At 35.1% G+C, this 48290-nt stretch carries 39 protein-coding genes, 3 pseudogenes and 1 riboswitch; of the genes and pseudogenes, 36 read left to right on the top strand and 6 right to left on the bottom strand.

Translation table 11 applies throughout. The features are described 5' to 3' along the window. Positions 1 to 806: P-type ATPase actuator domain-containing protein (locus HMPREF9257_RS08640; RefSeq protein ID WP_006419105.1), on the bottom strand; the 806-nt coding region annotated here is incomplete at its 3' end. Positions 807 to 825: 19 nt separating this feature from the next. Beyond that, complete coding sequence (locus HMPREF9257_RS08635; protein WP_006419107.1) at positions 826 to 1275, bottom strand: CopY/TcrY family copper transport repressor; 450 nt, start codon at positions 1273 to 1275, stop codon at positions 826 to 828. Positions 1276 to 2387: 1112 nt separating this feature from the next. Here HMPREF9257_RS08635 and HMPREF9257_RS08630 point away from each other — a divergent pair. Beyond that, entirely contained in the window at positions 2388 to 2993 is a 606-nt protein-coding gene (locus HMPREF9257_RS08630) for a cadmium resistance transporter (RefSeq protein ID WP_040466863.1), read from the top strand. A gap of 148 nt (positions 2994 to 3141) precedes the next feature. Here HMPREF9257_RS08630 and HMPREF9257_RS09675 read toward each other — a convergent pair whose 3' ends face one another. Genes HMPREF9257_RS09675 through HMPREF9257_RS08620 form a run of 3 tightly spaced genes read right to left on the bottom strand, consistent with a single transcriptional unit; the run spans position 3142 to position 4683 of the window. Further along, the gene (locus HMPREF9257_RS09675; protein WP_081453765.1) at positions 3142 to 3330 is read right to left on the bottom strand and encodes an IS3 family transposase; all 189 of its coding nucleotides are present in this window, start codon (positions 3328 to 3330) and stop codon (positions 3142 to 3144) included. A 33-nt stretch (positions 3331 to 3363) separates the two neighbouring features. Further along, a complete protein-coding gene (locus tag HMPREF9257_RS08625) occupies positions 3364 to 3921 on the bottom strand; it encodes an IS3 family transposase (RefSeq protein ID WP_006419115.1) in 558 nt (185 codons plus the stop codon). Between the two features lie 9 nt (positions 3922 to 3930). Beyond that, positions 3931 to 4683 carry a helix-turn-helix domain-containing protein gene (locus HMPREF9257_RS08620; protein ID WP_006419079.1) on the bottom strand — a complete coding sequence of 251 codons (753 nt, stop codon included), beginning with the start codon at positions 4681 to 4683 and terminating at the stop codon, positions 3931 to 3933. 33 nt (positions 4684 to 4716) lie between these two features. On the opposite strand from HMPREF9257_RS08620, the gene HMPREF9257_RS09670 reads away from it, so the two are divergent. The 4 genes from HMPREF9257_RS09670 (at position 4717) to HMPREF9257_RS08605 (ending at position 7577) form a co-directional block, all read left to right on the top strand. Next, positions 4717 to 4848, top strand: coding sequence for a DUF1413 domain-containing protein (locus HMPREF9257_RS09670; protein ID WP_142977869.1), 132 nt, complete (start codon positions 4717 to 4719; stop codon positions 4846 to 4848). A 133-nt stretch (positions 4849 to 4981) separates the two neighbouring features. Further along, a complete protein-coding gene (locus tag HMPREF9257_RS08615) occupies positions 4982 to 5350 on the top strand; it encodes an ArsR/SmtB family transcription factor (protein ID WP_006419083.1) in 369 nt (122 codons plus the stop codon). Positions 5351 to 5495: 145 nt separating this feature from the next. Beyond that, a complete protein-coding gene (locus HMPREF9257_RS09485; RefSeq protein ID WP_006419103.1) occupies positions 5496 to 5717 on the top strand; it encodes a cation transporter in 222 nt (73 codons plus the stop codon). Positions 5718 to 5732: 15 nt separating this feature from the next. Next, a complete protein-coding gene (locus HMPREF9257_RS08605; RefSeq protein ID WP_006419096.1) occupies positions 5733 to 7577 on the top strand; it encodes a heavy metal translocating P-type ATPase in 1845 nt (614 codons plus the stop codon). A 237-nt stretch (positions 7578 to 7814) separates the two neighbouring features. On the opposite strand, the gene HMPREF9257_RS09480 is transcribed toward HMPREF9257_RS08605, so the two are convergent. Continuing rightward, on the bottom strand, positions 7815 to 8294 hold the full coding sequence (locus HMPREF9257_RS09480) for a DDE-type integrase/transposase/recombinase (RefSeq protein WP_245526836.1): 480 nt from the start codon (positions 8292 to 8294) through the stop codon (positions 7815 to 7817). A 1040-nt stretch (positions 8295 to 9334) separates the two neighbouring features. Between HMPREF9257_RS09480 and HMPREF9257_RS09555 the strand changes: the two genes are divergently transcribed. The 31 genes and pseudogenes from HMPREF9257_RS09555 to HMPREF9257_RS08450 all read left to right on the top strand — a co-directional run. After that, positions 9335 to 9460: a hypothetical protein gene (locus HMPREF9257_RS09555; protein ID WP_280960073.1), complete on the top strand. Its 126-nt coding sequence runs from the start codon at positions 9335 to 9337 to the stop codon at positions 9458 to 9460. Positions 9461 to 9483: 23 nt separating this feature from the next. Then, entirely contained in the window at positions 9484 to 10074 is a 591-nt protein-coding gene (locus tag HMPREF9257_RS09475; protein ID WP_006419098.1) for a recombinase family protein, read from the top strand. Positions 10075 to 10181: 107 nt separating this feature from the next. Then, positions 10182 to 10472: a hypothetical protein gene (locus HMPREF9257_RS08590; protein WP_100069394.1), complete on the top strand. Its 291-nt coding sequence runs from the start codon at positions 10182 to 10184 to the stop codon at positions 10470 to 10472. Then, complete coding sequence (locus HMPREF9257_RS08585; protein WP_006419085.1) at positions 10465 to 11562, top strand: LPO_1073/Vpar_1526 family protein; 1098 nt, start codon at positions 10465 to 10467, stop codon at positions 11560 to 11562. Before HMPREF9257_RS08590 ends, HMPREF9257_RS08585 begins: the two co-directional genes overlap by 8 nt. Positions 11563 to 11870: 308 nt before the next feature. Then, entirely contained in the window at positions 11871 to 12353 is a 483-nt protein-coding gene (locus HMPREF9257_RS09350; protein ID WP_006419084.1) for a site-specific DNA-methyltransferase, read from the top strand. A 61-nt stretch (positions 12354 to 12414) separates the two neighbouring features. Further along, on the top strand, positions 12415 to 13629 hold the full coding sequence (locus tag HMPREF9257_RS08575) for a site-specific DNA-methyltransferase (protein ID WP_006419101.1): 1215 nt from the start codon (positions 12415 to 12417) through the stop codon (positions 13627 to 13629). Beyond that, a pseudogene (locus tag HMPREF9257_RS08570) lies at positions 13610 to 16328 on the top strand (DEAD/DEAH box helicase family protein). The gene HMPREF9257_RS08575 and the pseudogene HMPREF9257_RS08570 overlap by 20 nt, the downstream one beginning before the upstream one ends. 479 nt (positions 16329 to 16807) lie before the next feature. After that, on the top strand, positions 16808 to 17572 hold the full coding sequence (locus HMPREF9257_RS08565; protein WP_006419102.1) for a MurR/RpiR family transcriptional regulator: 765 nt from the start codon (positions 16808 to 16810) through the stop codon (positions 17570 to 17572). Positions 17573 to 17691: 119 nt separating this feature from the next. Next, the gene (gene malX, locus HMPREF9257_RS08560; protein ID WP_006419089.1) at positions 17692 to 19254 is read left to right on the top strand and encodes a maltose/glucose-specific PTS transporter subunit IIBC; all 1563 of its coding nucleotides are present in this window, start codon (positions 17692 to 17694) and stop codon (positions 19252 to 19254) included. A gap of 12 nt (positions 19255 to 19266) precedes the next feature. Next, positions 19267 to 20436 (top strand): MalY/PatB family protein, encoded by a 1170-nt coding sequence (locus tag HMPREF9257_RS08555; RefSeq protein ID WP_006419099.1) that lies wholly within the window; start codon positions 19267 to 19269, stop codon positions 20434 to 20436. Between the two features lie 166 nt (positions 20437 to 20602). Continuing rightward, positions 20603 to 21072, top strand: a pseudogene (locus HMPREF9257_RS08550) (transposase); the annotation flags it as partial. Between the two features lie 624 nt (positions 21073 to 21696). Beyond that, positions 21697 to 22041, top strand: coding sequence for a hypothetical protein (locus HMPREF9257_RS08545; protein ID WP_006419093.1), 345 nt, complete (start codon positions 21697 to 21699; stop codon positions 22039 to 22041). Between the two features lie 78 nt (positions 22042 to 22119). Continuing rightward, the gene (locus HMPREF9257_RS08540; RefSeq protein ID WP_006419086.1) at positions 22120 to 23433 is read left to right on the top strand and encodes a hypothetical protein; all 1314 of its coding nucleotides are present in this window, start codon (positions 22120 to 22122) and stop codon (positions 23431 to 23433) included. Between the two features lie 883 nt (positions 23434 to 24316). Then, positions 24317 to 25321 (top strand): alpha/beta hydrolase family protein, encoded by a 1005-nt coding sequence (locus HMPREF9257_RS08535; protein WP_218015552.1) that lies wholly within the window; start codon positions 24317 to 24319, stop codon positions 25319 to 25321. 36 nt (positions 25322 to 25357) lie between these two features. After that, positions 25358 to 25696, top strand: a pseudogene (locus tag HMPREF9257_RS08530) (DapH/DapD/GlmU-related protein); the annotation flags it as partial. 234 nt (positions 25697 to 25930) lie between these two features. Next, on the top strand, positions 25931 to 27100 hold the full coding sequence (locus tag HMPREF9257_RS08525) for a M20 metallopeptidase family protein (protein WP_006419114.1): 1170 nt from the start codon (positions 25931 to 25933) through the stop codon (positions 27098 to 27100). A gap of 509 nt (positions 27101 to 27609) precedes the next feature. After that, positions 27610 to 28362, top strand: coding sequence for a class I SAM-dependent methyltransferase (locus HMPREF9257_RS08520; RefSeq protein WP_006419111.1), 753 nt, complete (start codon positions 27610 to 27612; stop codon positions 28360 to 28362). 285 nt (positions 28363 to 28647) lie between these two features. Next, complete coding sequence (locus HMPREF9257_RS08515) at positions 28648 to 29793, top strand: alpha/beta fold hydrolase (protein ID WP_006419087.1); 1146 nt, start codon at positions 28648 to 28650, stop codon at positions 29791 to 29793. Between the two features lie 10 nt (positions 29794 to 29803). Beyond that, positions 29804 to 30571, top strand: a complete 768-nt coding sequence (locus tag HMPREF9257_RS08510; RefSeq protein ID WP_006419088.1) for a glutaminyl-peptide cyclotransferase — start codon at positions 29804 to 29806, stop codon at positions 30569 to 30571. Positions 30572 to 30601: 30 nt separating this feature from the next. Beyond that, complete coding sequence (locus tag HMPREF9257_RS08505) at positions 30602 to 31885, top strand: ABC transporter permease (RefSeq protein WP_006419112.1); 1284 nt, start codon at positions 30602 to 30604, stop codon at positions 31883 to 31885. 9 nt (positions 31886 to 31894) lie between these two features. Continuing rightward, the gene (locus HMPREF9257_RS08500; RefSeq protein ID WP_006419110.1) at positions 31895 to 32545 is read left to right on the top strand and encodes an ABC transporter ATP-binding protein; all 651 of its coding nucleotides are present in this window, start codon (positions 31895 to 31897) and stop codon (positions 32543 to 32545) included. Next, a complete protein-coding gene (locus tag HMPREF9257_RS08495; protein ID WP_006419108.1) occupies positions 32545 to 33909 on the top strand; it encodes an ABC transporter permease in 1365 nt (454 codons plus the stop codon). The genes HMPREF9257_RS08500 and HMPREF9257_RS08495 overlap by 1 nt, the downstream gene beginning before the upstream one ends. 920 nt (positions 33910 to 34829) lie before the next feature. Beyond that, entirely contained in the window at positions 34830 to 35480 is a 651-nt protein-coding gene (locus HMPREF9257_RS08490; protein ID WP_006419100.1) for a response regulator transcription factor, read from the top strand. Beyond that, entirely contained in the window at positions 35480 to 36790 is a 1311-nt protein-coding gene (locus tag HMPREF9257_RS08485) for a sensor histidine kinase (protein ID WP_006419081.1), read from the top strand. Before HMPREF9257_RS08490 ends, HMPREF9257_RS08485 begins: the two co-directional genes overlap by 1 nt. A gap of 197 nt (positions 36791 to 36987) precedes the next feature. Then, positions 36988 to 37144, top strand: a riboswitch (M-box (ykoK) riboswitch). Between the two features lie 173 nt (positions 37145 to 37317). Beyond that, positions 37318 to 38643 carry a magnesium transporter gene (gene mgtE, locus HMPREF9257_RS08480; RefSeq protein ID WP_006419082.1) on the top strand — a complete coding sequence of 442 codons (1326 nt, stop codon included), beginning with the start codon at positions 37318 to 37320 and terminating at the stop codon, positions 38641 to 38643. A 612-nt stretch (positions 38644 to 39255) separates the two neighbouring features. Further along, complete coding sequence (locus tag HMPREF9257_RS08475; protein WP_006419097.1) at positions 39256 to 39972, top strand: cytochrome c biogenesis CcdA family protein; 717 nt, start codon at positions 39256 to 39258, stop codon at positions 39970 to 39972. 20 nt (positions 39973 to 39992) lie between these two features. Further along, entirely contained in the window at positions 39993 to 40955 is a 963-nt protein-coding gene (locus HMPREF9257_RS08860) for a redoxin family protein (RefSeq protein WP_245526834.1), read from the top strand. Positions 40956 to 40967: 12 nt separating this feature from the next. Continuing rightward, positions 40968 to 42149, top strand: coding sequence for a bifunctional peptide-methionine (S)-S-oxide reductase MsrA/peptide-methionine (R)-S-oxide reductase MsrB (gene msrAB, locus HMPREF9257_RS08465; protein ID WP_006419095.1), 1182 nt, complete (start codon positions 40968 to 40970; stop codon positions 42147 to 42149). Positions 42150 to 42155: 6 nt separating this feature from the next. After that, a complete protein-coding gene (locus HMPREF9257_RS08460) occupies positions 42156 to 42929 on the top strand; it encodes a response regulator transcription factor (RefSeq protein ID WP_006419104.1) in 774 nt (257 codons plus the stop codon). After that, a complete protein-coding gene (locus HMPREF9257_RS08455; RefSeq protein WP_006419078.1) occupies positions 42904 to 44577 on the top strand; it encodes a sensor histidine kinase in 1674 nt (557 codons plus the stop codon). Before HMPREF9257_RS08460 ends, HMPREF9257_RS08455 begins: the two co-directional genes overlap by 26 nt. Positions 44578 to 44828: 251 nt before the next feature. Beyond that, positions 44829 to 48290: putative Ig domain-containing protein (locus HMPREF9257_RS08450; RefSeq protein ID WP_006419113.1), on the top strand; the 3462-nt coding region annotated here is incomplete at its 3' end.

Genomic DNA, 48290 nt, shown 5'->3' with positions numbered 1-48290 from the left:
AAGCCCCCGATCACTTCATCGCCAGGACCTTTTTTAATTGATTTAGATTCTCCAGTCAAAAGAGCTTCATTTAAACGTGATTCTCCACGCTCGATAGTTCCATCTGCTGGCACATTTTCTCCGGCTTGAACACGAATTAAATCACCTACCTTTAAGTCAGCAACTGGTCGTGTTTCTATTGAATCGTCATCTAATACTACATGAGCATCTTTCGGCACTAATTTAGCCAATTCTGCTTGTGCGTCTCCTGCTTCTCCAATAGCTTTCATCTCAATCCAGTGACCTAATAACATGATTAATAGTAATGAAGCAAATTCAAAGAAAAAGTCCATAATTTGTTCACCTGTTACATAGCTTGCTATTACAGTATAAATACTATATAAATATGAAACACTTAAACCTAAAGAAACGAGAGCCATCATTCCAGGTTCTTTTTGTTTTAATTCGTCAACTGCCCCTTGATAGAATGGACGTCCACCATAAATAATTAATATAGTAGATAAAATAGCTACTACAATATCAGAATATGGAAAAGTAAACTGGAATGGTAGGTCAAACCCAGCCATAGGGGATAAGAGCATAATAATGATTCCTAGTGGTAATGACTTTAAGAATAGTTCCTTAAAGTTACCGTGATGATGATGCTCATGCCCTCCGTGTCCACTGTGGTCATGGTGGGCATGATGGTCGTAATGTTGACCCTTATGGTCTCCATGTTCTTCCGTGCTTACGTGCTCATGTTTTGAATGATCCATGTCGCCATGATTATGGTGACTGTGGGATGAATGTTTGTTGTTATTGTTCATTTTAAATTCTTCCTTATTCTTAATGATGATGTAAATGACATTCGCATTGTCCTTCTGGACAATTGCAATCCACTTCTTCTACTGCGAAAGATTTTTTCATCTCTAATATTTTTTCTAGTCGATCTATATCATCGAAGCTTAAAACATGATCTTCAATGATGCTTCCTATTACATTTCCGACTTTCTTATTGCAAATACGGTTAAAAATATCCTCTGCATAATCCCTTACAGCTTCTTTTTCTTCAATATTTGCAGTGTAAATAAACTTTCTACCTTCTTGATCTGTATTTAGTACGCCTTTTTCAACTAATCGACCTAAGATCGTTTTGATAGTGGATTGTGTCCAGTCCATTTTTTCTTTCAATACGGAGATGACTTTTTTACTAGTTACTCGATCATTTGCCCAAACTACACGCATGACTTCCCATTCAGCATCTGTGATATGAGTATTATTTACTATTGCATCCATTTTCTTCCCCTCCTTTCCGTTTACAATTGTAGACTTGATCGTTATAATAAGTTTACTCTTGTAAACTTATCTTGTCAAGTCTTTTTAATAAATGTAAGCAACGATTATTGCGTTTGTTTTCCAATTTCTTCCCAGTACGATTTATAAGGTTATCATTGATTTACATTTATCGCTTTTTTAATTCCTTATTTTTAATAATATGATAAATATGATGATACCTTTTTTGAATTTATTGTTTGGCTAAATATATAGTCATAAATTTCACAAATTCTACCTTTCATTTTTCGTGGTAGTTTGTTTAATTCACTTCAGGAACTTTACTCAAAATTTGTAGATTTATTTAAATGAAAGTTGTGCAATTGATTCATCTTATTAAGAAAAATCTGGAGAATTTTTTCACAAGAATATAGGGCCTATTGTTTAAAAATTAGTGACCATGTAAGGTTTACAACCGATTTTTATTCTGTACTTTTATCCAATGGATTTAATGGGCTAAAACTTTGAGATGGTGTTAAAAATCAAGGACTAAAATTAAAAAGTGATTTTATGTAAATTGGTTATTGTGCAAGTTTCGAAGATTATATAGTAATAAATTTAAAATTTGTCTTTATATAAAGGTTATAGGAGAAATCTTCACACAATAACTATAAAGCTTGAAATATCAATGTAAGAAAAGGTGATAGATGATAAGATAAAAGTGAAAAGAAGACTGATTGAGAATTCTACGGCCAATGGAATAGATGTATAAGGGTTCGAAATAGCTTGAAATTAATAAGTTTATGAAGTTTGAACTAGATAATTATCTGACTAATTTTTTATTAAAAGACTACGTAGCTTTGAAAATAGTGAATAAGAAGATTCAATATTAAATGAATAATGTTTGTTCTATCTAATCGTATATATTTTCAATCTTCATAGTTTGCGTGGATATCTATGAGCATACTTGACATATTCTGGTAATTTTAGTAAATTTTAAGCAATTTTTAAAGGAAAGGTGGGAAAATTGTGAAATTATTTCTTCAAATATATCCATTGGCAACGGCCAAGGCAGAATGTGTGTGCAGTCAATTTTTGATTGGCTATAAAAATTAAATATTTTGAAAGGAGAAATAATGGAAACAATAGTATCCGCTTTATTAGTTTTTGTGTCTACATCAATTGATTACTTAGTTGTTTTGACTATTTTATTCGCTAGTCAAGGCAAGGAAGGCTTGAAATCAATTTATACAGGACAGTATTTAGGTACAGGATTGCTTGTGCTGGTTAGTCTTATTGTCGCTTACTTTTTAAATTTTATTCCACAAGATTGGATTATCGGGCTCCTTGGTCTAATCCCACTAGGTCTTGGTATAAGAGCAATTTTTGTGGATGAAGATATTGATGAAGAAGACATCGAGGGGAAAATTACCGGAAAGGGATCAAAAATCTTAGCATTTACAAGTTTAACAGTGGCAATGGGTGGAGATAATTTAGGAATTTATATCCCCTTTTTTATAGGAAAGAGTTTGATCGAGGTTTGTATAAGTTTAGTAATATTTGCGTTCGGGATTTTGATTCTATGCAAATTATCTCAAAGTCTCGCTTCAATTTCTACTATCGGAGAAATCGTAGAAAAGTACGAAAAAATAATTGTACCAGTCGTGTTTATTGGACTCGGATTTTATATATTGATTGAAAATGGAACGATTAATTATTTCATATCCCTAATCACAAGTTAATAGTCTATTTTTGTATTTCAGACCTATTAAAGGAAATTGTACCGCCTCCACAATAGTTAGATTTTTGGTCTAACTTTTGGGGGTCGGTACATTTATTATAGAACCCAAAATATTGTACCATGCGTCATTGGTTTGATGCATGGTTTTATTATGCAGGGATTCGTAACCCCATATCGAGTGTGCCCCGCTCTATATTATAAAACTTGATATAGCGTCTGATATCTTTTTCTAATTGCTCAAACGTTTCATAATTCCTTAAAGAGTACATCTCAACTTTGATGATGCTCCAAAAATTCTCCATCGGACCATTATCAATGCATTTACCTACATGTGACATACTGTGAATCAACTGTTTGTCATTGATAAATCTTTAAAAGAAGTGAGAAGTGTATTGAAACCCTCTATCGCTATGAATTAAAGTTTCCCCTGGAATCAGGTCCTTTTCAACCTGAACGACTATATCCTTAACTAATTGAGTATCGTTCCGCTTCGATAACTTATAGGCAACGATCTGTCTCGTGCCATAATCGAGAATTACACTGAGATAAGCTTTACGGTTATCTCCGTACTTAAATTCAGTGATATCTGTTAACAGAACCTGCATCGCTTGATAATCCTTATTAAATTCACGATTTAACACATTCTCTGCGATATGTTGAGGAGAATGATTTTTATAGCGGTAACGTTGACGTCGAATGACTGCCTTGAGTCCCATTTGTTTCATCAAACGGTAGACACACTTAAGATTAACCTGTGCTTGTCGAAAGTAGTTAAGGTAAATCGTGATGCGACGATACCCATAGATGCCTTCATATTTGTCATAAGCTTCTTGAACGAGTTCCATCAGCTTTTCTAAGCGTTGTTCTGTCTGACTGGATTGTTGCTTGAGCCACTTATAACAAGCTGATCGGCTGACCAAGCACCTCACATAATACCTCTATTTTGTGGCCTTCTTGATTAAGTTTCTCAATCGTCTTGTATTCTGCTTGGTATCTGATTTTGTGAACATCAACTCTCTTCCCACTTCTTTCAATTTTTTTAAGGCAGCATTCTCTGTCTCTAAATACTCATTACGGGCCTTGAGGGCGGCGTTTTCTGTGCGTAACTTTTCCTCTTCGGTTTGTATGGTATCAGGTTTTCTTCGTCCCCGACCATCCGTTAAACCATCCGGTCCAAATTGTTGATATTTTTGAACCCAGAAATAGATATTATTGTAAGAAACTTGATGTTTAGCCGCTGTCTCCTTATAAGACATTCCAGTTTCTAGAATGTCTTTGACTATGGCAATCTTTTCTTGATGTGTTTTCTTTTGTCCTTTCATGATATACACCTCGGGTTTAGGACGATAGTTCTTTATTTGTTCACCTTCAGTATACTTGATAATCCAATCTTTAACAGTGGAATGACTCGGTATATGATACTTTCTGGCAAGCTCTTTAATGGAACTATCTGTTTGAAGGCATTCTTTCACCACGCTTTCTTTAAATGCTTGAGTATAGGTGTTGTTTCTTCTAGAGAATTCCAGTCCCGCCATATCATGTTCTAAAAACTTAAGATAGTATTGGTTAAAACTCGAACCACCTAACAAAAGTCCATAATTTTCGCAAAGTTTCTTATAAGAATGACCAGCATCATAGAGATGAATATAGTTAGCTAACTCTGTTAAAGTGTGTTTTCTATTTGAACGCAAAAAACCTCCCCCTAAAGTAGTTTACTTTTTTTAGTGTCTACTTTAGGGGGAGCATATCAAGAAGAAGTCTTTATTTTTAAGGATTTGTTTAAAGGATATGTATGGAACAGGATACCGAGAAAGCTTGGTACTAATGTCTTAGTAGATGTTTTTGAGATATTTTAAATAATATAAAAAACACTTGAATAAATGCTCATATAACTATTGACACAAGAGAAAAACAATAATAAAATAAATATACAACGTATAAATATTTGTTCAATCGTTCAGATGAAATAATTTAAAAAGAGGTGATAATATGACTAAAAAATCTAATTCAATTGAAAGATGTGACTGCAATGTAATTCATGAGGATATTGTAAATCAAGTTAGAGATAAAATGCCTCAAGAAGAAAGCCTTTATGATCTAGCAGAATTATTTAAAGTATTTGGAGATCCAACACGAATCAGGATATTATGGACTTTAAATGAAGCTGAAATGTGTGTTTGTGATATCGCTGTATTACTTAACATGACACAATCAGCAATTTCCCATCAGCTGAGAGTCTTAAAACAAGCTAATTTAGTGAAAAACAGAAAAGAAGGCAAAGCAGTATATTATTCATTAGTTGATGATCATGTAAGAGAAATATTTGACCAAGGTCTAATTCATATCAACGAGAAGTAGTAATGCGGTAGAATAGAATATTTTTTGAAGATATTTGGGCATATATTTAAGTCTTCATTTCAAATGAGCAATGCTTCAAGAAAATTTGAAAAAGACTTGTAGTATTCAAAATAAAATTACAAATAATATTTAGGAGGATTTAATAATGAAAAAGAAATTTATACTTGAAGGTTTAGATTGTGCAAATTGCGCGGCAAAAATGGAAAAGGCTATTAATGAGCTTGATGGAGTGAAAGAAGCTACTGTTAACTTTATGACCACAAAACTCGCTATTGATGGTGAGGATGAAAAAATGCCAACAATAATAGCAGAGGCCGAAAAAATAGTTAAAAAAATCGAACCCGATACAACTATGAAAAAGGCTTAAAGGAGGCGATTTAGTATGAAAAAACGACTATGGCGAATAATTATTGGTGCAGCCGTGTTAGCTACAGCAGTATTGCTTAATTTAAATAACGAATGGTTACAGATTGCTCTCTTTATAATAAGTTACATTATTGTAGGTGGAGATGTTGTAAAAAGAGCTGTAAAAAATATTTTTAAAGGCCAAGTTTTCGATGAAAACTTTTTAATGAGTATTGCAACAATTGGTGCATTTTTTATTGGTGAGTATCCTGAAGGTGTTGCAGTTATGCTGTTTTATCAAGTTGGAGAACTGTTTCAAAGCTATGCAGTTGGCAAGTCGAGAAAGTCAATTGCAAGCCTTATGGATATTCGACCAGATTATGCAAATGTTAAAAAAGGTGATGAACTTGTCAAGGTTGACCCAGATGAAGTACAAATTGGAGATGTTATTGTAATTAAAGCAGGAGAAAAAATTCCTCTTGATGGCAAGGTAATTGAGGGAAGTTCAATGATTGATACATCGGCACTAACAGGCGAATCTGTTCCTCGTGAAGTAGAAGTTGGAAGTGATATCCTAAGTGGGTGCATCAACATTAATGGGGTTATTAAAGCAGAGGTTACCAAGGAATTTGGAGAATCTACTGTAAGTAAAATTCTTGATTTAGTTGAAAATGCAAGTAGTAAAAAATCCAATTCAGAACAATTTATTACGAAGTTTGCGAGATATTATACACCGGTTGTGGTTATAATTGCAGTTTTTCTAGCTATTATACCGCCTCTTGTTATAGACAGGGCGACTTTTAGTGATTGGATATATAGAGCACTAGCATTCCTTGTGGTATCCTGTCCGTGTGCTTTAGTTATTTCAATTCCTTTGAGTTTCTTCGGTGGAATAGGTGGAGCCTCAAAAAAAGGTGTTTTAGTCAAGGGTAGTAATTATTTAGAGGCATTAGCAGAAACTGAAATTGTTGTTTTTGATAAAACTGGAACACTAACGAAAGGTGTATTTAATGTACAGGAAATTCATCCAGAAGGAGTTTCCAAAGAAGAGCTACTAGAATTAACTGCACATGCGGAAAGCTATTCCAATCATCCGATTTCACTTTCACTGAAACGTGCATATAGCAAAGAAATAGACAATGGACGTATTTCAGATGTAGAAGAGATATCAGGTCATGGTGTTATTGCAACAGTAGATGGCAAAAAGGTTATGGCAGGAAATATCAAACTTATGAAAAAGATGGATATCCCTTATTTCAAGGGAGAGCTGATCGGTACTGTTGTACATGTTGCTGTTAATAACAAGTATACAGGTTACATTGTAATTTCCGATGAGGTAAAGGAAGATTCAGCACAAGCAATCAAGGAACTTAAGGCAGCTAATATTAAACAAACAGTTATGTTGACAGGTGATAATAAAAGTATTGGTTCAAAAGTTGCTAAAGAGCTTGGTCTTGATAAGGTTTATGCAGAACTGTTGCCAGCAGACAAAGTTGAAAAACTAGAAGAATTATTTTCGCAAAAATCTAAAAAAGGTAAACTTGCCTTTGTTGGAGACGGAATCAATGATGCACCTGTATTAGCTCGTGCAGACATTGGAATAGCAATGGGTGGTTTAGGTTCTGATGCGGCCATTGAAGCTGCTGATGTTGTGATTATGACTGATGAGCCATCGAAAATTGCTACTGCGATGAAGATTTCTAAAAAGACACTAAAAATTGCACATCAAAACATAGTATTTGCAATTGGAATAAAAATAATTGTTCTTATTTTGAGTGCTTTTGGAATAGCTACTATGTGGACAGCTATATTTGCAGATGTAGGTGTAACTATCATTGCAGTATTAAATGCTTTTAGAGCTTTGAATGTAAAGAATTTATAAACTATTTTTCCTATTCACCCCTTGAATGATATCGATAATTGACGATACAATCAAGGGGTATTTTTTAATTCAAAAACTATAAATCTAGAGTTGTCAAACATATGTGACACAAGCAGGTTAATTTCTGGTGTTTCCTTAGTCGTAAATATTCTGAATCTCATCGTTAATCACTGTGTCAAGGAGCAAAGCGTCAGCGTACCTTGACTCAGTGATAAGATGAGATAGACTTTGCGACGACTAAGCAACACTGTTAGAAAAATATGCCTCTATCATTTCGTTGGGACTCATAAACTTTAACTGTTTCCAATGTATATTATTTCCACGGCTCACATACCTTTGATGGCTCTTTATCAAGTGTTTCTCCGATGCAAATACTTGTTTCTCATACCATTTACTATTCTCACGATGATTTCGTTCTACCTTGCCATTCTGCCACGGAGAATAAGGGCGTGTACGTTGATACTTTATCCCTTTGTAATCTAATATCTGTTCAAAGATACTTTTATTATTCGTATTAAGCATCTCATTCGTAAATTCTGATCCATTATCCGTTTGAACTGTGGTTATGTTAAAACCCATTTCCTCTTCTAGTGTTAATAAAAATGTCGCTGTATTTGTGACGCTTTTTTCATCCACAATCTTACATACGCGTCTTCGACTATATTCATCTAGAGCGGTTATCTGATAGTAGCGCTTGCCTTTACTATCAAAACCAATACAACTTTGTGGGACGTATTTTATATCGATTTGAACATTTTGACCGGGATAAGTGACAATATCTGGTTTTCACCGTGATTTAGGGGAGCGTCGTTGTTGAATTTCAGTGACTTTATTCCACCCTTGTTGGCGAATTTTTTACACATGGATTCATACGTCCGTTGGTAACCTTTCCGCTAACATTGAACATACACTTCAGCGAGCCCCTCATGTCCATAGCTTTGATTAGTACGCTTGATGAGATGTAATTCATCATCCGTGTGTTGTCTTGAATGAGAATGTGGCCGACAACTTAAAGGACGTAAGCTGTCCCAGCTACTATCATAACGATTTCACCAACGTTTTACGTTTTGACGACTTGTTCCGTAACGTCGGGCTGTTGGGGCATTATTGTATTTTTTTATCTTTTTTGTCACATATGTATTATCCTCTAACACGAGCTGAAATTAGATGATTTTCAAACTATACTATTTACCCAACATACTAAATTCAATCCATTCCTTATACTCGATACATGTGGAGACATGCGCTGTCTTAACGAAGTCGAGCGCAAGCGAAGACTAAGTTTAGACGCGCAGTCGGTCTGCGACGGAAGGAGCAGAGCTTCCTACTACTGCTAGAAGAATACAGTCTCAAAGATATTGATCGTAATATCGGATAGCGAAGAGTAAAATGTTGTTATATCAGCTTTTTGAATGTGTGAGTCATATTCAGGAAGCTGATTTTTTAGTATAATGAAGATGAAAAGTTGGTAGGAATAGGTTTTATTGCTTGATAATAATGTTTAGTATGGGGAAACTGGTCAACGTTATATTGTAGAAAAATTGGAATTATTTTATACAATATAGCCTACTTATTATCAAGATGTTTCTTATAGTTTATTAGTCTAATTATGCTTTTTGATGTAATCATAGAAAGTGAGGTAACCAATGAATTTTAAGGACAATGTTTACTACATACCTCCAAAGCGTCAAACAAGACAGAAACGAGTAGCAATTTATGCATGAGTTAGTTCAAATACCATAGAACAATTACGCAGTTTGGCTGAACAAGTTTCTGCTTTAACTCAAAAGGTTTCCTCTGTAGAAGATTGGCTATTAGTGGATATTTATATTGATGTAGCTTCAGCTAAGAAAATGCTAAGCGATAAGAATACAGTCGTATAATTGATGACTATAAGAATAAAAAGGTGAATCTAGTTATTACTAAGAGTGTGAGTCGCTTTTGTCGAGATACGGTTGAAGCAATAGAGGCTATTAGACTATTTAAGGAGCATAAGGTTCAGCTTATTTTTGATCAAGAAAACATAGATACTTTTAAAGATGATGGAGAGCTGATTATTTCTATTTATGAATCCGTGGCTCAAGCCGATAATGCATCTCGTAGTAAAAATATTAAGATGGGGCATCGGCACCGAGCTATGGATAGTACGTCAAAACTCTATCATCGTAAGTGTTATGGCTATGATCATGATGAAGAAGGCTATTTAGTTATCAATGAAGAACAAGCTGCAGTAGTTCGACAGATTTTTGATTGGTATCTTGAAGGCTATAGCATAGTTGGCCTGATCAAATTACTCGAAGAACGTCAAATTCCGTCACCACGAGGAAAAGCAACGTGGTCAAAACGAGCATTGGAAACCGTGTTGAGTAATGAGAAGTATATCGGCAAGGTTCATTTGTTTAAGGATAATGATGAAGAAGGAAGTTACGTTTCAAATGACAACCACTCAGCTATTATTACTGAATACATATTTGACGAAGTTCAAGAGGAGAAGTAGAGACGGAGTAATGTGGTTAGAGATGGTGATAAGATAGTTCGAAAAAGACGTAAGTTTAGTAGTTTAACTGATAAATAATAAGAAAAATAAACACAGAGGTGATGAGAGTGAATGAATGGATAAGTTGGTTCTTTGATGGCTTAGGTACTGAGTTAATCAGTTTATTCATAGGAGCAATAGGTGGTGGAGTTATTGGATATCGTGTTGGAAAACAAAGGAATAAGAATGTTCAAAAGCAATATGCAGGAGAGAGATCTGATCAATATCAAGAAGGCGAGCAAATATTAAAAGATTTTCATCACAGTAGTGAAGTCGATAATAAGTCTGTGTTGCATCAAACTCAAAAAGCAGGAGATGAATCGATACAGAAACAAGTAGGGAGACAAAAAAATGTTTGAGAAGCAAAGACAAGAAGCAGGGGATAACTCACAACAAATTCAGGCAGAAACAGTCAACTATTACAGCTGTATTGATGAAAAAAGGGCAAGAGAAATAATTGATGAGAAAGTACCAGAAATTATTCAAAATTATTCGAGAGAAGCTCAAGAACTTGCAAGCGAGAGAATTGAACATTTTACAAACGATTTAATTCCAAAATTAGTAAGGGAAAATTTGTTGGAGGGTATAAAAAATCCAAGTATTCAAATGTTATTAGTAGAAGCCCAAAAAACTGCGACTTCAACTGAACGTGTTGCAGATTATGAGCTTCTATCTGAATTGATTCTTCATAGAATTAATTCAGATGACGATCGTAATACAAGGACAGGAATTAATAGAGCACTCCAAATAGTGGATGAAATTTCAGATGAAGCCCTATTAGGTTTAACCGTTGCTCATTGCGCCTTTAATTTTATTCCTGTTTCAGGAAAAATAACCGAAGGTTTAACTGTTTTATCAGATTTATTTGAAAGAGTTATTTATGATAAGTTACCTACGGGTAATTTATGGTTAGAACAATTGGATATTTTAGATGCATTACGAACAAGTCAAATTGGCAGTTTGAAAAATAGTAGAGAACTATATTCTACTAGGTTTTCCGGGTATATAGAAGTTGGAATATTAAAAGATTCTGAAAATTATCAAAACGCAATTAAAATAATTAATGAGCTTAATATACCGAGAGATATTTTGACTGAACATGAATTAAGACAAGACTATGTTAGATTAAAAATATTTAATATTGATAATCTGGATGATATGTTAATTAATCATTTTGACAATAATGGACAATTTTTATTTCGAACTAAATATACTGATGAACAAAAACAAGCATTAAGAGATATATATAATTTTTATGAAGATGATAGTAATCTTAAAGAAGAAAATATTGATCGATTTCTTGAATTATGGGATTCATATGAGAGTCTTAAGGCATTAAGAAACTGGTGGGATTCTATACCATCTGCTTTTAATATTACTTCTGTTGGAAGAGTCTTAGCTCATGCTAATGCACAAAGATGTGATTCAACACTTCCAGCACTCAATTAAATAGCCTAATTATTCTTAAACTTTAATAAACAATTGAAGCGACAGTTAAACAACATTGATAAAATAGCGTTTATATGAGTTGGTTTGAGATGACCAATTACCTAAAGATTACATGTTAAGTGTGTAGTATTGATGAAAAAGATATTTGATTAAAAGCTTGATACTATAAGATTATTAATGGAAATAGCATCCTGGTATGCTAATATTATGAGGAATAAACTTGATTTTTAGATTAAGTGACTCCTTTTTATTATGCTAAAAGGAGTACGTCTGAGGAAACAGATCAAAGAGAGTAAGGAGTTGTTAAATTGAATACGAAGATCATGAACGAGTTAAAATATGTATTATCATCTTTTGGAGATAAATATTATATTGGCAATGAATTAAATAAAGCAAAAGTCATTCAAGATATTGACAGCTATAATGAAGAACTTATTATGGCTTTATTAAGCAATGACTTAGTGAAGAAGCATTATGCGAGAGAAATCGGAGAGTATACTCTTATAGAAACGAATAAGCTCATTGAAACATTCGAGATGGATAATTATTGGATGAACTCTTATACAAAGTATTCTAAAAAAATAGGTTTAACCAGTAATGGACGTTTCTTAGACGAGTCAACAGAAGTGGTCTTGGATTTTCCATATAAAGATACAGTGTTGAAGGCTGGGATGTCTAAAGAAGATGTTGAAAAAGAAGAGCTTTCGCCTAATGAACCCTTCTTTAATGAAGTGATTGCGGCGGAAGAAATAGATACATTGTTGGATAAGAAAGCTTTTAGTAAATGCTAAGCGATATACAACTGAAGGTGTTGAGAATGCTACTAAGTTTTCTGAAGAAGATAATCTGATTTTGAAAGGGAATAACTTGTTAGCATTGCATAGTTTGAAGGAGAAATATGCTGGAAAGGTGAAGTTGATTTATATTGATCCTCCTTTTAATACGGAGGGTGATTCTTTTGAATACAATGACTATTTTAATCATTCTACATGGTTAACTTTTATGAAAAACAGACTAGAAATAGCACACACACTTCTGGATTCAGATGGTTTGATTTACATTCATTTAGATTTTAATGAGGTACACTATTTAAAAATCTTGGCGGATGAGATCTTTGGTAGGAAAAACTTTTTAAATGAAATAATTTGGTGCTATCAAGAGCGTGAAACCTCCAAGAGGTTTTTTAATAGAAAACATGATTCGATCCTTTTTTATGCTAAAGATAAAGAGACTGATTATACGTTCAATAATGAATTAATACGTGAAAAATACTCTGAAGTAACACTAAAAAAATTTAAATACCTTGATTCAGAAGGTAGGAAGTATAGACTTAGAACTAAAGACGGAAAAAGCGATCCAGCCCAGGAAGATGATAATACCTATAGACAATACTTAGATGCACAATCAGGACCGCTACCCAGAGATTGGTTTATGATACCATTTTTAAATCAAGCGTCTTCTGAAAGAGTGGGATTTAATACTCAAAAACCAGAAGAATTAATAAAAAAATTTATCCTCGCAGGTAGTAATGAAGGGGATATTATTCTAGATTTTTTTGCTGGAAGTGGTACTACCTTAAGCGTAGCTCATAAGCTAAATAGGAAATATATTGGAATAGAACAAATGGATTATATTAAAGATATTACAGTTCCTAGGCTTTTTGATGTGGTAAATGGAATTCAAACAGGTATATCTGAGGACGTCAACTGGCAAGGCGGCGGTTCCTTTGTTTATGCTGAACTGATGGAAAAATCTAAAGGCTATTTAGATTCTGTATTAGAAGCTGAGAATACAGACAGTTTGACACAAATTTACCATTTAATGCTAGATAATGTTGATTTAGATTTCCGAGCAGACTTAGAGGCTATTCAGGAAATGCTGAATGACGGAATTTCATTGGAAGACAAGAAGCGCTTGTTAGTAAAGGTGATCGATAAAAACCAACTCTATTATAACTATTCAGAGATTGATGATGCGAACGTTCGTGACTTAATTAGTGACAGTGATTATGCCTTTAATCAGTCATTCTACAAGGAGGAAGAAATCGATGGCCAAGAAGACCAGTAACAAGACGTTGCCACTTCCTCTATATGATGAATTACTTAAACTTGACCAGGATGTCTTTGTCAGTGCGACGGCTTATGATCATCCTGCTTATTTGACAGAGAATATGGTTCATACCTTTCGTTATTATCAAGAGGATGCCTTAAGATTTTTCCATCATTCTCAGACTTTACCACAATTTCATTACCGTCATCCCAACCATGTGTTATTCAATATGGCAACAGGATCAGGGAAAACGGATTTAATGGCAGGTTTGATGCTTTACTTATATCAAGAACATGATTATCAGAATTTTTTGTTTGTGGTGAACACCAACTCAGTCCTAAATAAAACGATTGACAACTTAACTAATCCTCAGTCTGATAAGTATCTCTTTCAACAGTCAATTGAAATTGAAGGAGAACGGATCCGAATAGAAAAGGTCAGTCAATATCCAAGACAACCTCAAAAAAATGTGATTTATTTGAAATTGGCTTCTATTCAATCGGTCTTTAATGACTTATTTACCCAACGAGAGAATACGATGGGGTTAACCGATTATTCTCGGCATAAAGTCGCAGTATTAGGAGATGAAGCTCATCACTACTCTGCCTCAACCAAGAAAGAAAAAGAGGAAGAAAAGTCATGGGAACGGGCCATTGATTTAATTTTGGAAGCCCATCCTGATAACCGTCTGTTGGAATTTACGGCCACCATTGACTTGGATAATAAAAATGTCTATGCCAAGTATAAAGATAAGATTATTTATCGTTACACCTTAGACCGATATATTAGTGATCGCTTTTCAAAAAATGTGAAGCGAATCCAGTCTAGTAATACGGACTTAGATAATATGATGAATGTCATACTTTTGAGTGAGTTTCGTCGTCGCTTTGCTCTAGAATTTTATGGCAGTCAAATTAAACCAATAATTTTATTCAAGTCGCCTAAAATAGTTGATTCTAATGAAGCAGAAGTTAAATTCAAAGAGTTGATAACTCAGCTCACTGCGGAAAAGGTTGAGGAATTTATTAGTTTCCGGTCTCGCATAAGCGATGATGAACAAAGCGAAACCTTAAGTCGAGCCTATCAGTATTATTTAGCGAATGCAGAAAAACTTCCTCAAATGGTTCGTGAAATGAAGCGACAGTTTTCACCAAGTCGAATTATTAATGCTAATGACAGTGACCGCGGAGCAGGTATGCTTGAGAAAGGTCAATATGAATCCTTGAATAGTTTGGAAAGTCCATCCAATCTCTATCGGGTGGTATTTGCGGTGGCAAAGCTGACAGAAGGATGGGATGTTCTTAATCTCTATGATATTGTCCGTATTTCCGATACAGAGAATGCCAGTGGGAATAAGGTATCTACTATGGCAGAAGCTCAATTAATTGGAAGGGGGGCAAGGTATAATCCTTTTGAACTAGAAGGAAAAATCAGCTATCAACGACGGTTTGAGGATGATGGTCGAGATAGCTTGTTATTAGAAACCCTTCACTACCATACAGTGAATGAACCCCAATACTTGAAGAACTTAGTAGCCGCACTTAACGAGATGAACTTGCCGACAGGGGAAGATAAGAAAAATCCATTGCTGGATGTCAAAATCAAGCCTTCCTTTAAGCGGACCAAGCTGTGGAAAGAAGGGGCTATCTATTATAATGAGAAGGTTGAAGTGGATGATTCTTATTACGATAACTTAGCCAAATATGGTATTGACAATCAATCGGATATTACAATTAATTGGAAATTTACTGCCAAAGAAGTAACCTATCAATCAAATCAGGTATATGAGGACTACCGAGACACGCATACAGTTGTAGTCGAATTAGACCGACGATATTTTGTTAAAGCGATGAATCGTTTAACATTTTATCATTATAGTAATCTCAAAAAGTATCTGCCTCAACTGAAGTCGCGTGAAGACTTTCTAGGAAAGCGATGGTTAAATATATCTAACAGAACGCTATATGCGGTAGTGCCATCAATGTTTTCAAGAAAAGATTTTCAAGCAGAAGAAAAACTCGAAATATTAGAGCAGTATCTAATGGAAGTCGCTAAGAAAATACAAGCGGGGTATCAAAAAGCGGTTGGAACAAATAAATTTATCGCTTATCCGATTAGAGAATATGTGGCTTGACTACCGCAAACGCGTGCCTAATTATGATACCAGTTCGATACGGTTACTTGATAAACCTGATCCTCAACAAGTAAGCCGGCATATGATAAAAGAAGATTTCTTTGTTTATGATTCTACGATTGTTAACCAAACGGAGAAACAACTCATTGACCGTATTACAGAAAGAGTAAGTGAGCTTAAAGAAGCGTATGAGCATGTCTATTTAATTCGGATGGATGAGAATATGCATCGAGAGTCTGTGAAAAGCGATGCTTTAAAGCTCTATCAATTTGGTGGAAAAGTTCGAGAGCGTCGTTTTGAAGCCTTTCAACCTGATTTTATTCTTTTGTTGGAGAATAGTGATCACTATTTGCAAATTTTCATTGAACCAAAAGGTATTAATTTATTAGAAAAGGAACAGTGGAAAGAAGATTTATTAATGTACATCAATAATCATCAAGCTGATTTAATATTTGAAAATCAAGTAGATGGTCTGGCAATAAAAGGGCTAAGGTTCTATACTATGAACGATGGCAGATTGACCATGAAGCACCTGAGTGAAATGGCATTAGGTGAGACATTTAAAAGTCTTACTTTTGAATAGTATTTATTGATGGGTAAGCTAACCACATGGATCTGGGAATGATATACAAGAAACTGCTAGGAGAAGAGCATCACTACCGCAATAAATTAATAATGGGGGATGGTTATTTTTATTTAAAGGTTCGGGGATATGATAATCACTATCAAACTTTCGCTGCTGTTGAACATCCAGAAACGAGAGAAGTTAATTTCGTTACGCCATACCCATGGACTGGATGGGAGCATGAGAATGCGGAGTGGTGATGGGATATTTCCATCTGAGGTGAACACTTACAGGTTGAAATGACTTGTAGGTGTTTTTAGTTTGAAAATTTTTTATCATTATTTAGTTACTATGGTCAATAGATTCGACAAAGCTGCCCGTAGCTCACCTTCGCAACGCCCCCCAAAACTGACCATAACACTTCATCCCAACGGCTTCTTTGTTTTCATCATGGTATAATTGTAGTGAATAAAGTCAAAATATAAGGTGGATCAAAAATGGATGAATTATTTTATAAACTAGAGAAACAAGCAGTGGATTTAAGTGATTTGGAGAAGGTTGTGTTTAAATTTTTGAAATCTAGTCCAGAAACCTTTGCGAATGAGACTATTCATCAAATATCTGAAATTATTTATGTATCAACCGCTACTATCTCGCGGACAGTGAAGAAGTTAGGTTTTCAAAACTTTCAGGAATTAAAGTTTACCATTCAACAGTATTCTCAAGCTAATACTAAACAAAATTATAAATCGCTTGATGCGACAAACTATCAAACTTATGTGATTGATCAAATTGTTGAGGCGATGGCATTGTTAGATGATATTAAGTTGGAAACTATCCTTCAAACCATTAAAGAAGCATCGAATATTGAAATTTATAGTGTGGGGTCTAGCTTACCTATTGGGATTGATTTATCTAGGAAGTTGCTTTCTTTAGGAAAGCCTGCCAACGCGCTCATCGATTGGGATGATTTGAATCGAAAGTCAAAGATTCAAACGGATTCGGAGTTAGCTATTTTAATTAGTTTAAGCGGTGAAACGAAGCATATCATTGATTTTGCTACGAATTTAAAAGACAGTGGTGTTCCAATGCTTGGTATTGTTGGGATTAAAGAATCTCGTTTAGAAGAGTTAGTTGATTATTGTATTTATGCCCCTTCTCGTATGAAATATCATAAAGATGCAGATATTAGTTCGCGAGTCGCTATTATTACAGTGCTTGAGTATTTAATAATTAAGTATAGTGAAATGTTAGAATATTAACGAATATTCATACAATTTAATGTAACCACTTACAAAGGTTGAGAATGAGCACTTTTATTGAATTGAATAAAGTATAATAACGACAAACAAAGCGCTTTTATTTTTTAGGGGGTTATTATATGGAGAAGAGAAATAGACCGAGTTTTATGGAGTTTCTACAAGGTTTAGGTAGAACGTTTATGTTACCCGTCGCCTTATTATCATTCATGGGGCTACTATTAGGGATTGGGAGTGCCTTCTCAAGCACTTCAACAATCGAAGCAATGCCGTTTTTAGATAATGAGATTTTACAAATTATTTTACGCTTTTTATCAACGGTTGGTGGTTTTGCTTTTAGCTATTTACCAGTTATGTTTGCGATGGCGATTCCTTTAGGACTTGCTCGTAGAGAAAAAGGGGTCGCAGCCTTTTCAGGTTTTGTTGGTTATACGGTGATGATATTAGCCATTAACTTTTACTTAACTGAGGCAGGAAGTCTTGCTGAAGCGAGCGTATTAAGAGAAGCCGGCCAAGGGATGGTCTTCGGTATTCAAACACTTGAATTAGGAGTGCTTGGAGGAATTATTGTAGGTGTATTAGTTTACTACTTACACGAAAGATTCTACGATATTCAACTGCCAGATAGTTTTGCCTTTTTCTCTGGTGTAAGATTTGTTCCTATTATTACATCTTTAGTTCTATCAGTAGTTGGTTTAATCTTGCCTATTATTTGGCCATTCTTTGCTTTTATTATTCAAGGTATTGGTAACTTAATTCAACGTGCGGGTGTATTTGGACCGTTCTTGTTTGGTGCAGGGGAACGTTTATTATTACCTTTTGGTCTACATCACATCTTAGTAGCGATGATTCGCTTTACTGATGCAGGTGGTACAGAAGTTGTGAATGGTGAGACTGTTTCGGGTGCATTAAATATTTTCTTTGCACAACTTAATTCAGGTGAAGCTATTTCAGGTGCAGCAACGGCTTTCTTATCCCAAGGGAAAATGCCGACATTTATCTTTGGACTTCCAGGTGCGGCATTAGCGATGTATCAAGTTGCTAGACCAGAGAATCGTGCTCGCATTAAAGGTCTTTTAATTTCAGGTGTTGTTGCTACTGCGGTGACAGGTATTACAGAACCGATTGAGTTTTTATTCTTATTCATCAGTCCTCTATTATGGATTTTCCATGTGATTATGACCGGAGCAGGCTTCTTAGTTATGAGTTTACTAGGCGTTTTAATTGGAAATACTGATGGTGGTATACTTGATTTCTTAATTTTTGGAATTATGCAAGGATCTTACACGCGTTGGTGGTTAGTCCTAATTGTTGGTGCGATTTGGTTTGCAATTTATTATAGTGTGTTTAAATTTGTGATATTAAAACAAGATTTACCAACGCCAGGTCGAGCAGTTCAACAAGATGATACAGAATATTCAAAAGAAGAATTAAACTATTCCAAAGATACGGGCTTTGATGTGAAAGGTATTTTAGAAGCATTAGGTGGAGCTGGGAATATCGCTTCGCTGGATAATTGTGTAACACGATTACGACTAGTGCTTGAAGATGGTACGATTGTGGATGATGATCGACTAAAAGACTTAGGTGCCTTAGGTGTCATTCATTTAGATAAGCAAAATGTTCAAGTTGTGATTGGGACGAAGGTAACGAGTGTCCGCAATGAATTAGAATCATATTTGTAAGGGGGGAGTTCTGTGGATTTCGATAAAGTAATTGATCGTCGTGGAACCTATTGTACGCAGTGGGATTACGTTGCGGATCGATTTGGTGAAGAAGACTTACTACCATTTACAATATCAGATACTGACTTTGCTGTTCCAAAAGAGGTGATGGATACCTTGCAGAAGAGATTATCACATCAAGTATTTGGTTATACACGGTGGAACAATGGGGATTTTCAACAAGCGGTTATGAATTGGTATCAAAAGCGATTTGCGTATCAACCTCAATCTGAATGGATACTATATAGTCCATCGGTCATATATAGTGTTGCTCAGCTGATTCAGATGAAATCTAATGAAGGTGATGGTGTTATTATTCAAACACCGGCTTATGATGCATTCTTTAAGACTATTGAAGGAAATCAGCGACGCGTTATTGAAAATCCGCTCATTTACTCAGCAGGATATTATAGGATTGATTTTGAAGATTTAGAGGAGAAGTTAGCTGATCCTCGCAACAAAATATTGCTTTTCTGTTCACCTCATAATCCTACAGGAAGGGTATGGACTGAGGAAGAATTGAGACCCGTTGTTTCTTTATGTGTGAAATACAATGTATTTTTAATTAGTGATGAGATTCATATGGACGTAGTTAGTCAAGGGCACAAGCACCTTCCCATCACACAATTCATGACAAATAACGTTGCTTTGGTTACATCAGGAAGTAAGACTTTTAACTTTCCTGGTTTGATATTTTCTTATCTCATCTTACCTAACTCAGAAGATAGAGAATTATTTTTGTACCATTTAAAGAATAAAGACGGCTTATCTTCGACGAGCATTCTAGGAATGGAAGCGACGATGGCAGCGTATAATTATTCTAGTGATTGGGTTGATGAATTAAATACTTACATCGCGGATAATATTCACTTAGCGACAACCTTTTTTGAAGAAAAATTTGAAAAAGTAGTCATTGTGCCTACAGAAGCAACCTATCTTATGTGGATAGATCTATCCGGAATAAGTATACCTATGGATGAGGTTCAAAGGCGCTTGGTTCATATCGGACGTGTGGCGATTATGGATGGGGAGGTTTACGGAGGTAACGGTGAACATTTCCTAAGATTGAATGTAGGTTGCCCAAGAGCTAAATTAATTGAAGGTTTAAATAGAATAGAGAAGAGTTTTGAAGGTGTAGAGTAAAAAAACGGGACTGGGCAAAAAGTCACAAATAAATAACCATTTACCTTAATTTCACAAAGGGTAGATGGTTATTTTTATGCTGCAATTATTTTATTGTCTTTTTCCATCGTTTTCACGATACCTCCTCTAATCATTTGTGCTAATTTCATTAGATTCAATGGAGGCATTGGTAAGTGATTTAACATATGTAAAAGTAGCAAATACATGGCATTACGTATGTTTATTTATTGATCTTTTCAATAGAGAAATTGTTGGTTACAATGCAGGTAAAAATAAGGATGCAAATTTAGTAGTGAAAGCAATTAGTAAAATTAATCATATCTTAAAACAAATCACACTATTTCATACAGATAGAGGTAAAGAATTTGATAACAAATTGATAGATGAAGTATTAAAGACTTTTGAAATCGAGCGTTCATTAAGTACTAAAGGTTGTCCTTATGACAATGCAGTTGCAGAAGCAACGATGATGGCACTGAAAACCGAATTTGTAAAACAGATGAAATTTGAAAGCTTAGAACAGTTAGAAACAGAATATTTGATTATGTAAACTGGTACAACAAATTTAGACCACATTCTTCATTACAGTATTTAACGTCAGTGGTGTTTAAAGATCTGCACATGAAAAGTGTCTGAAAAACTGTTGACATTCCACATTCTGAAACTGAAGAATACGATGACCATTTGGTGAATCAGTTGGTGTAGAAACTTATATATAAATGATGTCACAATGGAAGGTCTATTGAATACTGGTTAAAGTGTAGCTATTGAAAATTAAAAGAGAGTCAGAACACTGTTTATGGATAGGATGGTGCTGTGGCTCTCCTTGTATTTGATAAATTAGTAGCCACTAATAAGTGATTCCAATAATTCGTCAAAAACATCCCAAGCGTTTATAAGCTCCAGACGATCTGCATGTTCAATAAATTCTTCAGTATCTGGTAAATAGTAGCTAACGATAAGTTTTGTACCACTATCATCAATATCTCCACGAATTACACCGATGTTAATAAGTTGGTACTCTTCTAAATCAAGGCGCAGTTCTTAAATTAGCTTTAAATAAGCATTATTACTGTTCATTGGTAATCATTCCTTTATGAATTCATTGATTCACTTTCAATATGATTTCAATGACATAGTCAATAAACCATAGTGTATTTTTTTAGACTATAGATATAAAAAATAGCAAGAGATTCCTTGAGAGCAATCAATTATAATAAAGAGGAAGAACGAGACGGTTTGAAAAAGGAGTGAAATAGAATGGCGAAATATACAGATGATGATATTCGTAATTGTAAGAAAGTCACTTTAAAAATAGCAGGAGATTATTTAGGTATATCTCCAAATGCTGTAGGGCTAGGAATGAGAAATAATCTCTTGCCAATAGGTTTTGCAGTACACAATGAAGAGAAAGATAGACGCTTTTCTGAAAGTTGGTCTTATAACATCATTGCAGAACGATTAATTGCTTATAAATATGGAAGAATATCAGAAATACGAGTCCAAAATATTGAAGAAAATCTTGAGACCATCATTAAAGAATTTCAATCGCTAAAGTCAGATTTACTTTTTATATTAAGCGAAAACGCAGAAATAGAGAATTAGAATTGTTTAACTATGCGTTTTCGCTAGGCCAATATACTGATCCTGATCGACCAATCGAGTTAAGTGAGGAAGATTTATATGAAGAAAATGATGACGACTTTGAATAGAGCAGAGCTTTATCGTGAAATTTGGCAAATGAGCGTTAAAAAAGTTGCAGAAAAATATAATCTAAACTATTCAAAATTACTAGCTGCCTGTCGTGAGAATTCAATCCCTATTCCAAGCAGTAAATATTGGGTCGATTTAAGAACTGGTAAAGATGTTTCTGACTTAATTGAGCCACTGCCCGATTATGAGAAAGATGAAATAATTGTAGAATCGAATGTAAAAACAGGAAAAGAAAACTCATTAGAAAAAGTAAGTACTGTTCCAGATGAGGAGTCAAAAGATTCAGGAGTCGTGAATTATAATTCGGAGTTGCTAAATTCATTAAAAAATAGATTACAATTTTTGCCGTCGGATAAAATAGATAGTATTTATGAAGTGCTAATCAATAAAGAATTTGCTTTAAATAAAAGGCTTAATAAAAAAGTGGTCAATTATAAGAAGTCGGTTGAGCTGTGGCATAGAAAAGAAAATAATTCTAAAAGAGACTACTTTGACTCACGTTATGAACCTAATAATATAGAAAGACCGATGTTTATTAAGGAAATTTCTGCAGAATCCTTATCGCGGCTGTATAAACTTTTGGATATTTTAGTTGAATTATTTCATGCATTGGGTGAAAAAGTTACTGATGATTTTAAAGTACAGATCGATTCAGACTACGTGGAGTTTGAAATTATAGAAAGCAAAGATAAGATTAAGCATGAACTGACAAAAGAAGAAGCGAGAGAGTTATTGGAATATGAAGATGCTAAGCAGCAATCGCGCTATGCCTCTAGGCCCAAGATAAGGAAATATGACCATGTTTTCAACGGTGTATTTAGGATAAAAACGAGCACAGGAAAATACGTCAGAGATAAAAAGAATTTACTTTTAGAGGAAATGCTAGGTGAGATTGTTATCATTTTCTATGAAAGTTATTTTGAAATAAAAGAACGAAGGGAAGAACGGGAAGAAGCAGAAAGGCTCAGAGAGATTGAGAGAAAAAGAGAGGATGAACATCGAGAACTGGTAAATACAGAAAAGAAAAAAACTTTACAGCTATTAAATGTTATTGAGGACTATCGTTTAGCTAAAGATATCAGAGAATATTTAGCTATTTTAAAAGAAGTAGATCCTACACTAGATGAAGAAACGTTTAGATGGATTGAAGAAAAAGCAAACTGGATTGACCCAACTGTTTCTTTTGAAGACGAATTATTAGGCAAGAGAGAACATCATAAAAATAGTGATGCTAAAATTAATTTTTTGAACGGGCATACTTCTAGAAATTGGTTAAACTGGTGACGTAATAGTTTCAGTTTAACTACATAGACATCTTGTTAAATTGAATCAATATATTTATGCCGATACATGTTGAGACATGCGCTGACTTAACGAAATCGAGCGCAAGCGAAGACTAAGTTTAGACGCGCAGTCGGTCTGCGACGATAGGAGCAGAGAATCCTTATGTCTCACTTGTTAAGGAGCGAAGCGACGAAGTAAGTAATTACGGAGACCTATGCGATAGCTGTCGCAGAAGGAGTAATGTAGTGACGAAATGATGCGGTAACAGCGAACCGCCGAAGCCGTCGTATTGATGCAAAAAGTAAAAGAGTAGAATGTTGTTATATCAGCTTTTTGAATGTGTGAGTCATATTCAGGAAGCTGATTTTTTAGTATAATGAGTGTGAATAGCTATTGAAATTGGGGTTTAATTCCCAAAGTTAAGAACGAGTCTGAGGAAACGGGTCAATAAATAGGGGAATTTTTAGATTAATCTTATCGGTAGGTGAAAGAGAGGAAGAGATGAATTTAACCGAAATTACAGAGAAAAATATATAGGATGTGATGGCTCTAAAACTTAAACCTGAACAAGAAACTTATGTTAGAGATCCATTATATTCTTTTAGCGGAGTTCATCAAGGATCGCTACGCTTTCCTCCTTGACAAACTTCTTTGAAAAAATAGTTAGTCGTTAGGTCTAGGGCATCAGAAGTTTCAGTATGTGTAACATATGTTTGACAACTCTATAAATGATGTTTGACGCATGTTGTTTGTTTAGTGAAAGATGTTGCTTGTCAAAAGAGAAGAGGTCATGAACATGCATAATAAAACGAAAACACCGAAAAAGGGCTCAATCTGGAAAAAGTTACTTATTGGACTAGCTATAGTGATGATGGTATTAGTAATGGCATTAGCATTTTTTTCAGTCTTTATCTATCGGGAGAATATTTCAGGACGACAAGAAAGTTTTGCGCCCTTAATGTTAGAAGTAAAAGATTTTGATGGCTTACAACGAACGGAAATGCCCTTTGATTCTAATGAAGAACAAAAACTAATGGGGTATTTATATCAAAAAGGTAAGAATCAAAAAGGTGTCATTGTCTTAGCCCATGGCTTTGGTGACGGCGGACATAATTCTTACATGGATTTAGCCGATTATTTTGCGACGAATGGTTATTATGTATTTACTTATGATGCGACCGGAACTGATGAGAGTGAAGGGGAAGGTGTAGGTGGTTTCCCACAAGGAACTATTGACTTGGATTATGCGATTCGTTTTGTTAAAACTCAAGACCAGTTGAAGGACTTGCCACTCATGCTATTTGGCCACAGTTGGGGTGGTTATAGTGCGGGCAATGTCTTAAATTTTCAACCCGATGTTCAAGCAGTCATTACGGTAGCGGCCTTTAATCAATCTTCGGATATTTTTGAAGTGGTTGGCCGGCAAGAAGCTGGCGACGGTATTGAAGTGATGATGCCATTTGTTAATCTATATGAACGCATTAAATTTGGAGATTATGCCACTAAGACGGCTTTAGAAGGTTTTGGCAATACGAATGCCAAGATTATGATTGTGCAAAGTCAAGATGATGAAGTGGTACCGATGGCTTATGGATATAATCTGTTTTATGAGCAGTATAGTAAAGGTAATCGTTTTCAATTTGAGCTTTATGAAGACCGAGGTCATAATCACTTATTTAGAGATGAGACTTATATCAATGAGTTTTTAGACGGCATGAACACCTACGTCAACTCATTCTCGTTTAATGATGATGAAGCAGGCAAAGCATTACGGGATGAAGCCAAAACAAGCTATATCCTAGAACATCTTAACCGCGAGAAATGGAGTCATTCATTGGAAGAGTCTATTGTGAAAAAGTTTGTAGAGTTCTATGATTCGGCTTTGTAGTTAGAAAGGATAAAATACTCAAAAAAGATAAATAACCCGACCAAATTTGGTGATAATGTATTTTTGGTTCCTCACGTAAGTATATATACAGCAGGTCACCCAATTGATAAGGATGTACGCAACTTGGAACTGGAATATGCCAAGGCTGTAACAATAGGCGATGATGTCTGGATTGGTGGAAATGTTATAATCAATCCCGGTGTCACAATAGGAAGTGATGTAGTCATTGCTTCTGGTTCAGTTGTTGTAAAAGACATCCCAAGTCATGTTGTTGTAGGAGGTAATCCCTGCCGTGTAATTAGACAAATAACTGATAAAGATAAAAATAATTGGCGCACTCAACTAAAAGAATATGAAGATGATATTAAAAAGTAGATTTTTGCAATAGTTATTTCGACAATCGGAATTTGATTAGGTTATAATAATTTACTTGTGATAAAATATTTTTAGTATTTTCTAGATTATTAATCTCTAAACCTCTATTTGAGAGTATTTCAATTTGTTCATCATAAGTTTTAAAACGAGCAGTATCACTCCAATATTAACTGAAAAATATGCAAGGAAACACAAGTTGCAAAAGAGAAGTCTAAACATATAAGGAGGAAAATTATGACTGATTATTTTAAAGAAGCTTTAGAATACAAAGATGAACTAATTGAAAAAAGAAGAGCCTTGCACCAAATTCCGGAAACTGGACTGGATTTACCAAAAACAAAGGCATATGTAAAGGGTGAGCTCGAAGGACTTGGCCTTGAAGTGAAAGAATATGGTACATCCGGTTTATCTACCCTTATTCAAGGTGAAAAAGGTGAAGGAAGATGCATTATGATTAGGGCAGATATGGATGCCCTTCCAATGAATGAAGAAAGTGGTTTGCCCTTTGCTTCAACCGGAAATACTGCCCACACCTGTGGCCACGATCTCCATTCTTCGATTGCCCTAACTGCTGCAAAAGCTCTATTAAAAGAAAAGGCAAATTTCAAAGGCACAGTGAAATTTATGTTCCAACCTGCTGAAGAAATTTTTGCAGGATCTAAAATGATGATTGAGAACGGAGTATTAGAAAATCCTCAGGTGGATAGGGCTCTTGCACTTCACACAGCTCTTGACAGAGAAACAGGTTCAATTTGTTACAATGAAGGCTATTTTGCTACAAGCTCAGATAACTTTAAAATTACAATTAAATGTAAAGGCGGCCATGGCGCATATCCTCATACTACTATTGATCCGATACATGTAGCTGTCAATATTTACACAAACTTCTTAGAGCTAATCGCCCGCGAATGTCCACCTCAAGAAACGAGTACATTGACCTTTGGAATGCTAAGTGCCGGTTCAAACTCAAATATTATTCCGGATCTTGCAGAAATGCAAGGAACACTTCGTGCATACAGTCCGGAGGTTAGAAATAAATTAAAATCAAGAATGCTGGAAATTATTGAAGGATTAAAGATCTCAACAAAAGCTGAAATCGATCTTGACTTCTTCACCGGAGTTCCAAGCCTTTATTCAGACCCGGAATTCACAAGAGAAATTGTGGGCTATCTAAAAAATAGTGATTTTGATGGCGAACTCATTCCGGACACAAAAATCATGGCAAGCGAAGATATGGCTCTTGTGGCTGAAAAAGTTCCAACTGCCTATTTCAGTGTAAATTGCAAATTGCCGGGCAACAACTTTAGCCACCACAATCCTGGAGTGAATTTTGACGAGAATATGATGCCAATTGGGCTGGGGCTAATGCTTACAGCCGTTGTCAACTGGCTAAATAACAACTGATTTGCATTAAAAAAGCCCTTAAGATTTGACCACTTTGCACTGACCTGGACCAAGAAATCCGACTTTTGGAGGTCAGTACATGACATAAACATATAAAATGTATATTGGTTGATAACTTCCCATATACGAGGCTTTTGAGAAATATGGAACTTTATTCATACTGACCACTCAAGCCATGTGGAGACGTTAGTCTTGATGTCAAGGAAATAAAAACAAGTACCTGAAAGCGGCGTATTTCTGGGCTTTTCGGAGGTTTGGATTTGAAGCCCGACTTCTGAAAAAGCTCGGTTTTCTTATATAGAAACATATCTAATGTAAAATATGTGTCAGGTTGTAACCTGGGATTAGATGTCACGATTTGGGACAGTGGATTAGATGTCAGGCATTTCGGGCTGGTTTTTGAAAAACGAAAAAGGCTGATAACCAATCAGGCAACTCGACTATTTTGGGTGGTTGCTGGCGGTGGAATAGATGTGAAGGAAAAATTAGAATTTGGAGGGATATAAGATATGAAATCATATCAAGACATAAATAAAGAGACAATCGACAAGTGGGTTGAAGAAGGATGGGAATGGGCTAAATCAATTTCACATGAAGAATATAATGATGCTAAAAATGGTAATTGGAATGTATTATTAACACCAACAGTTCCTGTTCCACATGAATGGATTGGTAATATAAAAGATAAAAAAATATTGGGATTAGCTTCAGGAGGAGGACAACAAATGCCAATATTCAATGCCTTAGGTGCTAAATGTAGCGTACTTGATTATTCTTCAAAGCAAATTGAATCAGAATATAAAGTTGCGAAAAGGGAAGGTTATACGATAGAAGCAATAGAAGGTGATATGACTAAAAAACTCCCATTTGATGATGAAACATTTGACATTGTTTTTCATCCTGTTTCAAATTGTTATGTTGAAGATGTGCAGCATATTTTTAATGAGGTATATAGAGTGTTAAAAAAAGGAGGCATTTTTCTTGCTGGACTAAATAATGAAATAAACTATATTGTAGATCAAAATGAAAAAGAGATAGTTTGGAAAATGCCCTTTAATCCACTTAAGGACGAAAAAGCCAAAGAGTTCATGGTTAAAGAAAATGCCGGAATGCAGTTTTCGCATAATATGACAGAACAGATAGGAGGGCAATTAAAAGCAGGATTCACACTAGTAGATATTTACGAAGATACCAACGGATTTGGAAGACTACATGAATTGAATATTAAAACTTATATAGCTACAAAGTCGATTAAGAAATAATTTCTAACTTATAAATAATGATAAATATCAGTTGTTGAACCAAGTAATTAAATAGAAACGCAAGAGACGATAGAAAATTAAACTCTATCGTCTTTTTTTATACTCAAAATTTGGGGGTTAAAATGATAAGGATAAGAAGTCCCACTTAAAACAATTTAATATTTAAGAAATATAGCGATTGAATTATAAGTTCAGTCGCTTTTTTTATTTTCCAAAATCCATTTCATATTCATTTTATATACTTGTGATAAAGTTAAGCTATCAAATATGAAAGGATGTTTTTAAATGAAAAACAGTATCAAAACAAAATTATTAATTGCATCATTATTAAGTAGTAATTTAGTGGCACTTCCACTCTATCCTGTGAATGCAGAAGAAATGGATAATACTGAAATGACAGAAGAAATGGAAGACATGAACGAATCAGACACTACCATGGAAGAAACTATGGAAGAATCGATGGAAGAAACCATGGAAGGCAATATGGAAGGCGATATGGAAGAAACAACAGAGTCATCTGAGACAACGAAAGAAGAACATGTAGAAGAAGAAGATCCGATTCCAACGGATAAAGAAGAATTAAAAAAATTAATCAAAGATTATGGTACTAAGATTACGGTCAAAGATTTACAAATGAACGTTTATGAATTAGGTGCAGAACATAAAGGTGAATCTAAAACATTAGTCTTCATGCCAGGTTTAGGTGAAGCTTCTCAACCTTTAACCCATAAAAACTTATTGGATGCCTTAGCTAAAAAATATCATATTTTAGTGGTTGAGCCATTTGGTTATGGTTTATCTGATGTAAGTAATGAAGAGCGTACAGTTGAAAATATTACCGAAGAGTTACATAGTGCATTAGAACAAATGGATGTTAAAGAATACTATTTAGTGGCCCATTCATTATCTGGTTTATATGCTTTAAAATATTCACAAATGTATAAAGATGAAGTCTTAGGTGTGATTGGTATGGATACGAGTACCCCAATGATGAACGGATTTATGGAAATGCAACACGAAGAAGCACCAATCGATGATAGTGGTCAAGCGACCGATTTACCTGAGATTCCAGATGTAGACGATGAAGTGAATCTTCAATATCGATACATTGCACAATTGAACTTAAATAATCCCGATGTGGTGGATGAGAGTAACCGTTCAAATCAAGTTTTAATGGACTTCAAAGATGAAAAAATTCCTTCAGGCATCCCAGCATTATACTTATTAGCTCAAGATTCTTATGAAGATATCGAAATGCGGCGCGAATTCATGGATAAAATTACGGAAGATTGGGAAATGCAACATAAATCATTATCTGAAAACCCAGACGAAGTTGAAACTCATATTTTAGAAGGGGATCACTTAATTTATATGACCCAATATGAAGAAATGGCACGATTAATTGATGAATTTATCACTAATCATAACTAGGAGATCACCGATGAAAAAGAGTTTTATCGTACTACTTTGCCTGTTAACGGCAAATATCATCTACACAACTGAAGTTTCAGCTGGTGAAATCAATTTACTTGAAAAGTATCCCGTTAACACACCACTGTTTACGCAAGGATTAGAACTCAATCAAGACAATGAATTAATTTTAGGAACAGGTTTACAAGGACAATCCAAAATAGGAAAATTTAACTTAGAAACTGGTCAATTAGAAGATGATCAACTCCTACCACATAATTATTTTGGTGAAGGTCTTACGCATACTGACAAATATTTATGGCAATTGACCTGGAAGGAAAAATTAGTTCTAAAACGTGACCCTAAAACATTTGAAATATTAGAAGAAATCCCAATGGAAACAGAAGGATGGGGGCTTTGTTATGATTCAGAAAACAAAGTACTTTGGCGTTCGGATGGGTCAAGCACTTTATATAAACATGATCCAGAGACCTTTGAAGTATTAGACAAAGTCAAAATTATGAATGGTAAATTAGCCGCTTCAAAATTAAATGAATTAGAATACTATAATGGATATATTTATGCGAATCGACTTTATCGTGATGAAATTGTTAAAATTGACACGAATAAAGGAGAAGTGGTCGATCAATATGATGTCCGCTCAATCATCGATGAGACAATGGATGAAGAGCAAATCGCCAGTATTGATACCTTAAACGGTATTGCACACATTAAGGATAATGAATTTTATATTACTGGGAAATTATATCCTTATGTCTATAAAGTAAGTTTAGATTAAAATGTTAATAAATGATAAAGAGGGGATATTTTGAATATACAAAAAAATGCGTGGGCTTATATTACCCGCAAAAAACACCGAACATTCATTATTTTTCTAATATTGATGTTTATTTTAACAAGTTTATTTACTTGTTTAACCATCTTAAATGCAAGTCAACAAATTGAAAATAATGTTTTTAAAATTTCAAACTCCTCTTTATCGATAACTAAAAATGATAGTTCTTCGTTTGCGATGAAAGATTTCGAACAGTTAAAGAGTATTAAGGAAATAGAGGACATTAATCCTGAATATCAAAGTTTGGCTAAATTAGTGGATCACCAAGTGATTGAAGGGGAACAACAAATTTTCCGTGAAGATACCCCAGAACAATTATCAAATGTGGTCGATGTTCAAGCCACCAATGATTCCCAACGAGACTTGTTATTTTCAAGTGGCGTGTTTACACTCGTCGCTGGGCAACCGATTCAATCTGACAGTCAGCATCATGTACTCGTTCACCAAGCATTTGCCGATAAAAATGGTTTAAAATTGAATGATACCATTCGTTTGCAGTTAGTCGATACCGAAAGCTTAAACGTACATGAAACGATGGAATATACCATTAGCGGCATTTTTACAGGGAAAAAGCAAGAGAGTTACACAGGATTAAGTTCAGATTTTAGTGAGAACACCTTTTTTGTCGATTATCAAACCAGTCAGGAACAATTGAGACTAAACAAAGATCAAATGATCACGAATAAACTAACCCTCCATACCGATTCAGTTGAAAATTTAGAATCAGCTCATGAACAAATCAAAAATTTACCCATTGACTGGTCAAAATATGAAGTTGAGAAAAATGATAAAGCATTCCAAAAGACCCTTACGGCCTTGCAAAGTATGCAACAGATTATTGAAATTGTGACCAATGCCATGATTTTAGGTGGCTTAATCGTTCTTTCCTTAATCTTAGTCTTATGGCTAAGAGAAAGAATCTATGAAATAGGCATCTTCTTAGCTATCGGCATGAGTAAAAAGGTCATTATTTCACAGTTTATCTTGGAACTACTGCTCGTTTCTTTACCAGCGGCGGTACTTTCCTTTATCCTTGGATGGCAGCTAAATCAATTTTTCTTAACCGATTTTTTCAATTCGATTACCAACGAAAGTATCGGCAGCCAAATGTTACCGATTGAGAATATCGGTGATAATTTAACCCACTTTGGGATGGCTTATGGCTTATTACTGGTCATTATTTTCTTAGCCGTTATGTTATCCTGTTCGATCATTTTATTAAAGAAACCGAAGACCATCTTATCAGAAATTAGTTAGGAGTTAACAATGAAAATACTTGAATTAAAAAACGTTACGTATCAATATAAAAATAGCAATGAAAAAGTTTTATCGTTAGTGAACCAATCATTTGAGTCTGGCAAGTTTTATGCCATCATCGGTAAATCAGGTGCTGGTAAATCGACCCTGCTGTCACTATTAGCAGGTTTAGACACACCAAGAAGTGGCCAAATAGTATTTAAAGAGCAAGATATCGCAAAAAATGGTTATAGTTATCATCGTAAACATAATATTTCGCTAGTCTTTCAAAATTATAACTTAATCGATTATTTAAGCCCGTTGGAGAATTTAAAACTAGTCAATCCCGATGCGACTAAAGAAAGCTTATTGGAATTAGGCTTAGATGAAACCCAAATCAATCGTAATGTCTTAAAACTATCTGGTGGTCAACAACAAAGAGTGGCTGTCGCACGGGCATTGGTATCGAAAGCCCCTATTATTTTAGCGGACGAACCAACAGGTAATTTAGACAAGGATACTGCGACTGAGATTATTGACATCTTAAAAGACATTGCTAAACAAAAAGGCAAATGCGTGATTGTCGTCACCCACAGTAACGAAGTAGCCGATGCCGCCGATATTGTTTTAGAATTGAAGAACAAACAATTGGTCCCAGTTAAGAATAAGGGGGATCACTAATGTTTAAAAATGCGATTGCCTATGTAACCAGAAAAGGCTTAAAATCATTCATTATCTTTTTAGTCATTTTAGTCATGGCTTCAATCGGATTAATGAGTGTTTCCATCAAACAATCAACCAATGAAATGGTAAGCTCGACCTTTGGTAATATTAATAGTAGTTTCTTAATGGAAATAAACCGCCAAGTCAATTTTGGGACACCTCGTGGTGGGGGAAATGTTAAAGGCGAAGACATTAAGAAAATTTCTGAGACAGAAGTCGTGGATTCATTTGTAAAGCGAATTAACAGTGTCGCCGACTTAGTCGATGGTGAGTTAATCGAAACACCTCAAACAGAACAAAACCAACGAGAAAACTTTAAAAATGCTGTCATGATTACCGGTGTCAACAATTCTGAAAAAGAAACGAAATTCGTCTCAGGTGCTTTTAATTTAATCGAAGGTAGTCATTTAAATGACCAAGACCAATACAAAGTGTTAATTCATAAAGATTTAGCGCAAAAAAATAATTTAAAGATTGGCGATAAAATTAAATTAAAATCTAATCTTTATGATGCCGATAATGTCAAACAAGCCAATGAAACGGTTGAAGTTGAAATCAAAGGGATATTTGATGGCCATAATAAAGGCGGGGTCGTTGCCGCTCAAGAGTTATATGAAAACAATATTATCTCGGATATCGATACCGCAGCGAAAGTATATGGTAATACTGAGGATACCGCTGTCTACCAAGATGCAACCTTTTTCGTAAAAGGTAATGTCAATGTCGATCAAGTCATCAAAACATTATCGAAGTTGGACATTGATTGGAGACAATATAATTTAATTAAGAGTACGGCTAATTACCCAGCATTACAATTATCGATTTCGAAAATCTTTGCGATTACCAACCAACTATTAATCGGTTCATTAGTGTTTGCGGGTATTATTATCACCTTACTATTAACACTTTGGATGAATGCTCGTAAAAAAGAAATTGCGATTATGTTATCAATTGGTAGAACGAAAGGACAAATATTCTGCCAACACTTGTTGGAGATGATTCTAATTAGTGTGCCAGCCATGTTAGGTGCTTACTTACTCACCAATAAAGTCGGAACTCAGATTAGTAATCTTATCTTAGATAGAATTAATAATAATATCTTAAATGAAATTGCAGAAAAAGCAGCCTCAAGTCAATTAGGTGCTGGAGCAGAAACAGAAGGCTTTACTAAAACCCTCTCTGATCTTTCGATTCAGGTTGATTTACAATCATTATTATTAGTAGGAAGTTTCATTTTGCTAGTGTTAGTCATAGCACTGTTTATCTCTTCATATCAAACCATTAGAAAAAATCCTCGTGAATTATTAATCGATACTAAATAAATTTTTAAGTGGATATTGGATAGAACCATGATTTTATCAATATCCACTTTATTGTATTTCTATTTAGTAGGCAACATAATCCTAAAGTAGGGAAGGGAAATAATGTTTGCCAGACAAGATAGACCTAAAATATAAAAGGCAAACAGTGTATAGCGGCTGTATGTTAAGTGCCGTCATACACTCTTATATTATCAATTATTGTTTAGCGGGTTACATGTGAGCTTGGTTCGAGTGAACCCATATGTTATCAGTGATTATTTGGTGGACTCTATGTGAGATTTCCGCCAGCTAACTTATGTACTGTCGGTTAATCTTTGGTTTACTGTAGGTGAAGTGACACCCCTTCCCTAGAAGCGATCAGTCTTTGTTTGACGCGCTTTATGTGAAGCTAGTCCTGTTAACCTGTATCTTATCGGTGATTGTTTGGCTAATAGAATCGACTATTTGAATTCAGTTTTTCTAATGGTAAAAAGTTAAGTAGTTAAAAAGTGTGAGTATGTGGGGGAGTGGGCAAGAAGTCGAAAATTGAATAACTTTCGCTTCGTCTGCCCACCCCCGCACAGTTGAGTAGGCCTCAAACAAGTCGAAAGACGCCGTTTGAGGCCACTCAACCACTGCGCTTTTAATTAACCAACAATAATCTTAACTAAATTTATCAAGTTTACGTCCAGCTCTAATTGTTAATTCAAAATTTAAAATGAACGATTACCAAACCTTGTTCTACCTTTGATATAATAAGGAAAGAGAGGTAAGCGGTATTTTAATGTTTTGAAGTGATTTCTTGCAGTATTCAAGTAGAAGATTATACCTGTCGCATAGACTCTTTATTAATAGTTAGCGTATTGGGTTTGAGTGATGATAGCTTAATAATACCTGTTACCAATTAAGTCTTTATGTCACAACAATTAATGGAGGATTATATGAAAATATTGATAGTTGAAGACGATCAAATGATTCGTGAAGGAGTGAGTGAATATTTAAAAGAATATAATTATTCGGTCATTGAAGCCAAAGATGGTGCGGAAGCACTGTCAAAATTTAATGCTGACATCGATTTAATTATTTTAGACATTCAGTTGCCTATCATTAATGGGATTGATGTTTTGAAAGAAATTCGCAAAAAGTCAGATTTACCGGTGATTATGTTGACAGCTTTCGGTGATGAAGACTATAAAATCGATGCGTTTACGAATTTTGCGGATGGTTATATTCAAAAGCCATTTTCATTACCGGTATTAAAAGTTCGTATTGAAACCCTTTTGAAAAAATATTATGGGACAACGGATCAGTTTGTTTACAAGGATGTAGAGGTTAACTTTTTAAATTATACCGCCAAGTTAAAGGGTGAAATCGTTGACTCGAAAGTGAAGGAATTGGAAGTCTTGAAATATTTATCCAGCAATGAAGGACGGGTGGTAACCCGAAGCCAAATATTAGATAATGTTTGGAAAGATTCGGATGAGATACCGTTTGATCGCGTCATTGATGTCTATATTAAAGAGTTACGTAAGAAATTACAGTTAGATTGCATTGTGACGGTGCGTAACGTTGGCTATAAATTGGAGAGATAATGAAAAAATTAAAAATATTACCTAAAATGTTTATTCAAATTTTTTCGGTGCTCATGCTTTTTATTATGATGATTCACCTTTTAGTCTTCTTTATGTTTCCTAAATCATATTTAGAAACCCGCAAATATGAATTGACAGTTAAGGCGAATGAAATAGCTGAACATCTAGACGGCAAAGATTTAAATTACATTACTCAATCATTAGAATTTTTCTCAAGTAGTAATGATATTAAAGCCTTTATAAAAAAAAGGATGAATACGAATGAACTCGCGATAGATGAGGGCATTGATGTTAATTTAAACAGCAATACCAATTCATTAATTGTCGAAGAACGGGTCATTCATTCCAATAGAGGTAGTGACTTGATGATTAACTTTGTATCGACAGCTGATATGTTAAAAGAAGCCAAGTCCATCAGTTTTAAATTTTTACCATTAAGTTTAATTTTTTCAATAGCCGTTTCAATTATCATTGCCTTTATTTATGCCAAAATGATTAAGCGCAATGTAAGTGAAATAAAAGATGTGACTGATCAAATGATGCAACTCGATCGACAGGCGTATTTAAAGGTAAATAGTGCGGATGAAATCGCAGAATTAAAATTACAAATTAATGAATTATACCGCTCATTATTAAGTTCGATCGATGATATCGAAGTGAAAAATAAAGAAATCATCAAACTCGAACAGATGAAGTATGACTTTTTAAGAGGTTCGTCGCATGAATTGAAGACACCTTTATCGCGAATGAAAATAATTTTAGAAAATATGAAATATAATATTGGTAAATATAAGAATCGTGATTTGTATATCGATAAATGTTTGGATATTACCAACGAGCTAACATATAATATTTCACAAATTTTAACTTTTTCATCTTTAGAATATTTAAAGGATGATGAGGAATGGGTCACCATTAAACCGGTGTTAGGTGCGGTCTTAGTAAAATATGATGAATTAGCCACGCGCAATCATTTGACCTTTGACAATAATATTCAATCAGAACAACTACTAATTGGCAAAAAAGCACTCAATTTGGTCTTGTCTAATTTAATTAGTAATGCGGTCAAATATTCAGAACCTAATAGTGTCATCGCAATTGATGTCAAAAACGACTGGTTGTGTGTCGCCAATGTGACACATTCTGAAGTTGATTTAAAACCATTAATGGACATCAAATTTGATTTGAATAAAGAAGATAGTCATGGTTTAGGACTATATATCATTAAAACCTTACTTAAAAATTATGGAATTGACTATGCAGTCGAAAATAATGAGCAAACTTTTATTTTTAAAATCAAATTAAGATAAAGTCCATATAATTGTGTAAAAAGAAAGGGTCATTAATCCCTCCATAACTGGTAAATGTTTTTAGGAACAATAAACAAACCAGGAGGGATCAACATGACCCAAGTATATTTTACACTGAATTTATATGAAGGCGATAAGAAATATCAAGCCAGCTTATAATAGTAGCAGTGTTGAATCTAAGGCTAATCTATGCTATAGTTTGTGCGAGGTAGGTGAGGCTACTGATAGGATATGGGTTACCGCCGCAAAAAAATGGAGACATTATTCGCTGGTTAGCAGTTGTAATCGCTAAGGTTACGACTAGTGTAATTTCACCGCCTATCAGAGCTAAAGCTTGAACTAGGTTTTTAATTGTTTAAGTATTTTTTTGGTCTGCCTTTTATAGAGGGAGACTATTTTTTTTGCCAAAATTTATAATAAAGGAGTGGTTTATTTGAAGAGTGATGATTATCCCCAGGGACAAAGCTACAGTATCATATCAATAGCTTCACCTAAACCTCGAATTTATGATGAATTGAGGTATTGGTATGAAAGGAATTTTAGAACTTAACAAAAAAGAATTATTTGATCTAACAGAAAAATTAAATAGAATGCATGAAGTTGATTTGGCTCATTTTATGGAAGAGCTTGATACAGAAGAAATCTTATTTATCAGTCGTCTTATTAAAAAAGAACAATTATCAGAAGCTATCGCTGAGTTGGGCACAGATTATAAACAAGCAATGATCGAGCATTTAAGTGATTCTGAGCTTGAGACGGTCATTCAACATCTGGATTCATTCGAATTAGCTGAAACCATGCGTGAAGTACCCGCTAATATCGTTAAACGATTAATCCGCCATATAGATGATAATAGACGCCCGTTAATCAATCAGGTGTTAGGTTATCCAGAAGAAAGTGTCGGCTCTATTATGGGGGTCGAGTTAGTAAAATGTTATGAAAATGATACGTTAGAGACGATGATTGAAAAAGTAAAGACCGCTCAATTTGATGCAGAATATTTACAAGTTATTTGGGTGGTCAATCACAGCCAACAATTACAGGGCTTCATTAATGTTGCGGATCTCTTAAGATTTCAAGATCAACCATTATCAGAGTTAATCAAATACGATGTCATTTCCATTAACACATTAGCTGACCAAGAAGAAGCGGCTAAATTAATGAACAAATATCACTTAGCTGTTTTACCTGTTATTGATGAAGAAGGTTGCTTAGTAGGGGTTATTTCAACTGAGACCGTTTTAGATGTTATTGAAGAAGAGTTTTCTGAAGATATCGCCCAAATGCAAGGGATGGCTAATATTGATGAAGGCTATTTAGAAGAGTCTACCTATTCACATTTTTTAAAACGGATTAAATGGCTCTTGATATTAATGATTACCGCGACAATGACTGGTTACATTATTCAAAAATATGATGATATACTTTCAACTAGTGTCGTGCTGGCAGCCTATATTCCAATGTTAATGGATAGTGGTGGAAATGCTGGTGGCCAAGCCACAACGGTTATTATCCGTTCCCTTACTTTAGGTGAATTGGATAGTGGAGATATTTTAAAAATTGTTTGGAAAGAGTTAAGAATTGCCTTAATGGTCGGGCTAACCTTAGCTATCATCAATGTTATTCGAATTGGGATGATGGATCATGTTAGTTTAATGGTTAATTTAACTGTATCACTTAGTTTAATGTGTACTATCGTGATGGCTAAACTAGTTGGGGCTGTATTGCCATTTATTGGATTATTCTTTAAACAAGATCCAGTGGTCATGGCAGGTCCATTGATTACAACGATTGTTGATACTTTCGCTTTAATTATTTATTTTGAAATTGCTAGTCTTTTATTAGGTATTTAAGACTTTATGTTAAGTAGAATTAGTGTTAGGCGATAATACATATGTGACATAAAACTAAATAAAAAAGATAGGAACTCAGTTGCATTTAGCAGCTGAGTTCTTTTTTTAGTATACGGGTAAGTCATATATCTAGGGTGAAAATCCCTAAGGCACTAGCTATCGGTGATATTCATCATGATTGCTAAGCTGGGCTAAAGCGAAGTAGCGTAGAAAAAACGATAAGGAAATCGTGACTTCACCAATAATAAAAAATACGACAGTGCCTATAGTGGATAAAACGGTATATCAGTGGCTGAAATCGAACCGTCCATTCGAGCAAACTGGTAAGATATCAAACGACAGATCATCCACCGCAAATGCAAAAAGAACTTCGTGAAAAAAACCGAAATACCACAGGTAGATGGTATTAAGTGAAAATGAGGCAAGCGCATCTGTATAAAAATCAAGCGTATCTTTGAGATTCCAGGTTAGGCGGCTAATGCCTCTATACTAGACTAATATTATGGGGGACCTAATGATTTTCAAGTTTTTGAACTTTATTTTCGATTATCGGGTTAAGAGAATGGACTTATAATAAAGACATAAATAAATATTTCAAGGAGGCGCATAACCATGGCACAAAATGAATTGTTGATGAGTTCTGTGTTTATTGCTGGTTTTCTCTCATTTTTTGCACCGTGTACATTTCCCTTATTGCCGGTATATATTGGGCTGTTGACAGATAAAGCAGGAGAATACAATAAAATGACAATCGGAAGGCTAGAGATTAATAAAGGAGCCATTATCAAGACCATGGCATTTGTTCTGGGACTTTCAACGAGTTTCGTTATTTTAGGTTTTGGGGCAGGTATTATTGGAAAATTGTTAATCAATCGCTGGTTATTGATGATTGCCGGATTCTTAGTATTTTTATTGGGTATTCATCAAATGGATTTAATCCAATTTGAAAAAATAAATCAATTCAATGGTATTCAGGTTAACCATAATAAGCCAAAAGCACTGGGGGCCTATTTAATGGGTGTATCATTCAGTTTAGGTTGGACCCCTTGCGTCGGACCCATCTTAGCAGCCGTCTTGATAACTTCTGCTAGTAGTGGTCAACAATTTTATGGAGCATTCTTAATGTTGGTTTATTCAATCGGCTTAATGATTCCCTTTTTAATCATGGCCATCGCTTCCAGTGCCTTGATGAATCATTTCGAACAAGTAAAGAAACATTTAGTCACCATTAAACGTATCGGAGGATTTTTAGTTGCTTTAATGGGAATTGTGCTAATGAGTAATCAGTTACCAAATTTAACCGCGTTTTTTAATAACTTATTTAACTAGCAAACAAGGAGGAAAAACTTATGAAAAAGAGATTATTATTTGGATTAGTGGCAATGTCAGTCGTATTAAGTGCTTGTGAATCAGGAAATCAGGCAAAAAATGAAGGAATGAACGACGGCGAAACGACAAAAATGGAGTCGAAAGTGGAGCAGATGGAATCAACCAAAATGATGGATGACGCATCAGACGACATGGACGAAATGGAATCGGAATCAATGATGGATAGTGCCACAGGCAAAATGGACGAACCGGAATCAGACAAAATGGATGATAACATGGCCGGAAGTGAATCAAAAGACATGATGGATGACACATCAGACGACATGGACGAAATGGAATCGGAATCAATGATGGATAGTGCCACAGACAAAATGGACGAACCGGAATCAGAAAAAATGGATGAGAACATGGCCGGAAGTGAATCAAAAGACATGATGGATGACGCATCAGATGAGATGGGTGAGACCGAATCAGAAGACATGATGGATAGCAGCTCAGACAACATGACCGAAAGCGAATCAAGCAAAAAGGATGATACCATGACTAGCGAAAAAATGAACCAAGGTGAATTAGCGCCAGATTTCAACTTGCCAGATATAGACGGCAATATGTATAAATTAAGTGACCAAAAAGGTAAGAAAGTATATATAAAATATTGGGCTTCATGGTGTCCGATTTGTTTAGCTGGCTTATCAGAAATAGATGAGCTTTCAAAAACGTCAGAAGACTATGAAATTGTAACGGTCGTTTCACCGGGGCATAATGGTGAAAAGAATAAAGAAGATTTTATCAAATGGTTTAAGAGCTTAAACTACAAAAATATGAAAGTTTTAGTAGATGAATCAGGCAAATTCATTGAAGATTACGGCATTCGTTCAACACCGACCAATGTGATTGTAGGTTCAGATGGTGTGTTAGTAAAAGTTGCTCCAGGACAATTAAATAAAGAGACATTAGATCAAATTTATAAAGAAGTTCAGTAGGGAGGGGTAAAAATGAAAAAAATACTTTTATTAATGGTATTGGCAGCGACTTTATTAGTTACAGCCTATACAGTCAAAGCAATTACAATTAATAATGAGCTGGCAAATAGTGAGATGACCAATAAGGAGATGACTAATGACGAGATGAAAAATGACGATACGAGCAAGAAAATCGATGAAATTATCACCCAACAACAAAAAAAATCAGCGGATGAAAATCCAAATGATGCAGTAGACTATTCAAAAGCAGAATTAAAAACAATTTATTTAGCTGGTGGCTGTTTCTGGGGAGTAGAAGCCTATTTAGAAAAAGTATATGGAGTGGCCGATGTAGTAAGTGGTTATGCCAATGGTGATACAGAAAATCCAACTTATGAGGATGTTTCCTATAAAAATTCCGGACATGCAGAAACAGTAAAAGTAGACTATGACCCAGCAAGAATCTCATTGGAACAAATACTAGACTATTATCTATTAGTGGTAGACCCTACCAGTATGAATAAACAGGGAAATGACCGAGGGGTTCAATACAGATCGGGTGTATATTACACGGATGAAAGTGAAAGAAAAATTATTGAAGAGCGATTGAACAAAGAACAAGCAAAATATGCAGATAAAATCGTGGTAGAAGTTGAAAAATTAGATAATTTTTATGAAGCGGAAGAATACCATCAAGATTACTTAAAGAAAAATCCTAATGGCTATTGTCATATTGATATTTCAAAAGCCAATGAAGTAATCATTGATCAATCGAAATATCCAAAACCATCAGATGAAGAGCTAAAGAAGAAATTAACAGACGTTCAATACAAGGTTACACAAGAAAATGATACTGAATATGCCTTTTCAAATGAATATTGGGATAATAAGGATAAAGGCATTTATGTTGATGTCGCAACCGGGGAACCTTTATTTAGTTCAACCGATAAATTTGACTCTGGTTGTGGTTGGCCATCTTTCTCAAAACCGATAGCCAAAGAGGTCGTGACTTATCATACGGATTTAAGTTATAATATGAAGCGAACAGAAGTTAGAAGTCGCTCAGGAAATTCGCACTTAGGTCATGTATTTGAGGATGGACCAAAGGAATTGGGCGGATTAAGATATTGTATCAATAGTGCTTCCATTTGCTTTGTACCTTTAGAAGCGATGGAGCAAGAAGGATATGGCTATTTAACCCATTTAATAAAGTAGGTAAATATGTATAAATTATTAATTGCAGATGATGAATCAATCATTAGAAAAGGGATAAAAAAATTAGTTAACTATGACAAGCTCAATATTACGGAAGTTTTAGAAGCTGAAGAAGGACAAGAAGCCGTAGACTTGGCTAATACTCATCAACCTGATATTGTTTTGATGGATATCAATATGCCTGAAATGGATGGATTAACCGCTGCAAAAATAATTAAAGAAAATAATCCTAATGTCTATCTAATTATTCTGACGGGATACGATTACTTTGAATATGCCCAAACCGCTATCCGGGCAAAAGTTGATGAGTATTTATTAAAGCCTATTTCTAAAAAAGACATTGAATATATTTTGAAAAATGCGATCGATAAGATTGATCACCTAAGAAAAGAACAATCCATAAAAAATATAGAGCAAACTGAAACGATCGAAATTGATGAGGAAAATAAGCTGATTAAGAAATATATTGAAGAAAACTTATTTAATATGGATCTGTCCTTGAATCAAATGGCCGAAGATATTGGCTATAACAGCAACTATTTAAGTGTGCTAGTTAAAAAAATCTATGGTATTCCTTTTCAAGATTATATCAATAAGAAACGAATGGAAAAGGCGAAAATTCTGCTCCTTTCAACGGATATGAAAAATTATGAAATAGCTAAAACGATAGGAATTGAAGATGTAAATTATTTTTTGACCAAATTTAAGAAATATTACAAGATAACACCAAAGCAGTTTAAGCAAGGATTAACCGATGAAAAATCAACTGAGAAAATTTAGCACAAAAATAAGTGTTTATTTCTTCGTTATTTCCATATTATTGGTAACGATTTTGTCGTATCGCCATTACACCTATTCTGTCACTATCTTAAAGGACAGCAAGTACCAACAAACAGAACAGCAATTAAAAAATGCTAGCACTTATATTTCCTCTTATTTAGAGAAAACAAAAGGTATTTCAAGTGTATTAGCCATGACACCCGAAATTGAAAATTTAGATCAGTCCAGTAGCGATTCAATTCAAAACATCATTGATTTAATCGAACAAAATGACCAATTGATTAAGAGGATATTTGTCATCTCAAAGAGTGGTAAATTGATTTCATCATCTGCCAGCGATTTTGAATTGTCGGATAATATGAATGATTTGGAATGGTATCAAAACCTCCAAAAATCAAATAACATGGCCATGGTCACAACGGAAAATCATAAAGGATTTTCAATGAATAAAACCGAGCGCGTTATATCCATTAGTCATCAGATCGTCAAAGATAAGGAAGTGCTGGGGTATGTCGTGATTGATCTGTCCTATAAATTGATTGAAGATTATGTATCAGCGATTAATTTTGGTGAAAAAGGGTATACTTTTATTACCACTTCAGAAGAAAAATTATTATTCGACTCCAATCAGATGGATACCAGCTCATTGGTAGAACAAGATAAATATTTACAACTGATTAATAATAGAATGAAATCCTTAGATCAAGGGTTTGTTGGAGCGCATGTCTATATTCCCAATACCGATTGGTTACTCGTAGGCGTTGCTTCAACCGAGCAAATTGAGGAGCTTCAAAAGAAATTAATTGAAAATACAGTGACTTGGTCTGTGATTATCTTAATCTTGACGGTGGCTTTATCCATCCTTATTTCTCAATGGATTAGTAAGCCGATTACAAATTTAGCTGAAGAAATGAAAAAGGTCGATGAGAGATTTTCAAAGATAGAGCTTGAAGACAGCGATTCGATTGAAATTCATACCTTAAAAAAAGAGTACAATCTATTGTTGGATCGAATTAAAATGCTGACAAAAAATATCGAAGAAAAAGAGAATGCGAAAAGAAACTTTGAGTTGAAAGCTTTGCAGAGTCAAATCAACCCACACTTTATTTATAATACTTTAGACACGATTCTTTGGCTTATCGAATTTGGTGAAAATGAAAAAGCAATTGAGGTCACGAAAGCGCTAGGAATGATTTTAAGAAGTAGCTTGAGTATTAATCAAGATTTCATCCCTTTAGCCAAAGAAATAGACCATGTTCAAAATTATATGGACATCCAAAAAGTTCGCTATGACGATAAGTTTGAATACCTATTGGAACTCGAGCAAGATACACCTGAAATAATGGTCCCTAAATTAATCTTGCAACCCATTGTAGAAAATGCCATTTATCATGGCATCAAGCCTAAAAAAACAAAATCATTCATCAAAATTACTTCTTATATTGAAAATGATGACTTGATCATTGAAGTAGCGAATAATGGTGTAGACTTTGAAAGAGACCATCAAAATTGGATCAAAACGAAACTGGGTGGCATCGGCATGAAGAATGTGGAACAGAGAATTAAGATTCTTTGTGGCAGCCAATACGGTATCAAAATGTATCGACAAGATGAGCTCACTGTAGTGAAATATCGATTGAGTTTATAGGAAAGCATTCGAATAGTTAGGCATGACTTTTTAATAGCTGAAGGATGTTCATGAAAGACTAAGCAACGAAATGTTGTTTGGTCTTTTTGTTATATATATAGGGTTTATGTGTATTCTGTTATCCTTGATAAAAAAGATGAATGAAGGTTAGAAAAAATTAATAAAGTCTTAATTTTCGCAAAATCTGGACGAATATGTTATTGGCTTGGTGTATAGTTAATTCATAATATTAATTGTAGGAGGGTATTGTTGTGGTAAGTAAAAACAATAGAAAGTTATTACGAGAAAAACAATCAAACAAAGTGTATAAGTACGCAATTAAGCGTATGACGTTCGGCGTTGCATCGGTTGCAGTCGCTGCTGGATTGTTATTCGCAGGCGGTACGATTGCAAGCGCAGAGGAGGCACCCGCTGGAGGTACACCATCTGAAGAAATTTCAGTATCGGGACCAGCATCAGCTGAAGCGAATGGATCAGATATCGGTTCTACTGATGAAGCTGCCACTGTTTCAACCGAATCTAATGTGGAAGAGCCAAAAGAAGAACCGGCTCAAGATACAGTAGAAGATACGCAAGCTCAAGATACAGTAGAAGATACGCAAGCTCAAGATAATGTAGAACAAATTGAGGATGTTAAAGACCTTCAATTATCTGAAGCACAAAAAGCACGTCTAAGAGATGCGGGCTACACCGATCAAGAGATAGCCAGTATCGAAGCTGAAGCAAAAGCTAAAAAACAAGCTGATGAAAACTTTGATGTGGATGCATTTGTAGCTCAAAAAGTTGCTGCAAAAAGACAAATTCAAACGCGTAGTGCAGAGCCAGAACTTGAACTAAGCGAAGAAGCGGAAAAAGAAGCCGTTGAAGCTGAGAATGGCCAGGTTGGTACCGCTACAAGAGAAGCAGCTGCACCAGAAGAATCAGAAGTAACCAATGACTCTAGAAATGCTGTTCACGCCTTTGTTGGTGTACAAACAGGTGGGGACATGAACCTCTTATTAGCAGGTGCAACAGGTCAACAATTCAAACCAATTGAAGGGGTAAGAGGTTTCTTCCAATGGTTTGAAGACGGTGGATATGTATCTCCAATATATACTGCAGTATCAGATGCAAATGGTCGACTAAACATTGGTGCAAAACCGTATATAGCAGGAGACGGTAAACTTATTAAATTTGACGCAGACCCAACAGTATCAGGTGGTAATGAAAGATACCGTTTCTGGGTAGATCAAGCTACCATTCCAGAAGGTTACCAACTCCAATATATTACAGGTGAACAAGTTGTATTCCCTAATCAAGGCTTAACAATTACCCAAGGTGGATCAGGTTCAGACACACCTAAAAACACCCATGAAAACTGGAAGATTCTTTTAATGCAAAAGCCAAAGGCTGAAATGCACAGAGAAGATGCTAAAGAAACACCAGTACAATCTAATACCGGTGGCTATATGACTGGTAAAGTTTCTTGGGACTACAGTTCAGGGGCAGGTGGTGTTCAGTGGAATACCGTTGCTCACCATACCACTCCAGCTCCAGATGTAACTGTGAGAGCATCTTATCTATCTGACTATGCTATGAAGCAAATTTATAGTGCTGAAACAGCTAGACTCATGGGAGTGTCTGATGCATCTAAAATCAGAGGAAGAGGATGGACATCAGCCCAAGAAGCAGAGTTGCAAAAGTGGGTTAAAGAACAAGTAGCTAAAGACCCAACTAAATGGATTGCAGAAACAGTAACGGCCAAGACCAACGCAGAAGGAAGATACATCCTGCAATTTAACGGTATTTGGGGCTACAAACAAAATGCTGCTGTAGCTCAAGGCTATACTGAACAAGCAGGTAAGTCTGGTTGGACACAACAGGCTATTGATAGATTGGGAAATGTAGCAACTAATGCAAACGATGGTTCTTTTGCAGATGCTGCCCTGAATTATAACGAAAAGCACATCAACTACGACTGGATGTTTGTATCCACCGATGATACAGATGGTTTGCGTGTAATGACTCCTTATAACAACAACTACTACGCTTCAATGAACTCTGACTGGGGTATTCACTCAGGTTGGTCAGGAACAGGTTTTGGTGTGGGTGTTACAAATGCTTTAACAAGAGAGCTAAGATCAGACTTCGTATTTGGTATAAACAATGTTAATTTCAACATCACCAACTATGATTCAGGTGCAAACACAGCCCTACCAGGAGATGTGGCAGAAACTAAGACAACAGGTCTGCCATACTCGAAGACTTCTGAGAGATTTAGAATTGTTTGGTATGACCACGACGGCAATGTTGTTAAAAACGGAAAAGCTGTTCAACCAGACGGCACAGGCCAAATCCCATCAGAACCTTTTGATACTAAAGATGTAAAGAAAACATCAGAATTTACAGCTAAACTTTTTAGAGTTGATAAAAATGGAAAAGACAAGGAATTGATCGCTGTTGACTCTTTTGTCGTACAAATTTCCAACCTAGTTGCATCAAGATATGATAAATATGAAATTAAGCATCCAAATCCTCAAGAGGGCGCAACTTACGGAGCAGAAGGTCTTCCAGATGGTCTATCTATCAATCCAAAAAATGGTACTATTTCAGGAAAACCAACCAAGGCTGGTGAATATTCTGTAAAAATTACTACAACGATCCAAGACGAAGCTGGAAAAATCAAGGGTTCAAGATATTACACAGCCGTAGTAACAGACTCACCACTTGAGAATGGAGAAGTAGGCGTAGCCTATAACCATGAAGTTAAGCCACAAGCAATCGAAGGTTATGTATTTAAGAATGTAACATCTAAATTCATAGACGGAAAAGCAATCGACGGTCTAACAATAGAAAATAACCAGATCACAGGTACACCTACAAAAGAAGTTCCAGCAACGCAAACAACAGATGATGGATCCATGGGACCAAACGTAGAAGTAACTTATGATATCTACAAGCTAAATGAAAAGGGCGAAGAAGTTCTAATCAAAAAAGGTCACACTGACAAGGTTCCATTATTAGTAACAAAAGAAGGTGAAGCTACTAAATATGATCCATCATATACAGCAGTAGATGGTAAAGTAGGAGAAGAAGCAACAGTAGCAGCACCAACATTTACTGATAAAGAAGGAAATCCAGCTACACCAGAAAACGTAACATACGAACTAGGTGAAGGCGCTCCAACAGGTGCAAAAGTTAATGCTGATGGTAGTGTAACCTATACACCAGTTGATGGAGATGCTGGAAAAGCTGTACATGTTCCAGTAGTAGTAAAATACTCAGATGGTACAACAGACAATGCGACAGCAACAATTAATGTAGCAGCAAAAGACACAACCGCACCAGTCATCACAGCAGACAATGTTACAGCAGTCGAAGGTAAAGAAATCACACCAGTACCAGTCACAACTGATGATGAAAAAGCAACCGTAACAGTAGAAAATCTACCAGAAGGCTTAACCTACAATCCTGAATCAAAACAAATTGAAGGAACCGTACCAAAAGCAGAAGACTGGGGAGATAAAGAAGAAAAAACTGTTACAGCAACCGTCAAAGCAGTTGATGAAGCAGGCAACGAATCAACAGAAGACATCACAGTTACCATTCAACGAGATACAGACGGTGATGGTATGCCAGACGTAACAGATCCAGATGATGATAATGATGGAGCAACTGACGAAGAGGAAAAAGAAAAAGGAACCGATCCAAAAGATCCTAACTCTAAACCAGAT

The sequence above is a fragment of the Eremococcus coleocola ACS-139-V-Col8 genome, from assembly GCF_000183205.1.
GTDB lineage: Bacteria > Bacillota > Bacilli > Lactobacillales > Aerococcaceae > Eremococcus > Eremococcus coleocola.
This window is presented reverse-complemented; position numbering and strand designations above follow the sequence as displayed.

What these genes read in the sequence shown, in the direction of transcription:
- HMPREF9257_RS08635 (WP_006419107.1), bottom strand. Translation starts at nt 1,275, where the DNA reads ATGGATGCAATAGTAAATAATACTCATATCACAGATGCTGAATGGGAA.
- HMPREF9257_RS08630 (WP_040466863.1), top strand. Translation starts at nt 2,388, where the DNA reads ATGGAAACAATAGTATCCGCTTTATTAGTTTTTGTGTCTACATCAATT.
- HMPREF9257_RS09675 (WP_081453765.1), bottom strand. Translation starts at nt 3,330, where the DNA reads ATGTCACATGTAGGTAAATGCATTGATAATGGTCCGATGGAGAATTTT.
- HMPREF9257_RS08615 (WP_006419083.1), top strand. Translation starts at nt 4,982, where the DNA reads ATGACTAAAAAATCTAATTCAATTGAAAGATGTGACTGCAATGTAATT.
- HMPREF9257_RS09485 (WP_006419103.1), top strand. Translation starts at nt 5,496, where the DNA reads ATGAAAAAGAAATTTATACTTGAAGGTTTAGATTGTGCAAATTGCGCG.
- HMPREF9257_RS08605 (WP_006419096.1), top strand. Translation starts at nt 5,733, where the DNA reads ATGAAAAAACGACTATGGCGAATAATTATTGGTGCAGCCGTGTTAGCT.
- HMPREF9257_RS08585 (WP_006419085.1), top strand. Translation starts at nt 10,465, where the DNA reads ATGTTTGAGAAGCAAAGACAAGAAGCAGGGGATAACTCACAACAAATT.
- HMPREF9257_RS08565 (WP_006419102.1), top strand. Translation starts at nt 16,808, where the DNA reads ATGGATGAATTATTTTATAAACTAGAGAAACAAGCAGTGGATTTAAGT.
- malX (WP_006419089.1), top strand. Translation starts at nt 17,692, where the DNA reads ATGGAGAAGAGAAATAGACCGAGTTTTATGGAGTTTCTACAAGGTTTA.
- HMPREF9257_RS08545 (WP_006419093.1), top strand. Translation starts at nt 21,697, where the DNA reads ATGGCGAAATATACAGATGATGATATTCGTAATTGTAAGAAAGTCACT.
- HMPREF9257_RS08540 (WP_006419086.1), top strand. Translation starts at nt 22,120, where the DNA reads ATGAAGAAAATGATGACGACTTTGAATAGAGCAGAGCTTTATCGTGAA.
- HMPREF9257_RS08535 (WP_218015552.1), top strand. Translation starts at nt 24,317, where the DNA reads ATGGCATTAGCATTTTTTTCAGTCTTTATCTATCGGGAGAATATTTCA.
- HMPREF9257_RS08525 (WP_006419114.1), top strand. Translation starts at nt 25,931, where the DNA reads ATGACTGATTATTTTAAAGAAGCTTTAGAATACAAAGATGAACTAATT.
- HMPREF9257_RS08520 (WP_006419111.1), top strand. Translation starts at nt 27,610, where the DNA reads ATGAAATCATATCAAGACATAAATAAAGAGACAATCGACAAGTGGGTT.
- HMPREF9257_RS08515 (WP_006419087.1), top strand. Translation starts at nt 28,648, where the DNA reads ATGAAAAACAGTATCAAAACAAAATTATTAATTGCATCATTATTAAGT.
- HMPREF9257_RS08510 (WP_006419088.1), top strand. Translation starts at nt 29,804, where the DNA reads ATGAAAAAGAGTTTTATCGTACTACTTTGCCTGTTAACGGCAAATATC.
- HMPREF9257_RS08500 (WP_006419110.1), top strand. Translation starts at nt 31,895, where the DNA reads ATGAAAATACTTGAATTAAAAAACGTTACGTATCAATATAAAAATAGC.
- HMPREF9257_RS08495 (WP_006419108.1), top strand. Translation starts at nt 32,545, where the DNA reads ATGTTTAAAAATGCGATTGCCTATGTAACCAGAAAAGGCTTAAAATCA.
- HMPREF9257_RS08490 (WP_006419100.1), top strand. Translation starts at nt 34,830, where the DNA reads ATGAAAATATTGATAGTTGAAGACGATCAAATGATTCGTGAAGGAGTG.
- HMPREF9257_RS08485 (WP_006419081.1), top strand. Translation starts at nt 35,480, where the DNA reads ATGAAAAAATTAAAAATATTACCTAAAATGTTTATTCAAATTTTTTCG.
- mgtE (WP_006419082.1), top strand. Translation starts at nt 37,318, where the DNA reads ATGAAAGGAATTTTAGAACTTAACAAAAAAGAATTATTTGATCTAACA.
- HMPREF9257_RS08475 (WP_006419097.1), top strand. Translation starts at nt 39,256, where the DNA reads ATGGCACAAAATGAATTGTTGATGAGTTCTGTGTTTATTGCTGGTTTT.
- HMPREF9257_RS08860 (WP_245526834.1), top strand. Translation starts at nt 39,993, where the DNA reads ATGAAAAAGAGATTATTATTTGGATTAGTGGCAATGTCAGTCGTATTA.
- msrAB (WP_006419095.1), top strand. Translation starts at nt 40,968, where the DNA reads ATGAAAAAAATACTTTTATTAATGGTATTGGCAGCGACTTTATTAGTT.
- HMPREF9257_RS08460 (WP_006419104.1), top strand. Translation starts at nt 42,156, where the DNA reads ATGTATAAATTATTAATTGCAGATGATGAATCAATCATTAGAAAAGGG.
- HMPREF9257_RS08455 (WP_006419078.1), top strand. Translation starts at nt 42,904, where the DNA reads ATGAAAAATCAACTGAGAAAATTTAGCACAAAAATAAGTGTTTATTTC.